Source organism: Amycolatopsis sp. M39 (genome assembly GCF_001651785.1).
GTDB classification, from domain to species: domain Bacteria; phylum Actinomycetota; class Actinomycetes; order Mycobacteriales; family Pseudonocardiaceae; genus Amycolatopsis; species Amycolatopsis rubida.
Genome location: NZ_LWSF01000029.1, coordinates 57,672 through 108,723, shown reverse-complemented (window position 1 = coordinate 108,723; position 51,052 = coordinate 57,672). Strand labels below are relative to the sequence as shown.

Below are 51,052 nucleotides of genomic sequence, written 5' to 3'. Positions count from 1 at the left end.
GACGAACCGGACACGGTTTGCCCCCTTCGGCGGTACCCGTTGCCTTCGCGGCAGTAATGTCCGGCGCGGCCTGGAGATTGCCTGCGCCCACTGTGGCATTGGGGTTTCTCAGCAGCTGTGGTGCGCGGGCTCCGCTGCGGCGATGCGCAGCATCCGGCCGGGTCGCGTGGTTCCCCTCACAGACGTTCACACCAACCCGGCCAGGGTCAGTGGCCAGGGGCGGCTCCGCGCACCACGCCCGCGCGGGCTCTCGCCCCGGCCACGGCGGGCCCGGGTCGCGGTGGCGAGGTCCGCGGTGGCGAAGTCCGCAGTAGCGAAGTCCGCAGTAGCGAAGTCCGCAGTAGCGAAGTCCGCAGTAGCGAGGTCCGCAGTGGGCTCCTTGAGGGAGTCTGGTTCCCTCAAGGAGCCCACCGCGGACCTCAGCAGGAGGAAAGCCGCCCGGTGCGTCTCGCCGGTCGGTGCGCCGCAGCGCCCCGACCGCGAACCCGCCCACCGCGCTACCGAGAAAACCTCATTGAGGGGCGCGGCCGGAGCGGCGGGCGGGGGCGGATAGATGGACATCGCGCTCGCGGTAGCCCCGGTCGTCCTCGTCACGCTGCTCATCGGCGTGCGCGGGGTCGCCGCCATGCGCACCACGTCCGACTTCCTGGTGGCTTCCCGGCGAATCTCACCCTTCGTCAACTCCGCCGCGGTCTCCGGCGAATACCTCTCCGCAGCGTCGTTCCTCGGCGTCGCCGGGCTGATGGTGAAGGACGGCGTCGGCGCGCTCTGGTACCCGGTCGGCTTCACCGCGGGATACGTGGCGATGCTGGTCCTTGTCGCCGCGCCCATGCGCAGATCCGGCGCACTCACCGTCCCCGACTTCGCCGAAGCACGCCTCGCCTCTCCCGCACTACGCCGTCTCGCCGCGGTTGTCGTGCTGGTGATCGGAACCATCTACGTAGTCCCGCAATTCCGTACCGCCGGGCTGGTGCTCACCGCGGTCGGCGGGACCCCGTACTGGGTCGGCGTGGTCATCGCGGGCACCGCGGTCAGCGTCACGCTCGCGCTCGGCGGGATGCGCGCGGCGACGTACGTCCAGGCGTTCCAGTTCTTCCTGAAACTCGTGCTGTTCCTCGTTCCCGCGTTGTGGCTGGTGCTCCAGATCGGGGCCGAAACCCGCGACGCGAGCCTCACCCCGGTCGAGTTCACCCGCTTCTCGCACGCCACCCCGGTGCAGTTCGACCACGACGTCACCCTGACCTTCCGCGTGCCCACCGCGATCGAGGGCCGCGGCACGGTGCCGCCCGGGCAACTGGTGGCGCACAAGGGAGAACAGCTCACCTTCGCCGCCGGTGCGCAGGTCCCCGGCGTCAGCGGAGAGATCGCGCTCGGCGGGCCGGACTGGCAGCGTCCGCTGCTGGAAATCGACAAGGGGTACCCGCTGCTCGGCACCTGGGCGGTCCTCATCGCGACCGTCCTCGGCACGATGGGCCTCCCCCACGTCCTGATGCGCTTCCACACCAGCCCGGACGGCCGCGCCGCACGCCGCACCGCCGCGATCACCGTGGCGCTGCTCGGAGTCTTCTACCTCTTCCCCGGCGTCTACGGCGTCCTCGGCCGAGTGCTTGTGCCGCAGCTGTACTTGTCCGGCAACACCGACACCGTGGTCGTCGCGCTCCCCTCGCAGGTCGACCACAGCTGGGCCGGGCAGTTGTTCACCGCGTTGCTGACCGCGGGCGCGTTCGCCGCGTTTCTCGCGACGTCGCTGGGGTTGCTGCTGGTGATGTCCGGCGCGCTCGCCTACGACCTGATGCCCGGGGGTCTGCGCCGGCTGCGGGTGACGGTCGTGTTCGCCGCGATCGCGATGGTGCTGCTCGCGCTGCCGTCCGCTCGGCTCGACGCCGGAGTGCTGGTGACGTGGGGGTTCACCGTCGCGGCGTCCACGTTCTGCCCGCTGCTCGTGCTCGGCATCTGGTGGCAGCGGCTCACCGCGGCGGGCGCGATCGCCGGAGTGCTGACGGGTCTGGCTGCCTCCTCCGGGTCGATCCTGTTCGCGCTGGCGGGACCTTCGATGCAGGGTTGGGTGGCGATCCTGGTCGCGCAACCGGCACCCTGGTCGGTACCGCTCGCGTTCGGCGTGATGATCACGGTGTCACTGCGCGGGCGCCCACCGTCCTGGGCCGGGGCCGCGATGCTGCGGCTGCACCTCGACGAACGCCCTTCGTCCGCGCCCGGTGACCGTTCGTCAACCGTTCGTCGTGCGGCGAGGCGTTTGAGCCGCTGACGGTTTCCCCGGCTCGGAGTCCTCCCTACTGTGTCGCGGACCACATCCGCAGCGTCGCACAAGGGAGATCCCATGAGCGCAGGCGACCCGTCCGGCGCCCCGCCGGACCCGGCCTGGGAGCAGGTGCACGACAGCGCCGAGTTCCGCCAACTCCGCGGCAGGCTCCGCCGGTTCGTGTTCCCGATGGCCGGACTGTTCCTCGCCTGGTACCTGCTCTACGTCCTGCTCGCCGACTACGCGCACGGCTTCATGAGCACGAAGATCACCGGCAACTTCACCGTCGGCCTCCTCTTCGGGCTGCTGCAGTTCGTGTCCACGTTCCTCATCACGTGGCTGTACGTCCGCTACGCCAACAAGAACCTCGACCCGCTCGCCGAACGGATCAAGGACGACATCGAGAACCCGGCGAAGGAGGGCGCATGAGCACGCTCGCCGCGAGCGTCGAGGGCAGCAACCCGACTCTCAACATCCTGATCTTCGCGCTGTTCGTGGTCATCACGCTGGTGATCGTGTTCCGCGCGAGCCGCAACACGAAGACCGCGTCCGATTACTACGCGGCCGGCCGCGCGTTCACCGGCCCGCAGAACGGCATCGCGATTTCTGGCGACTACCTGTCGGCGGCGTCGTTCCTCGGCATCGCCGGCGCCATCGCGGTGTACGGCTACGACGGGTTCCTGTACTCGATCGGCTTCCTNGCTTCCTGGTGGCGTGGCTGGTCGCGCTGCTGCTCGTGGCGGAACTGCTGCGCAACACCGGCAAGTTCACCATGGGCGACGTGCTGGCGTTCCGGATGAAACAGCGTCCGGTGCGCGCGGCGGCGGCGATTTCGACGCTCGTGGTGTCGTTCTTCTACCTGCTGGCGCAGATGGCGGGCGCGGGCGGGCTGGTCGCGCTGCTGCTGGGCATCGACGGCAAGGCCGCGCAGTCGCTGGTGATCGCGGTGGTCGGCGTGATCATGATCGCCTACGTCCTGATCGGCGGCATGAAAGGCACCACCTGGGTGCAGATCATCAAGGCTGCGCTGCTGATCATCGGCGCGCTGGCGATGACGCTGTGGGTGCTCGGCAAGTACGGCTTCAACTTCTCCTCGCTGCTGCAGGGCGCGGTCGACAAGGCGGGCCAAGGGGGCGAAGCGCTGCTCGGGCCGGGCAAGCAGTACGGCACCAATGGCACGACGAAGCTGGACTTCTTCTCCCTCGGCATCGCGCTGGTGCTGGGCACCGCGGGTCTCCCGCACGTGCTGATGCGCTTCTACACGGTGCCGACCGCGCGCGAGGCGCGTCGTTCGGTGGTGTGGGCGATCGTGCTGATCGGCGTGTTCTACCTGTTCACCCTGGTGCTCGGCTACGGCGCGGGCGCGCTGGTCGGACCGGACGCGATCAAGAAGGCGCCCGGCGGCGTGAACTCCGCGGCCCCGTTGCTGGCACTGAACCTCGGCGGCCCGATCCTGCTCGGGCTGATCTCCGCGATCGCGTTCGCCACCATCCTCGCCGTGGTCGCGGGATTGACGATCACCGCGTCCGCCTCGTTCGCGCACGACGTTTACGCGAACGTGCTGAAGAGGGGCAAAGCCAACACCGGTTCGGAGGTGCGCGTCGCGCGGATCACCGCCGTGGTGATCGGCATCGTCGCTATTCTCGGCGGCATTCTGGCGAACGGGCAGAACGTCGCGTTCCTGGTGGCGCTGGCCTTCGCGGTGGCGGCCTCGGCGAACCTGCCGACGATTCTGTACTCGCTGTTCTGGAAGCGGTTCAACACCCAGGGCGCGCTGTGGAGCATTTACGGCGGGCTGATCGTGACGATCGTGCTCATCGTGTTCTCGCCCGCTGTTTCCGGGAAGCCGGTCGACCCGAAGACAGGCAAGAGCGCGTCGATGCTGCAGGGCGTCGACTTCCACTGGTTCCCGCTCGACAACCCGGGTCTGGTGTCGATTCCGATCGCGTTCGTCCTCGGCTGGCTCGGCACGATCCTGTCGAAGGAACACGACAAGGCGAAGTTCGCCGAAATGGAAGTACGGGCGCTCACCGGCGCTGGCGCGGAAAAGGCCGTGCAGCACTGAGTTTCGCCCGCGGAAACCGCTGGGTGCCGCTTTCGCCGCGGCACCCAGCGGTTTTCAGTACGGCAGCTTCCCCCGCGCGATCCCGTCGAGCGTGTCCTCCAGCACGCGACGGAGATACCGCCACAATCCGGCCCCCAGCGAAACCCGGGCTACCCCCAGTTCGGCAAGCCCGGCCAGACCCGGACCGCCGGGAAGCGCCGAAGCATTGACCGGACCGCCCACCTGACGGACGAATTCGGCCAGCACTTCCGGCGAACGCACGAGAATCGGGTACACACAGTCGGCCCCCGCTTCGAGATACGCCCGCCCGCGAGCCACCGCGTCGTCGAGCACCGCCTGCTCGTCCGGTGCGCCGAGGAACGAATCCACGCGCGCGTTGACCACCAGCCCGTCGCCGGCCGCCCGCCGCAACTCGGCGAGCCGCTCCGCTTGCTCCGCCGCCGGCCGCAGCGCACCCTTGCCGTGGTCGGTGTCCTCGATGTTGCAGCCGATCGCACCGATTTCCTTCAGCCGGGCAGCGAGATCCGCCGGAGCCAAGCCATAACCGGCCTCGGCGTCCACCGTCACCGGCACCGACACCGCGTCCACGATCCGCTTGGCCGCCGCGAGCATCTCGTCCGCTGGCGCGCCTTCGTGGTCCGCCTGCCCGAGCGCCGCCGCGACCGCCGCGGAACTCGTCGCCACCACCGGGAATCCGGCGGCTTCCACCGCCTTCGCGGTATCCGCGTCCCAAGCGTTCGGCAGAATCAGCGGCTTCCCGGGCACCTGCAGCGCCCGCAGCGCCCCGGCGCTCATTCCGGCAACTCGGCGTGGCTCGCGACCATGAGCCGGTTCCAGGTGTTGATGGCGACGACGCACCACGCCAGCGCGCGGTACTGGTCCTCGGTGAACACGCGGACCGCCTCGGCGTAGACGTCCTCGGGAACGTCCTTGCGGTCCGAGATCAACGTCATCGCCTCGGTGTAGGCGAGCGCGGCGCGTTCCTGCTCGGTGAACAGCTCGGTCTCACGCCACCCCTCAAGCACATAGAGCCGCCGCGGCGATTCCCCGGCCGCGACGGCCTCCGCCGCGTGCATGTCGAGACAATAAGCGCATCCGTTGATCTGCGACGCGCGCATCTTGACCAGCTCGATGAGCTTCGCGTCGAGCCCCGCGTTCGCGCTGGCCTTCTTCACCTCGCCTTGCAGGTGGGACATCGCTTGATACAACCCGCCCGTCGCGAGCGCGATTCGCTTCGTCATGCCGTTTACGCTAATCGGGACTGGCCTAGCCGGGTGGTCCAGTTCGGGCTGGGCACCGTGGGCCAGTCAGTCCCGCGGCCGCGCGTTGCGGAGCCGGATCCCGCTGAACCCCGCCGTGCTGGCGGTCGCCACGTCCCAGAACGGCCAGGGATTCGCGAGCACCCGCAGCTGAATCCCCGCCCCCTCGTGCAGGCGCAGGAGATCACCGACCGGTTCGGCCGGACCCGAGCGGCTCGACCCTGGGCGTGCGGGACGGGCTCGCCGAACGGCCGGAAACCGGCAGCGGGGAGCCGGCCGGCGAACAATTTCGCCCCTCCGGAGCGCATCCAGCCAGCGGTACTCGACGGCGTGGACCCGGTCGTCGGCACCGAGGATCCGGTCCCGGTCGGCCACGGGCACTGCCGCGGGAACCAATACTCCGGACAGCGGGCGGAGCCGGCCGCCCAGACGTAGGGCTGCGGCTGTCGTGCGGTCGCCGCGGCATGGGGCACGAAACGCGTGATCCCGGGTCCTCGGAAAAGTGCAGTACCTGACCAGGCTCGGGTCGCATCCGCCCGTTCTGTTCCTCGTTCAGCGGCCGCAGAACAGGCACAACGGCAGAACCAGCGCCAGATCCGTCTTCCGCACCGGCTTCCCGTCCACCGGAGCCGTCCCCGGCGGGGTGTCCGCCGACGGCTGGATGCCGCCCGCCGCGACGCGGTCCAGGGTGCGCAAACCGGCCGAGCCGACCGTGCCGAAGACCGTGTAGTCCGGCAGCAGGCTGGAATCCCCGTACACCACGAAGAACTGCGACCCGTTCGTGTCCGGGCCGGCGTTCGCCATGGCCAGCAGGCCGCGCGCGTACGTGCGGCGCTTGCCGGTCGGGTCGGACGGGGCGGGCGGGAGCGTCGTCGGGAGTTCGTCGCGGAACTTGTAGCCCGGACCGCCCTCGCCGGTGCCGGACGGGTCGCCGCACTGCAGGACCTTCAGCGTCGGGTATGCGGTGAGCCGGTGGCAGGTCGTCTGGTTGTAGAAGCCGCGGGCGGCCAGGTGCAGGAAGCTCTGCACGGTGCACGGCGCCTGCGCGCGGTCGAGCCGCAGCGGGAGCAGGCCCTGGTTGGAGAACACGGCGACGTCGACGCTGCCGTGGTCCGGCGTGTGCTTCGGGTCGCGCGGCAGGGAAACCGGGCGCACGGCGGGATCGTCCGGAGTCGAGGTGTACTGGCACGGCCCTGAGGTGACCTTCGGCGGCGCCGCTTCCGCCGCCGAAGCCGGTGCGGCTACCGCGACCAGCGACAACGCGGTCAGCACGGACACGAGCAGTCTTTTCATTCCGGTTCCCTCCCAGTGCACGGAGGACCGCAGTATAGGGACGGGAAACCGCCCGCGCTTCCGGCGAAAGTCGCATCCTGACCGGTTCCTGACACCCACGTCCTACCGTGCGGTTTCATGATCACTCCCCTTCTCTCCGGACTGGTCGCCGGGCTGCTGGCCGTCCCCGCCGGTCCGGTGCAGCAGCCGCTGGCCTCCTCCGCCGCCGAACAGCAGGCGGTGCTCGCCTACTGGACCCCGCAGCGCCTGGCCGCGCTGACCCAGCCGTCGTCAGAGAATCCGCCGAAGAGCGGACCCGACGGAGCCCCCTGGCCGGACCCGCTTCCGAAGACGGTCGGCCGGCTCTTCTACACCGACCACGGCGAGGACGCGAGCTGCACCGCGACCGTCGTCCGCAGCGAGAACCGCGGCACGATCGTCACGGCCGGGCACTGCGTCAACGACACCGACCTCATCGGCGAGCACAACGCCTGGAACGCACACGTCATGTTCGTCCCCGGCTACCACGACGGCCAGGCACCGTACGGGAAGTTCGCCGCCCGGCTCGGCGTCGCCGACCGCACTTGGCTCGCCAACGATCAGCAGAACGCACGGGAATTCGACACCTACGACCAAGCGTTCGCGGTCCTCGGGCCGAACGAATCCGGACAGCTGGCGCAGGACGCGGTCGGCGCGCAAGAGATCGGTTTCGACCGGGCGGGCGCGGCGAAGGTGACGCAGTTCGGCTACCCGAGGGCGGCATCCGACCCGGCCCGTGAGGGGCTGCCGGAGTACACCGGGGCGAGGCTGGCGTATTGCACCGGCACCGCACGGCATTGGACCGGCACGCCGACTGATCCGGACTCCCCCGACCAGTGGGGCACGGCGTGCGTCATGGGCGGCGGTTCCAGCGGCGGTCCCCGGTTGCGCGACTTCAACCCGGAAACGGGACGGGGAACGGTCGTCGGCGACAATACGCACGCGGGATTCTTCGCCGCGGACGGGAAACCGTGCGCGCGTGATGCCGGCTGCACGCGGTATCTGGTGGGGCCGCAGTTCAGCAGCAAGGTGACGAAGCCGCNCGCAAGGCTCGTAGAGCGTCGATGCCGGTCTAACCGGCATCGCCGCTCACGAGCCCTTCAGCTCCGCGATCAACCGGTCCGCCGCCGTGAACGGGTCCAGCTCCCGGGCCGCCACTCGCGCCGCCAAGTCGCCCAGCCGATCGCCGTCCCGGAGATCCGCCAGCTCCGCGTGCAGCCTCCGCAACGCGATCGCGGCGACCTCCTCCCGGGCGCGAGCGGCGCGGCGGCGGTCCAGTTCCCCGTGCGCCACAAGCCATTCATAGTGCGTCCGCAATGCCGACACCACCTCGTCGACACCCTCGCCCTTAGCCGCCACCGTGCGCACGATCGGCTGCCGCCAGCTCGGTCCGCGCAATTCGCGGCGGGCCAGGGTGATCATCTGCTTGAGGTCGTGCACCGTCGCGTCGGCGCCGTCGCGGTCGGCTTTGTTGACCACGAACACGTCCGCGATCTCCAGCACCCCGGCTTTCGCCGCCTGGATGCCGTCGCCCATTCCCGGAGCCAGCAGCACCACGGTGGTGTCGGCCAGCTTCACCACGTCCACTTCGGACTGTCCAACTCCGACCGTCTCGATCAGCACCACGTCGAACCCCGCGGCGTCCAGCACTCGCACTGCCTGCGGGGTCGCCCACGAAAGGCCGCCGAGGTGGCCTCGGGTCGCCATCGAGCGGATGAACACACCGGGATCCGTGGCGTGCTCGGTCATCCGGATCCGGTCGCCGAGCAACGCGCCGCCGGAGAACGGCGACGACGGGTCGATCGCCAGCACCCCGACGCGCAAACCCTCGCCGCGCAAGGCGGTGAGCAGCGCGGACGTCGAGGTCGACTTGCCGACTCCGGGCGGGCCGGTGAGCCCGGCGACCCGGGCGCGCCCGGTGTAGGGCGTCAAAGCGCGGGCGATGTCCGCCACTCGCGGCGAAGAATCCTCCACCAGCGAAATGAGCCGGGCGACCGCGCGCGGTTGTCCTTCCCGCGCGCGGGCGACCAGCTCATCGAGGTCCGGGCCGGCCAACTTACGCCGACGGGACGCGGATCAGCAGCGCGTCGCCCTGTCCGCCGCCGCCGCACAGCGCGGCCGCGCCGAGACCGCCGCCGCGCCGGCGCAGCTCGTGCACCAGGTGCACGGCCAGCCGCGCGCCGGAAGCGCCGATCGGGTGGCCGAGCGCGATCGCGCCGCCGTTGACGTTCACCTTCGACTCGTCCAGCCCGAGCTTCTCGCTCGACACCAGGCCGACCGCGGCGAACGCCTCGTTGATCTCCACCAGGTCCAGATCGCCCACGTCCAGCTTCGCCTTCTTCAGCGCGGCGCGGATCGCGTTCGACGGCTGCTCGTGCAGGCTCGCGTCCGGACCGGCGACGACGCCGTGCGCGCCGATCTCGGCCAGCGGCGTGATGCCCAGCTCGGCCGCCTTCTCCGGGCTGGCCACGATCACCGCGGCCGCGCCGTCGGAAATCTGCGACGCCGAACCGGCGGTGATGGTGCCGTCCGAGGCGAACGCCGGACGCAGCTTCGCGAGGCTCTCGTCAGTGGTGTCGGCCCGCACGCCCTCGTCGGTGGAGAACACGACCGGGTCGCCCTTGCGCTGCGGGATCGGCACCGGCACGATCTCCTCGCGGAAGAACCCGGCCTCGATCGCCGCCGCGGCCCGCTGGTGCGAGCGTGCCGAGAACGCGTCCTGCCGCTCGCGGGTCACGCTGTAGCGGCCGTTGTGCTTCTCCGTCGAAACACCCATCGCGACCTGGTCGAACGCGCAGAACAGGCCGTCGTAGGCCATGTGGTCGACCAGCGTCGTGTCGCCGTACTTGAACCCGGAACGCGACTTCGGCAGCAGATGCGGCGCCTGCGTCATCGACTCCTGGCCGCCCGCGACGACGAGGTCGAACTCGCCCGCGCGGATCAGCTGGTCGGCGAGCGCGATCGCGTCGAGGCCGGACAGGCAGACCTTGTTGATGGTCAGCGCCGGGACGTCCATCGGAATGCCCGCGGCGACCGCCGCCTGGCGCGCCGGGATCTGGCCCGCGCCCGCGGTGAGCACCTGGCCCATGATCGTGTACTGGACCTGGTCCGGGGAGACGCCGGCGCGTTCGAGCGCGGCCTTGATCGCGATCCCGCCCAGCTGGGCTCCCGAGAAGTCCTTCAACGAGCCGAGCAGCCGCCCGATCGGGGTACGGGCAGCGCCCAGGATCACGGAACCGGACACGACGTCCTCCAAAGCATCGGTGCACTGGCAGTGTTCCCACGATACGGCCTGCGCGGGGTTCCCGGCGCGTCTTGATGGAGCCAGTGTGAGGGGGCGCACGCGGGGTTCCGCGACGCCCGCCGGGGCTTATCCTCCCCGGTATGGACACCGAGCCCAGCGCATCCGTGCTCAAGCCGTTCGTGACCGCGATCGACCACGTCGGCATCGCCGTGCCCGACCTCGACGCGGCCATCGCCTTCCACCGCGACCACTTCGGCCTGGAGGTCGCGCACGAGGAGGTGAACGACGAGCAGGGCGTGCGCGAGGCGATGCTGCGCGCCCCGGGTACCGCGGGCACCGAGACGATGATCCAGCTGCTCGCCCCGTCCCGGGACGATTCGACGATCGCGAAGTTCATCGGCCGCAACGGCCCCGGCCTGCAACAGCTCGCGCTGCGAGTGTCCGATGTGGACGCCGCGGCGGAGGCGCTTCGCGCGCAGGGGCTGCGGTTGCTGTACGACGCGGCCAAGCGCGGGACGTCGAACAGCCGCGTGAACTTCGTGCACCCGAAGGACGCGGGCGGGGTTTTGGTCGAGCTGGTGGAGCCCGCCTCCTCCGCGCACTGACCGCCGGGCGGAGGCGGGAGCGAGCCAGCGCCGAGCGTCGAGGCCGGAGGTGGGCTCGTGAGCGGCAATCCCGGTTCTCACCGGCACAAACACTCACGACCACCCTCACACCGCCGAAGCGGGCGGCTTCCCCTTGCCGACCCGGGCCGACAACGCGTTCGCCACGAACGTCAGCTCGCCGTCGAACTCGGCGGGCCGGTCGTCCCCGGTGTGCCGGGCCGTCGCGTGCCGATGTGTGACAGCACGCGCCAGCAGCCCGGACGCGTTGTCGATGTCCGCTCCGGCGAGCCGTCCGCCGGTCGCGGCCACGATCACCGACCGCATCAGCCGGACCAGCTGCTGGAATCGTTCGGACAGCGCGTCGCGGACCACGTGATGGGTGTCGGCCTCGCGCCAGAGCAGGTGCGACAGGCCCAGAGAACCGGTGAACCGGCGGTCGAGTTCGCCGACCAGCCCGCGCAGGGAACCCGCCAGGTCGCCGGGAACGACGACCGCGGCGGGTTCGATGCGTTCGTCCGGCAGCCGGTCGACCAAGGCGGCCAGCAGGTCGGACTTGCGGCGGAAGTAGTAGTGGACCAGGCCCTTCGGGACCCCGGCGCGCTCCGCGATGCGGGACGTCGGGGTCGCCTCGAAGCCGGACTCGGCGAACAGCTCCTCCGCCGCGCACAGGATCCGTTCTTTCGCCGAGTCGTCGGTCATCTCCGCCTTCCTCGCGGGGCTCCTTCGCCCCGTCAGTGCTGGCCCGCCATCCGGTGGGCGGCGTTGGCCTCCGGCATCGCGGCCGCACCGGCGATGATCACCAGCGCACCGCCGACCCAGGACGTCCACGACGCCCCGTTGAATTCCGTATACCCCATCACCCACGGCGCGATGAACAGCAACGCGCCGAGGACGATCTGCACGCCCTCGCCGTAAACCATGCTCGGCGCCGCGAGCGACACCAGGCCGTCGATCGCGATCAGCGCACCGAGGACCACCATCGTCCACACCATCGTGGTGTTCGTGCTCAGCCAAAGGGGTGAAAGAGCGGCGACAACACCAATCACGACCTCGGCCCAGTCGTAGGGCCGCGTCCAGGCGCGCGTCGAGACTTCACTCATTCGTGCTCACCTCCGCCGGAAAAGAGCCGTTCAGGGAGATTTCCCATCTCCGACTATGCTCCTTGACTGGCCAGCCGGTCAAGATTGGTGCGTCACACTTCGACTCGTGTGCGGGGTCTGCGTCTCGTACAGTGAGGCCCCCGGTTACCGACGAGTAATTTCGTCCTGTCGCGCCGCGACCGACCCCTGGAGGTTCCCGATGCCGCACCTCGACGAGATCCAGCAGGCGATCCTCGACGGCCGCCTCGACGCGATCGCCGAGCTGCCCGTGCCCGAGAGCTACCGGGGCGTCACCGTGCACGCCGACGAGGTCGACATGTTCGAGGGCCTCGAAAGCCAGGGCAAGGACCCGCGCCGCTCGCTGCACGTCGACGAGGTCCCGACGCCGGAGCTGGGCCCCGGCGAGGCGCTGGTCGCGGTGATGGCCAGCGCGATCAACTACAACACCGTCTGGACGTCGATCTTCGAGCCGATCCCGACGTTCACGTTCCTGCGCAAGTACGGGAAGCTCTCGCCGCTGGCCAAACGGCACGACCTGCCGTATCACGTGGTCGGCTCCGACCTGTCCGGCGTCGTGCTGCGCACCGGCGCGGGCGTGCACAACTGGAAGCCCGGCGACGAGGTCGTCGCGCACTGCCTGAACGTCGAGCTGGAAGGCCCGGACGGGCACAACGACACGATGCTCGACACCGAGCAGCGGATCTGGGGCTTCGAGACGAACTTCGGCGGGCTCGCCGAGGTCGCGCTGGTCAAGGCCAACCAGCTGATGCCGAAGCCAGCCCACCTGACCTGGGAGGAAGCCGCCTCCCCCGGCCTGGTGAACTCGACCGCGTACCGGCAGCTGGTGTCGCGCAACGGCGCGGACATGAAGCAGGGCGACGTCGTGCTGATCTGGGGCGCGTCGGGCGGCCTCGGCTCGTACGCGACGCAGTACGCGCTCAACGGCGGCGCGATCCCGGTGTGCGTCGTGTCCAGCCCGGAGAAGGCGGAGATCTGCCGGAAGCTCGGCGCGGAGCTGATCATCGACCGCACCGCCGAGGGCTACCAGTTCTGGAAGAACGAGAACGAGCAGGACCCCAAGGAATGGCAGCGGTTCGGCGCGAAGATCCGCGAGCTGACCGGCGGCGAGGACCCGGACATCGTGTTCGAGCACCCGGGCCGCGAGACCTTCGGCGCGTCCGTCTACGCCGCGCGCAAGGGCGGCACGATCGTCACCTGCGCGTCGACCTCGGGCTATCTGCACCAGTACGACAACCGGTACCTGTGGATGAACCTGAAGCGGATCATCGGCTCGCACTTCGCGAACTACCGCGAATCGTGGGAGGCGAACCGGCTGATCGCGAAGGGCCTCATCCACCCGACGCTGTCGAAGACGTACTCGCTGGAAGAAACCGGCCAGGCCGCCCTTGACGTGCACCGCAACGCGCACCAGGGCAAGGTCGGCGTGCTCGCGCTCGCTCCGGAAGAAGGACTCGGCGTGCGCGACGAGGAGTTGCGCGCGAAGCACCTGGACGGCATCAACGCCTTCCGCGGCGCGTGAGGGCAGACCACCTGCCTCTTCGGTCCGGCCGCTCGCCGCACGAGCGGCCGGACCCCGTGGGTGCTCACCCGTCCGTGACCGCGGAGCGACTACGGTGGTGTCATGAGTCTTGGCGATGAACGCGAACTCGTGCCGCTGGGAGCCGGCTTCGACGTAGCGAAGCGGGGGTACAGCCGGGCCCAGGTCGACGAGCACCTGGAACGGCTCGACGGCGACCTGAAGATGCTCACCGCCGACCGCGACGCCGCCATCGCCCAAGCCGGCGACCTGGCCCGGCAGCTGGAAGTCGCGCGCGGCGAGATCGCCGATCTGCGCGGTCAGGTCGACCGGCTCGCGCAGCCGCCGACGAGCGTCGAGGGCCTGTCCGAACGGCTCCAGCGGATGCTGCGGCTGGCGCAGGACGAGGCCGCCGACACGCGGGCCCGCGCCGAGGCCGAAGCCGGTCACATCCGGGCCAAGGCGGAGACCGACGCCAGCGCCATGCGCGCCCGGTACGAGCAGCTGCTCACCGAGCTCGATCTGCGCCGCAAGGAAATGGAAGCCGAGCACCGCAAGGTGCTTGAGGACGCGCGCGCCGAGGCCAAGCGGATCACCGACGAGGCCGAGGCCGAGCGCAAGAAGCTCGACGCGGAGTCCGAGGCCCGCCGCACGCAGGTCGAGGAAGACTTCGAGATCGCCATGGCCACCCGCCGCGCCGAGGCGATGCGCGTGCTTGCCGAGCAGGAGGCGGCCAGCAAGGCGGAGGCCGAGCGCCGGGTCCGCGAGGCCGCCGAAGACGCGGCCGCGATCCGGGCGAAGGTGCTGGAAGAGGAGACGGCCGCGAAGGCCGACATCGACCGGCGCCAGCGCGAATCGGTCGCCGACGCGAACAAGCGCCGCCAGGACTCGATCACCGAGGCCAACGCGCGGCTCGCGGAAGCGGCCGACGAGGCCCGCCGCCGCGTCCGCACCGCCACCGACGAGTCCAACCGCCGGATCACCCAGGCCAACGAGCGGGTCGAGGCCCTGCGCGGCGTCCGGGCGAGCCTGGCCGAGCAGGTCCGGTCGGCGCGCACGGTGCTGGCCGAGGCGCAGCACGTGCTCGGCGAGATGGACGGCGAGGTGCCCGCGGACATCAAGGCCGCGGCGGAGACCGCCAACGGGTCCGGCACGAACGGCTCGCCGGCTGGCGGCGCGAAGGCGAGCGGCACCCAGCCAGGCGGCAACGCGGGTGCGCACAACAGCAGGACCAGCGCTCCAGCCGGGCAGAAATCCGCTGGTCAGGGCGGCAAGAACGCCCCGGCGAACAGCGGAAAGCCCGCGGCGAGCGGCGACGTCGAGCAGACCGTCCGGCTGCGTACGTCCGACGTGCCCAAGCCGCAACCGAAACCGCGCCCGGCGGGAAAACCGACTGGCGAGTAACCTTCCCCCGCGAAGGGGCCGCGCCGCCCCGCTGACCGATTCGCCGGGAGGTTGTGGATGGCTGTCTATCGGACTGTGGTGGTGGGCACGGACGGGTCCGACTCGTCCTTCGCCGCGGTGGACAAGGCCGCCGGGGTGGCTGCCGACGCGGGGGCGACGCTCGTCGTCGTCTGCGCGTACCACCCGGCCAGCCGCCAAGACGTGGAACGCGCGCAGGACGAACTGGGCGACGAGGCCTACCAGGTAGTCGGGTCCGCGCCCGCCGAGGACTCGCTGCAGTCCGCGCGGGACCGTGCGACGAAGGCCGGGGCCAAGAACATCGAGACGGTCGCGCTGGAGGGTCAGCCGGTCGACACGCTGCGCAAGGTCGTGAAGGACCGCGAGGCCGATCTTCTGGTGGTCGGCAACCGCGGGCTCAACACCCTGACCGGGCGGATCCTGGGCTCGGTGCCGTCGGAGGTGGCCCGGAAGTCGGGCGTCGACGTGCTGATCGTGCACACCACCTGAGGCCGTGGCCGATTCTTCCCGGGACCTGCAGCAGCGGCTGGAACGCGCCCTGCTGGGCGGACCCCGCCGCTACACCCGGCTCGAAGTGGCGAAACGGGCCGGAGTACCCGAAGAACGCTCGCGCCGGCTGTGGCGGGCGCTGGGTTTCGCCACCGTCGAAGACGACGAGATGGTGTTCACCGACGCGGACGTCGAAGCCATGCGCATCGCCGACGGTCTGGTGAGTTCCGGGCTCGTCGCGCCCGGCATGGAAGTCGCGGTGACCCGTGCCCTCGGCCAGCATCTGTCCCGGCTGGCCGAGTGGCAGGTCCACATGCTGTGGCGGCTGATCACCGAAAACCCGGAACTGGCCCGCAGCGACCGCCAGGTCACCCGCCTGGTCGAGCGCCTGCTCCCCGAACTGGAGCGAGTACAGAACTACGTCTGGCGCCGCCACCTGGCCGCGTTCGCCGGCCGCGCCTTCGCCAGCCCCGACGAGGACCTGGAAACGCGCGCCCTGGTAGTCGGCTTCGTGGACATGGTCGGCTACACGCGCTTCACGAGAGAAGCCGACGAAGAAGAACTGACCCAAGTCCTGGACGGCTTCGAATCCCTGGCCACTGAAGTCATCGCGGAACACCACGGCCGAGTAGTAAAGATGATCGGCGACGAAGTCCTCTTCGTCACCGACACTCCCGCCGACGGCGCGGAAATCGCCCTGACGCTAGCCGAACGCACCGGCGAGGACGGCGGCCTCCCCGCAGTCCGAGCCGGAATGGCCACCGGCCGGGTCCTGTCCCGCTTCGGCGACGTCTACGGCTCCGTAGTGAACCTAGCCGCACGGCTCACGTCAGCCGCTCGCCCCGGGACCGTGCTGGTCGACCGAGAACTGGCCGGGGAACTGGAATCCTTGCCACAGTTCGATCTCCGCACCCGCCGCCCCATCGCAGTGCGCGGCTACAACCGCCTCCGCCCCTCCGCACTACGGAGGGCGAAGGACAAACCCACCGGCCGCTTCGCGTCGTCCCAGCAACTGGCCGCGGAAATGCTGGGCCTGGGCGACCCCGCCCCGCCCGAAACCCCCGTACCAGACGACTTCCCCGCCGGCCCACGCAAACGCCGCCGACGCCGCTGACCGTCCGTGAGGGGAACCCGCGCCGACTCTGATTCCCTCAGGGTTCCCCGCACGACCCTCCACCGGCCGGGAGGGGCCTCACGTACTTGGATTCCCTCAGGGAGCCCTTCACAACCCGCCCGCCGTCGAGGCACCCAGCCGCACCAGCGCACCGCGCAACCACCCCGCCTGCGAACCGCACCCCTCAAGCATCAAAATCCACAGTAACCCGCTCAGAAACCGGATGCGACTGGCACGTCAGCACAAACCCAGCATCCACTTCAGCCTTCTCCAGCGCGAAATTCCGCCGCATGTCCACGGCCCCCTCGGTCACCCGCGCCCGGCAGGTACCGCACACCCCGCCCTTGCAGGCAAACGGCAAATCCGGCCGAAACCGCTGCGCCCCGTCCAAGACCGAAGATTCCCGGGGCAGATTCATCGTCGTAGACCGACCGTCCAGCACCAACGTCACCTCGGACGAAGCCCCGGCGACAGCGGGGTCGGCATGCTTGACCGGCTCCGGCGGCACATCGTCCACATAGAACAGTTCCTGATGAATCCGCTCCCCGGGAACTCCCAGCGAACCAAGAAGATCCTGCGCCGAAGTCACCATCCCGAACGGCCCGCACAGCCAGAAATGGTCAACATCCTCGACCGGCACGATCGACGCGAACAGCGCACGCAGCTTGTCCGCATCCAGCCGTCCGGTGAACAACTCAGCCTCACGAGGCTCCCGGGACAGCACATGCACGAGTTCCAGCCGCGCCGGATACCGGTCTTTCAAATCAGCCAGCTCGTCAGCGAACATCACCGTGTCAGTACGCCGATTCCCATACAGCACCGTCACCGAAGCATCCGGCGTGGCAAGCAACGAGGCCGCGATCGACAACACCGGGGTAATCCCGGACCCGGCGGCGATCAGCACGTGGTGGCCGCCGGCGGCAAGGTCCGGAGTAAACGAACCCGTGGGCGCGGATACCTCAACTGTATCCCCCGCACGAACCTCATTGACCAGCCACGAGGAGAACACTCCGTCCGGCACCAACCGCACCCCGACCCGAGGCCGCTCCCCCGCCGGAGCGCAAATGGAGTACGACCGCCGCTCGTCCCGCCCCTCCACCATCCGCCGCAGGGTGAGCGATTGACCGGGCGCGAAGGCGTAGGTTTCGGACAACTCCTCAGGCACGTCGAAGGTGACGGCCACAGCGTCGTCGCAGAGCCGCTCGACCTCAGCCACCCGCAACGGATGGAACCCGGCACGGCGGGAAACGGTGGCAGTCACTCAAATCTCCTTGACGTGTTCGAACGGCTCCCAGCAAGCCCGGCACCGCCGCAACGCTTTGCACGCGGTCGCACTGAACCGGGACTGCTCCTCCGTATCCAAGGACCCGCAATGCGGGCAAGCCACCCGCCGCACAGAAGGTCCCAGCGTCAGCGGAATCGGCCCGGCAGCCCGCCGCGGCGCGGACCCCGGCGGCGCGATCCCGGCCTCCGCCAACTTCCGCCGCCCGTCCGCGCTGATCCAATCCGAGGTCCAAGCCGGTTCCAGCACAGTGCGGATGTCGATCTCGACATATCCCGCGCCGCGCAACGCGTGTTCGAGATCGTCGCGCATGGTGTCCATCGCCGGGCAACCGGAATAGGTCGGCGTAATAGAAACGGTAACTCGACCGTCCTCTTCGGACACTTCGCGCAGCACACCCAGATCCGCGAGCGTCAGCATCGGCAGCTCCGGATCCGTGACCGTGGAAGCCACCGCGGCCGCGGTGCTGGCCGCCGCCTCCGAGGGAAAGAACACGTCGGCGGTACTGGACGCCGCCTCCGGGGGAAAGAACACGTCGGCGCTCACCACGACGCTCCAGGCATCGCCCGAGCCACACTCTGCATCTCGGCCAGCAGGAACCCCATCTGCTCGGTATGCACGCCGTCGCGCCCCATCCGGCCGGAAACCCCGGCAATGGCCCCGATCTCCGGCCGGTCCATCGTTGCCGCCGCGAACGCCTGATCCAGGACAGCGTCGAACTCCGGCCGCACCGAAGCCGCATCCACCAGCTCGACCGGATGCGTCGAGAACAACTCCTCGACATACGGCCACACCGCGGCCAGCCCCTCGGCCATCCGCTCGTGCGACAGCGGCGTCCCGTCACCCAGCCGCACCAGCCACTGCGCGGCATAATCCCGGTGATAGGCCAGTTCCTTCACGCCCTTGGCCGCGATAGCCGCCAGCACCGGGTCCGCACTGGACTCCAGCCGCTGGAACAACGCGAGCCGCCACGTCGAGAACACGAACAGCTGCGCGATCAGGTGCCCGAAGTGCCCGCCGCCCAGCTCAGCCAGCCGAACGTTGCGGAACTCGTTCTCGGCGCGCAGAAACGCGAACGTGTCCTCAGAACGGTCCGTACCGTCAGCCTTGCCCGAACGAGCGAGCAGCAACCGCGCCTGGCCGAGCAGATCGAGGCCGATGTTCGCGATCGCGACCTCGTCCTCCAGCTCCGGCGCGCCCGCGACCCACTCCTGCAACCGGTGCGAGAAGATCAACGCGTCATCGCCCAGCATCAAGCAATACGCGGCGAGCCGCGCACCGTCCACTCCGGACGGGACCGAAGTGTCCACACCGGACAAAGGATCGGCGAACCCGGTGCCGAAGGCCCACCGCGCGTCGTTGTCCTCGGTGATGGCTTCGTAGACGTTGTCAAAGGACACAGCAAGACATCCCTTACATGTGGGGAACGTTGTCGGGAATGTCGTAGAACGTCGGGTGCCGGTACACCTTGTCCCCGCTTGGCGCGAAGAACGGGTCCTTCTCGTCCGGCGACGACGCGGTGATGTCCGAGGCGCGAACGACCCAGATCGACACCCCCTCGTTGCGGCGCGTGTAGAGATCGCGCGCGTGGTGCAGCGCCATCTCGTCGTCCGCTGCGTGCAGCGAACCCACGTGGACGTGGTTCAGTCCCCGTTTCCCTCGGACGAAGACCTCGTACAGCGGCCAGTCGTGCTTCATGCCGAAACCTCTTTCTTGGCCGCGTGCGCCGCCGCGGCTTCCCGGACCCAGGCGCCTTCGTCGTGCGCGCGACGCCGGTGTGCGATCCGCTCCGCGTTGCACGGGCCGTTGCCCTTGAGCACGTTCTTGAACTCGTCCCAGTCGACCGCACCGAAGTCGTAGTGCTCGCGCGAGGCGTTCCACTTCAGCTCCGGGTCCGGGAAGGTCACGCCGAGCGCCTCGGCCTGCGGGACGGACATGTCGACAAAACGCTGCCGCAGCTCGTCGTTGGTGTGCCGCTTGATCTTCCACGCCATCGACTGCGCGGTGTTCGGCGAATCCGCGTCCGGCGGGCCGAACATCATCAGCGACGGCCACCACCAGCGGTTCACCGCCTCCTGCACCATGTCCCGCTGCTGCTGGGTGCCCTTCATCATGGTCATCAGCAGCTCGTAGCCCTGCCGCTGGTGGAAGGACTCCTCCTTGCAGATCCGGATCATCGCCCGCGCGTAGGGCCCGTACGACGACCGGCACAGCGGCACCTGGTTGCAGATCGCCGCGCCGTCCACCAGCCAGCCGATCACGCCGACGTCGGCGAAGGTCAGCGTCGGGTAGTTGAAGATCGACGAGTACTTCTGCCTGCCGGTGATGAGCTTGTCGGTGAGGTCCGCGCGGTCCGCGCCGAGCGTCGCCGCCGCGGAGTACAGGTACAGCCCGTGCCCCGCCTCGTCCTGCACCTTCGCGAGCAGAATCGCCTTGCGCCGCAAGGAAGGCGCGCGCGTGATCCAGTTGCCCTCCGGCTGCATGCCGATGATCTCCGAATGCGCGTGCTGCGCGATCTGGCGGATCATCGTCTTGCGGTAGCCCTCGGGAATCCAGTCGCGCGGTTCGATGCGCTGGTCCCGTTCGATGGTGTGCTCGAACTGGGTCTCCAGATCGGCTACAGCGGTCACGGCCGCTCCTTCGAGACGAGGGTGAGCACGTCGTACTTCGCGACCGAGTCGCCGTCGGAGTTGGTGACGTCGGCGTCCCAGCGGACTTCGCCGTACTCCTGGTCGATCCGCGGCGTGATCTGCTTGGCGGTCAAGGTGACCGTCAGCGCGTCGCCGACCTTCACCGGCGTCAGGAACCGCAGGTTCTCCAGGCCGTAGTTGGCCAGCACCGGACCCGGCTCGGGCGAGACGAACAGGCCCGCCGCGAACGAGACGACCAGGTAGCCGTGCGCCACGATGCCGCCGAACAGCGGGTTCGCCGCGGCCGCCGCCTCGTCGGTGTGCGCGTAGAAAGTGTCGCCGGTGAACTCGGCGAAGTGGTCGATGTCGGCGCGAGTGACGGTGCGCGGGCCTGCCACCACGGTGTCGCCGATGCTCAGCTCTGCCAGCGACTTCCGGAACGGGTGCTCGCCTTCGACGCGCGGACCGCCCTCGACCCACCGGCCGGTGACAGCGCCGAGCACCTTCGGGCTGCCCTGCACGGCCGTGCGCTGCATGTGGTGCAGCACGCCGCGGATACCACCCATTTCCTCGCCGCCGCCCGCGCGGCCGGGGCCGCCGTGCACCAGCTGCGGCATCGGCGAACCGTGCCCGGTTGATTCCTTCGCGTCTTCGCTGTCGAGCACGAGCAGACGGCCGTGGTACGGCGCGACGCCCAGCACGATCTCGCGGGCGAACACCGGGTCACCGGTCACGACCGACCCGGCCAGGCTGCCGCCGCCCCGTGCCGCGAACTCGATGACCTGCTTGACCGACGTGTACGGCATCAGCGTGGACACCGGGCCGAACGCCTCGACCTCGTGCGGTTCGGCGCGCTCCGGGTCGGCCTTGAGCAGGATCGGCGAGATGAACGCGCCGGTCGCCTCGTCGCCGTCCACGACGTCGACGTGCTCCGGGTCGCCGAAGACGACGCTGCCCGCGTCGAGCAGGGCCTTCAGCGAACGACGCACCTCTTCACGCTGTTCCAGGCTGGCCAGCGCACCCATCCGGACGCCTTCAGCGTTCGGATTGCCCACCGTCACCTTGGCGAGCCGGGCGCTGACCGCCTCCGCGACGTCGTCCAGCATCTCCGCCGGGACGAACGCGCGGCGGATGGCGGTGCACTTCTGGCCCGCCTTCACCGTCATCTCGGTAGTCAGCTGCTTGACGAAAAGGTCGAACTCCGGCGTCGACGGCCGGGCGTCCGGAGCGAGAATCGAGCAGTTCAGCGAGTCGGCCTCGGCGTTGAACCGCACCGAATTCCGCACGATCGCCGGGTGCGCGCGCAGCTTCTGCGCGGTGGACGCGGAACCGGTGAACGACACCAGGTCCTGCGCGGTGACGTGGTCGAGCAGGTCGCCGACGCTGCCCGCGACGAACTGCACTGTGCCCTCGGGCAGGATGCCGGATTCGACGATCAGCTCCACGAGCCGCGCGGTCAGGTACGCGGTCTGGCTGGCCGGCTTGATCAGGCTCGGCACCCCGGCGAGGAACGCGGGCGCGAGCTTCTCCAGCGGACCCCACACCGGGAAGTTGAAGGCGTTGATCTGGATCGCGACGCCCTGCAGCGGGGTCGCGATGTGCTGTGCGACGAACGTGCCGCCGCGGCTCAGCGGCTCGACCGCGCCTTCGACGTACACGGTGTCGTTCGGCAGTTCGCGCTTGCCCTTCGAGCCGTAGCTGAACAGGACGCCGATGCCGCCGTCGATGTCGAACTTGGAGTCGCCCAGCGTCGCGCCCGTACGGGCCGACAGCTCGTACAGCTCTTCGCGGTGCTCGCGCAGGTGCGAGGCGAGCGATTTCAGCAGCGCGGCTCGCTGATGGAACGTCAGCTTCCGCAGCGCCGGGCCGCCGACGCTGCGCCCGTACTCGAGCGCGGCGGCGAAGTCGATCCCCTCCGACGAAATCCGGGCCACTTCCTCCCCGGTCGCCGCGTCGTGCAGCGGGGCGCCCTCGCCCGGCGCCGTGTGCCATCCCCCGGAGACGTAGCTGCGGAGCAGAACCATGCCGACCCTCTCGCCGAATTACCAACCGGACGTTCAGTAATTCGCAGGATAGCCGGTCTCCCGGCTGATCGGAACCCCCGCATTGCTTGACACCGAACGGGTCGCGGCCTTTACTGGGCTCCAGCCGGGATTACCGGCCAATCGGTCAGTAAGTCACCGTCCCGGAGGCCTAGCTCGTGACCCGCAACGCCGCGCACGCCATGTTCGACACCGACGCGGCGTCCCGCTCCCTCGGCATCGAACTCGTCGAAGCGGCCGACGGCAGGGCGGTGGCCACGATGAAGGTCACCGAGACGATGGTCAACGGACACGACATCGCCCACGGCGGTTACGTGTTCCTGCTCGCCGACACCGCTTTCGCCCTCGCCTGCAACACGCACGGGCCGGTCACCGTCGCCGCGGGCGCGGAGATCTCGTTCGTCGCCGCCGGGAAACTGGGCGATCACCTCGTCGCGACGGCCGCCGAGCGCACCCGCTACGGCCGCAACGGCATCTACGACGTCACGGTGCACCGGGAGACCCCCGAAGGGCCCGAGGTCGTCGCCGAATTCCGCGGCCGCAGCCGCGTCATCGAGAAGACCCGGGAAACACAGTGACTCCCCTGACCGCAGACCTCGCCGAAACCGTCAGCGCCGACGAGCTGGCCGCGCTCCAGCTGGAACGGCTGCAGTGGACCCTGCGGCACGCGTATGAGAACGTCCCGCTGTACCGCAAGAAGTTCGCCGAAGCGGGCGTGCATCCCGACGACTGCCGCGAGCTGGGCGACCTGGCGAAGTTCCCCTTCACCACCAAGGCCGACCTGCGCGAGAGCTACCCGTTCGGGATGTTCGCCGTGCCGCAGGACCAGATCCGCAGGCTGCACGCGTCCAGCGGCACCACCGGGAAGCCGACCGTCGTCGGCTACACCGAGGACGACATCGACACCTGGGCCACCGTGATGGCGCGCTCGATCCACGCCGCGGGCGGGCGGCCGGGGCACAAGGTACATGTCGCGTACGGATACGGCCTGTTCACTGGCGGGCTCGGCGCGCACTACGGTGCGGAAAAGCTCGGCTGCACGGTGATTCCGGCGTCCGGCGGGATGACCGCCCGGCAGGTCCAGCTGATCACGGACTTCAAGCCGGAAGTCATCATGATCACGCCCTCGTATCTGCTGACGCTGCTCGACGAATTCGAGCGCCAGGGCGTGGATCCGCGGGCCAGTTCGCTGAAGGTGGGCATTTTCGGCGCGGAGCCGTGGACCGAGCAGATGCGGTCCGAGATCGAGGAACGGTTCGCGCTGGACGCGGTCGACATCTACGGCCTGTCCGAGGTGATGGGCCCGGGCGTCGCGCAGGAATGCGTGGAGACCAAGGACGGCCTGCACATCTGGGAGGACCACTTCTTCCCCGAGGTGATCGACCCGTTCACCGAACAGGTGCTGCCCGAGGGCGAACGCGGCGAACTGCTGTTCACGTCGCTGACCAAGCAGGCGCTGCCGATCATCCGCTACCGCACCCGCGACCTGACCCGCCTGCTGCCCGGCACCGCGCGTCCCGCGTTCCGCCGGATGGAGAAGGTGACCGGCCGCAGCGACGACCTCATCATTCTGCGCGGGGTCAACGTCTTCCCCACGCAGATCGAGGAAGTCGTGCTGCGCACCGAGGGATTGAGCCCGCACTTCCAGCTGGTCCGCTCGACCCGCGGCCGCCTGGACCATCTGACGGTGCGCGTCGAAGCCCGCGCCGGCACGACCGCCGAAGCCAGGACCGCCGCCGCCGCTGTGGTGACTGCCGGAGTGAAGGACGGCGTCGGCGTAAGCGTTTCGGTGGAGGTCGTCGACCCGGACACGCTGGAGCGCTCGCTCGGTAAAATGCGCCGCGTGCTGGACGAACGCTCGTGACTGCCCCCGCCCGCCGCGGCCGGCCCGGCTACGACCTGGAGTCGCTGCTCCTGGTCGCGGTCAAGCTGTTCAACGACCGCGGCTACGACGGGACCAGCATGGAGGACCTGTCGCGCAAGCTCGGCATCACGAAATCCGCGATCTACCACCACGTGCCGAGCAAGGAGGAACTGCTGCGGCTGGCGGTGGACCGGGCGCTGGACGGGCTGTTCGAGGTCGCGGAGTCCACCGAGGCACTGGACGGGCGCGCCATTGACCGCTTGGAGCACCTGGTGCGCGGGAGTGTGCTGGTGCTCGCGGATCGGTTGCCGTTCGTGACGTTGCTGCTGCGGGTGCGGGGCAATACGAAGGCCGAGCGGGCGGCGTTGGCGCGGCGGCGCGAGTTCGATCATCTGGTGACGGATCTGGTCAAGCAGGCCGAAGCCGAAGGGGATGTCCGGCCGGATATCGACCCGGCGATCGCGGCGCGGCTGTTGTTCGGCACGGTGAACTCGCTGATCGAGTGGTACCGGCCGCGCCGGGGGGCGTCTCCGGGGGAACTGGCGGACGCGGTGTGCAAGATGGCGTTCGACGGGTTGCGCGCCTAGCGGCTCAGTGCCAGACAGCTTTGAAATCGGCGTCCGGTAGCGCCGTCAGAAAGCCGGCGGCGAACGCCTCGCCTGGTGCCAGCGCGCCCGAACCGCGGTACCGGCCGTCGAGAAGCCGGACCGTGGCCTCGACCAGGATCGGTGCGGTCGTGGCGTAGATGTCGCGCCCGGTCGCGGTGGCGCGGCGAGTCTGCGTGCCGGACCCGACGGTGACTTCGACGGCGAAGCGTCGTGCCGAGCGTCCGTGCTCGTCGTGGGCTTGCGGGGCCGGGGTGTCCGGGTCGTGGAGGTCGTCGAGCGGGGCGGTGTTCAGCCAGGAACGCAGGGTTCCCACCGCGAGATGCCGGTCGATGGTGACCACCTCGGAGAACGGCAGCTCCACAGTGGACTGTGCGCCGATCGGCTCCGGGAAGTCCCAGGTGCCGGTCGCTGCCGGATCAGCGATCGGGGCGAGGACGCCGTCGCGGATCACCAGCCGGGTCGCGGTGTTGCGGGCGCCGGTGACCCGGGTTCCCTCCGTGGGCCACCACCGGTCCAGTCCGATGGCGATCTCGACCTCGGCGGCGGACTTCTCGGGACCGAGCATGGCGGTGAGAAGCAAATCGGCCAGTCCGCCGTAGAACGCCATGGCGGGCACTACGGCTGTCCCCGCCGAGCGGGCGGGTGCGTCGAGTTCGCGATAGAGCTGCTGGACGGCTGGCTGCTCCGCGGTGACGTCCAGGTAGTGAGTGCCGGTCTCGACCGCCGCCGTCGCGAGCGGGAGCGCGGTGTCCAGGAACGGGCCAGCGCAGTTGAGCACCACCGCGACGTCGTTCAGCAGCGCCCGCAACCCTGCGTCGTCGTCGATGCTCGCCGGTCCAGATCCGCGAACTGCGCGAGCCGCGAGAGACTGCGCCCCGCGACGACCGGTTGAAGACCGCGTCGCAGCAACTCGCCGATCACGAACTTTCCGGTGTGACCGCTGGCTCCGTAGACCAGGACCCGCTGAGAATCTGTCCTGCCCTCGATTCTGGACACTCCCGCACCCCACTGGTGAGTGTCTGAAAGGACGAGTTGCGTACAGTATCGGACATGCCTCGATTGGTGCTCGTCCTCCACGAGCACGCGATGCTGTACGAGGTCGCGATCGCGGCGGAAGTCTTCGGCGTCGACCGTTCGGCCCTCTCCCCCACCGGCGCCTGGTACGACGTCGTCGTGGCCTGCCCCGAACGGTCGCCGCGGCACTGGCTGCCGCATCTGCCCGCGATCGGCGTCTCGGAGATCGGCGAGGCCGCCGCTGACCTGATCGTGGTCCCCTCCACGGATTCCCCCGGCGAGGAGGTCGATCCGGCGCTCGCGGCCGCTCTCCGGGACGCGCACGCGAGCGGGGTCCGGATCGCTCGTTCGTCCTCGCCGAGGCGGGCCTGCTGGATGACCGGATCGCGACCACCCGCTGGATGCACGCCGACGACCTGGCCCGCCGCTATCCGCGCGTGAAAGTACGCGCCGACGTGCTCTACGCCGACGAGGGCGACATCCTCACCTCGGCGGGCAAAACGGCCGCCCTCGACCTGTGCCTGCACCTGGTGCGCCGAGACCTGGGCGCGGCGGTCGCCAACGACCTAGGGCGCAGGCTGGTCGTCCCGCCGCATCGACACGGCGGCCAGGCGCAATTCGTGTCCCCGCCGCCTTCTCCGGACGGTTCTGGCCTAGCCCGTACCGCGGAGTGGGTGCGGGTCCGGCTGGAGCAACCGCTCACGGTCGCCGGCCTCGCGCGCCGCGCGGGCCTCAGCTCCCGGCAGCTCGCCCGCCGGATGCGCGCCGAATTCGGTTCCGCGCCGCTGAACTGGCTGCATCAGCAACGCCTCGCCCGCGCGCGGGAACTGCTCGAACGCACCGATTCCTCGATCGATCAGATCTCCGCCAGCTGCGGAATGGGCAGCGCCGCCACCCTCCGCCGCCACTTCCGCGACGCACTCGGCGTCTCCCCGTCCGAATACCGCGCGACGTTCCGGCTGACCTAGGACGTTTCCTCCCGGGCCGGAGCGGGCATCGTCACCACGAACCCCGTGCTGCGCCCCACATCGTCCAGCAGCCACCCCATCCGCTTGACCGTCCGCAGGATCAGCGCCGAATCCACCACCGACAGCGGCGCCAGGTCCTGTTCCAGATGTTCCTGCATCCGCATCGATTCCTCGATCGACCGCGTCCACGTGGTCACCAGAAGATTCGCCGGCCCCGGCAGACTCGCCATCTGCCGCACAGCCGGGTTGGCCCGCAACCGGTCCACGCACGTCGACACGTGCGCCACCGGCACCTGGCACCACCAGTTCACGACAACCGGCGACGGCGTCAGCCCCTGCGCGATCTCGCAGCGGAACGTCAACGCGTCGGCATTCAGCAGGCGCCCGAGCTGGCGGCGCACGGTCGACACCGGACGCCCGGTGATCCGCGCCAGGTCCGCGGCACTGTGGCGGCCGTCCTCGCCCAGCGCACTAGTCAGCGGGGCGTAAGGCTCTTCCCACGGCTGCAGTGTGGCCATCCGCCCGCCGCCGATGGCCGGTAGTTGCGACAGTGCCTGCACGCGCCGCCGATCCAAGGCGCCCACTCGCCACGAACTGCCTTCGACATGCAGCCGCGAAGCCAGGTGCGAGCGCGTGTTGAGCACGCCGGGCAGGCTGGGGATCGCGTCCAGCAGCAAGGCGGACAGGTCACGCAGGCCGAGGCCGAAAACGGTCAGTACCAGGCTGTATTCCCGCGAAGCCTCCTCGATGCTGGCCACCGAAGACCACGTCGACAGCTCTCGGATCAGCTCGCGCACCTGGCCGCTCGCGCAGCGGATTTCCACGTACGCGGCCTGCACCTGATACAGCCCGGGCACGTGCGGATAGGCCGTCACCCACGCCGCTCCCCCGTCGCGCAGCCGCTCCCAGCGCCGCGCCAGCGTCACCGGGGAGGAGTCGAGCGCCGCGGCCAGTTGCGTCCAGGTGGCGCGGGGACGCAGTTGCAGTGCGTGGATGAGCGAAAAGTCTTCCTCCTCCAGTGACTCGATCATTATTTCTTCTCCAGATAACGGATTCGCGAGCGATTCCGACAACTCTAACGCGATATCAGGCGCGAGTTCGCACACTCGACCACCAAGACGCCGTTCCCGACGAAGAGGAGCCGAACCGGTGGACCTCCACGAAGACGCCCGCAGCCAGCAGGACGACCTGGCGCAGCTGCGCCGCGAACTGCACCGCGAGCCTGAGATCGGCCTCGACCTGCCGCGCACCCAGGAACGGGTCCTGCGCGAACTCGACGGGCTCGGGCTGGAGATCTCCACCGGAACCGACACGACGTCCGTGACCGCGGTACTCCGCGGCGAAGGAGCCGCCCGCGATTCGGCTCAACCGCGCACGGTTCTGCTGCGCGCCGACATGGACGCGCTCCCGGTCCAGGAAGCGACTGGGCTCGATTTCGCCGCTGCCAACGGCGCGATGCACGCGTGTGGCCACGATTTGCACACCACGTCACTGGTCGGCGCGGCTCGGCTGCTGCACACGCACCGCGATCGGATCAACGGCGACGTCGTCCTGATGTTCCAGCCCGGCGAAGAAGGATGGGACGGCGCTGGCGTGATGCTGAAGGAAGGCGTGCTCGACGCCGCCGGCCAACGCGTTGACACCGCGTACGGGCTTCACGTTTTCTCGTCGATGCTGCCCAGCGGTCAGTTCGCGAGCCGCCCCGGGACGCTGATGTCGGCCTCGCACAAGCTGCTCGTGACCGTGCACGGCGAAGGCGGCCACGGGTCGATGCCGCACCGCGCGAAGGACCCGATCTCCGCTGCCGCGGCGATGATCACCGCGCTGCAGACGATGATCACGCGCCGCCTGGACATCTTCGACCCGGCGGTGCTCACCGTCGGTGTCATCCGCGGCGGCACGAAGCGCAATGTCATCCCCGCGACCGCCGAGTTCGAAGCCACCGTCCGCTGCTTCTCCGACGACACCGCCGCCCTGCTCGACACCACCATCCGCGAGACGATCGACGGCGCCGCGCGGGCGAACGGCGTCACCGCGGACGTCGTGTTCGAGAACGAATATCCAGTGACCGTAACGGATGCCGACGAGACGGCGTTTGGTGCCGAGGTCGTCCGAGAGACGATCGGCGAGCAGTACTACACCGACCTGCCCAACCCAGTCGCCGGTTCGGAGGACTTCTCGCGTGTCCTCGCCGCGGTGCCCGGCACATTCCTCGGCCTCGGCGCGCTGATGCCGGGCCTCGAACCGCACACCGCGCCCAACAATCACAGCCCGTACGCCGATTTCGACCCGTCCGTGCTGTCGCGCGCCGCCACCGTCTACGCCGAACTCGCCGTCCGCCGTCTCGACCGATTCGCCGAAGGAGCACTGCGATGACTTCTGTGGCCCCAGACCGTCGCCGTACCCTGTTCGGGCTCGGTGCCGGCAACGCGATGGAATGGTTCGACTGGAACGTCTACGCCACGTTCGCGTCGTTCTTCGCCGCGCAGTTCTTCAACGCCGACAGCGCGGTTTCGGCTCTGCTGAGCACGCTCGCGGTGTTCGCGGTCGGCTTCGCCGCGCGGCCGATCGGCGGCTGGCTGTTCGGCTGGATCGCCGACCGCAAGGGCCGTCAGCTCGCGATGGCGCTGACCGTCGCGATCGCCGCCGCGGGCAGCCTGGTCATCGGCCTTTCCCCGACGTACGGCCAAATCGGCGTGTGGGCGTCGGTGATCCTGGTGGTCGCGCGACTGGCCCAGGGCCTCGCGCACGGCGGCGAACTGCCGTCCGCGCAGACCTACATCGCCGAGGTCGCCCCGCCGGCCCGCCGCGGACTGTGGTCGAGCCTCATCTACTTCTCCGGCACCTGCGGCGTGCTCGTGGGCACCCTGCTCGGCGCGGTCCTCTCCGGCGTGCTGACCCACGAGCAGATGCTCTCCTTCGGCTGGCGGATCCCGTTCATCCTCGGCGGCGTCTTCGGGATCTACTCGCTCTACGTGCGGCTCCGCATGCGCGAGACCGAGGTGTTCCAGGCGGCGAAGAAGAACGCGGCGAAGGAAAAGGGCCAGATCTGGCACACGATCAAGCAGAACCCGAAACTGCTCGCACAGGTCGTCGGGCTGACTGTCGGCGCGACGGTCATCTACTACATGTGGGCCGTCGCCGCGCCGTCGTACGCGATCACCGTGCGCGGTGTCGACCCGACCGGCGCGCTGTGGGCGGGCGTGTTCGCGAACGTGGTCTTCCTGATCGCCCTGCCGTTGTGGGGAATCCTGTCCGACCGCATCGGCCGCAAGCCGGTGTTGTTCATCGCGATCGCCGGCCTGCTCCTGCTGAGCTTCCCGCTGAACGCGATGGTCGGGCGCGAGCCGTGGCAGCTGTTCGTGGCGATGTCGACCGCGCTGCTGTTCATGGCCGGGTTCTCCGCCATCGGCCCGGCGGTCTACGCGGAGATCTTCCCGACCCGCATCCGCGCGGTCGGCGTCGGAGTGCCGTACTCGATCGCGGTCGCGGCGTTCGGCGGCACGGCGCCGTACTTGCAGACCCTGTTCGCCGGGAACGGGCATCCGTCGCTGTTCGTCATCTACGGGATCGTGCTGATGGTGATCAGCGCGCTGGTCGTGTTCACGCTGCCGGAGACGCGGGGCGTGGACCTGCGGGAGAAGGCTGTTCGCAAACCATCCATAGTGGACTGAACCGCTGGCGCGGCTCAGCTGTCGGGCCGAGTCTCGCCGAGCTGCCACCACAGCGCCGCGCGCAGCCGTTCGATGAGCGTCTCGTCGTCCTCCTCGCTCGGGTCCGCTCCCAGCGGGACCCAGCGTTCCTCCACCAGTTCGCCGTCGTCGTAGCTGCTGATCAGTATCCCCGGATACGACACCGTCAGCTCGTCCTCCGGGCAGCCGGTCGCGCACGGCCGGTCGTCCATCCGCACATGCCGGTGGTGCAGCCGCACCCCGACCCATCGGCCGGACGGCCGCGGCTGCTGGTCCGTGCCGTCCATCGCCCGCTCCCGCTCGCCCCAGGTCCCCCGGCTGAAGGTCGCGGCCGGGGCGGCCGGAGTTACCGGCGGGTTGTTCCGGTTGGGTAACGGCATCCGGTGACGGCACCGCCGCGCGTTTGGCACCGTGTTGACAACGACCTCGCCCGGCGGCGAGGCTGGCCCGGTGAGCAGCGGACCCCGGCGGCGGCTGGACCCCGCGCAGCGCCGGGCCGAGATCCTCGCCGCTGCCCGGCGGTGCTTCGGCGCGGGCAGCTACTCCTCGGTGTCCACTTCGGACATCGCGGCCGCCGCCGGCGTCGCCCGGCCGCTGATCAACCACTATTTCGGCGGCAAACGCGAGCTGTATCTCGAAGTGGTGCGGCAGATGACGATCGTGCCCGCCCCGGTCGTCGACGCGCTGCCGGACGGCCCGCCCCGGCTGCGCCTGGAGGTCGGCATCGACCGGTGGATCGACGTCGTGGAACGCAACCGCGACGCCTGGCTCACCGTGATCGACGCGGCGCACGACCCGGAGGTCGAGCGGATCATGCGCGAGGCGGACGAGATCGCCGCCGACCGCGTGCTCGCCGCCGCCCAATTGCCCGGGAACGGGCATCCGCAGCTGCGGGCGATGATCCGCGCTTACGGCGGGATGGTGCGCGCCGCGTCCCGGGAATGGCTGGTCCGCGGCACGCTGGAGCGGGCCGAACTGCGCGCGTTCCTGGTGGAATCGCTGGTGCAGCTGCTGGAAACCACCTATCCGGCGGTGCTGGCGCAGCAGACCTCCACCGCCGGCTGAGCAGCGCGCCGGCCGAACGCGGGCAGGATGGTCACGACCGCGGCCACGGCCATCGCGGCGCCGAGAACGATGGGCGCGCGCAGGCCGTACGGCTCGATCAGGCAGGCCCCGGCGAACGAGCCGATCATGACCCCGAGCGTGATGAACGACGAGTGCACCGTGTTGACCAGCGGACTGGTGTTCCCGGCCCGCTGCACCCGCACGGCCATCGCGGGGTTCATCGTCACGCCGGCCAGCCCGATCGCGAGCATGAACGCCAGCGCGGCCGCGGGCAGGTCGGTGAACAACGCGAATCCGGTGAGGAACACCGCGTTCAGGAGCGTGCCGGCCACGAGTGCCGGCACGGTGTGCCGGTCAGCGAGCCGGCCGACGATGCTGTTGCCGACCACCGTGGCCGCGCCGTAACCGAGCAGCAGCACCGGGACCGTGTCCGGCGAGAACCCGCTGACCTCGGTCAGGATCGGGGTGAAGAAGCTGAACGCGGAAAAGGTCGCGCCGATGATCAGTGTGCTGGAGACGAGCGCGAGAAGCAGCTTCGGACGGCGGAAAACGCTGAAGTCCGCTTTCCGGCGCTCGGCCTGTCCGGGGTCGCGGACCTGGAACTGGGTCAGCAGCGCGGCGAGCACGGTCAGCAGGGTGATCGTCCAGAACGCCGCCCGCCAGCCGTAATGTCCGCCCGCGAAGGTCGCCAGCGGCAGCCCGAGCAGGGTGCCGAGCATCAAGCCGTTCATCGCGACGCCGATCGCCCGGCCGCGCACGCGTTCGTCGACCAGCTGCCCGCACAGGGAAATCGCGATGCCGAAGAACGCTTGCGACGCGACGCCGCTGATCACCCGGGCGACGACCAGCACCGAGTACGTCGTCGCGAGCGCGGCCAGCACGTTGCCGGCCAGGAACACCGCGAAGACGACCATCAGCGCGGCTTTCGGCCGGATGCGCAGCAACGCCAGCGTCAGCACCGGGCCGCCGACCGCCATCGCGACGGCGAACACCGTGATGAGGTAACCGATCCGCGCGACGTCGACGCCGAGTCCGGCGGCGAGCTGCGGCATCAGCCCGGCGACCGCGAACTCGCTGGTGACCATGGCGAAGATGCCAGCGGCCAGTACATAGACCGCGGACGGCACTCGGGGCGAGGACATGGGAGACCCTTTCGTGTAACGATCGTTTCAAAACTTAGCCGACGTTAAGCAGGGAGGAGCGGGGATGGTTACGGACGAAGCGCCCGGGTGGATGCCTGGACGATGTCGGCCAGCCGAGCCAGCGGCGCGCCGCCCTGTGCGGAGATCCGCAGCCCGGCGACGCTGGCGTTCACATACGCGGCCAGTCCCTCCGCGGGAACCTCGGCGGTGACTTCGCCAGCCGCTTGACCTGCCCGCAACAGGTCGGTCAGCAGGCGCAGCCGAGCATCGGTATCGCGGGCGACCTGCTCCAGGAACGCCGCGTTCTCGGTGTCGCCAGCCAGCTCGGCAACGGAATTGACGGCGAGACATCCGCTCGGCGCACCGGTGCTCGACCGCTCGGCTTCCTCAAGGACCACCTTCGTCAGGTAAGCCTCGATTCGCGCCACCGCGTCACCCTTCTTCGCCATCACCTCGGCCGCAGCCTGCGCTGTCGTGTCGAGATAGCGGGCGAGGCATTCCGCGAACAGCGCGCCTTTGCTGCCGAAGGTGTTGTACAGGCTGCTGCGGCCGAGACCGGTTGCCTGGCACAGTTCTTCGGCACTGGTCGCGTGGAAGCCCCGCCGCCAGAACAGCTCAGTGGCCGCGGTGAGCACTTGCTCGCGAGCAAAGGTACGCGGTCGAGCCATGCGGGCAGCTTACGGCATTGTGTAACGCATTGTCCATAACTGCTAGCGATTGCGCCGGGCGTACGCGGCGGGAGTCGTACCAGTCCAGCGTTTGAAGGCGTAGATGAAGCTCGACGCTTCGGCATAGCCCAGGCGCAGGGCGACGTCGTCGACGGACAGCACACCGGTGTCGAGCATTTCTTCCGCGAGCGTCTGGCGGACTTCGTCCAGCAGCTGCCGGTAGCCGGTGCCCGCCTCGGTCAACCGCCGTCGCAGGGTTCGCGTGCTGAGGGTGAGCTGGCGGGCGATCTCGGCCATCCCGGCGTCCGCGCCGCCGAGCCGCACCAGTCGTTCCCGCACCAGCTGCGGGACTCCCGAACGCCTGCGGCGGCGGGCGACGAGGGCGTCGCATTGCGCGGCGCACAAGGCGACGGTTTGCTCGTTGGCCTGCGGCAACGGAAGGTCCAGCAGCTCCGGATCGAGGGTGGCCCGGTGCTCGGCCGCGCCGAAAACCGGGGCGAGGCCGAAAGCCGTCCGGTAAGCGTCCGCAAAGGACGACGACGGGAAGCGGAACTCCAGGCTTTCCCAGGAGATCTCCGGCAGCAGGTCGCGCATCACGGTGCAGATCGCCGACAGGTCGCGCAGCGCGAGGAACCGGGCGACGTCGTCCGGCACCCGCGAATCGTCCAGCACCAGGCGGAGTCCGGCGGAGTCCAGCTCGACGTGCGGAACGCAGAAGGTGAAGGACAAATCCAGGTAGCGCAAGGCGAACACCATCGCGTCGCGCATCGTCGGACTGCTGATGCAGGCGAAACCGAAGATGCCGAACGTCGTCACGCGGTACCGGCAGCCGAGGCTGAGCGCGACGTCGTCACCGGAGCCGACCGTCGAGAGCAATGCCCGCACGACAGCCAGCTCCTGCCGCGCGTCGAGCTGCCGGTCCGGCGCGCGCAGTTCCTCGACCGGCACCCCGGGCAGCGAAACGCCGCGTTCCTCGGCGAATCGGTGCATCAGCAGCACACTCGCCGTGCCGCGCGGGTAGTCCCAGTCGCGGATGGCGGGTACGGCTAGCTCGGCCATGGCCGGAATTATGGATCAACCGGCCGCCCGCGTGCCGTTCGAGGGCCAAAACTGTCCGGGTTGCTCGTTAAGCTCCCGCCGTGCGCCTTTCCCGCCGCGTCCTCAACCGCGCGACCCTCGACCGGCAACTGCTCCTCAAGCCCGCCAAGATGCCGGTTCTCGACGCCGTCACCCATCTCGCCGGGCTGCAAGCGCAAGCGCCGTTCCCGCCGTACTACGCGCTGTGGTGCCGGCTGCGGGGTTTCCGGCCGGACGATCTCGCGAGCCTGCTGCTCGACCGCAGCGTGGTGCGGATGGTGCTGATGCGCGGCACGGTGCACCTCGTCCCCGCCGCCGACGCGCTCGCGTGGCGTCCGCTGGTGCAGATCGTCATGGACCGCGCCCTCACGGCGGCCAACCAGCATCGGGAGCCGCTGGCCAAACTCGACCACGACGCCGTGGCGAGGACGACCGGCGAACTGCTGCGCGAACGGCCGTATTCGAGCGATCAGCTCGGCAAAGCGCTGGTCGAGCACTATCCGGAGACGCCGGCCGGGTCGCTGATGTTCCTGGTCCGCGCCATCCTGCCGCTCGTCCAGATCCCGCCGCGCGGCGTGTGGGGCAAGGCCGGGCAGCCGATTTATCAGGTCGCGGACCACTGGCTCGACGGCGTCCCCGCGCCGAAGCCGTCGGCGGCCGAACTGGTCCGCCGCTATCTCGCCGCGTTCGGCCCGGCGACGGTGGCCGACGTGCAGGCCTGGGCGGGCGTCACGAAGCTCGGCGAGGTGATCGAGGGAATGGACCTGCGCACGTACCTCGACCCCGAAGGCCGCACGCTCTACGACCTGCCGGACGCCACGCTGCCCGGCGAGGACACGCCCGCGCCGACGAAGCTGCTCGGTCCGTTCGACCAGACGCTGCTGGCCTACGCCGAACGCACGCGGATGATCAGCGACGAGCACCGCAAACGCGTGATCACCATCAACGGCCTGGTCAAAGGCACCCTGCTGGTCGACGGCCGGGTCCGCGGAATCTGGGAGACCACGACCACCCGCGAGTCGGCGACGCTGGTCCTCACGCCGTTCGAACGGCTCGCGAAACGCGACACCGCCGCGCTGGAGAGCGCCGGGCGGAAGCTGCTCGCGTGGGCCGAGCCCGGCAAGACACACGAGGTCGTGAGTGGCGATCCCGGTTAGAACCGCGATCGCCGCTCGCGAGCCCCCCTGGCCGAACTTCTCGATCGGCTGGCCGCGCTTCCCCTTCCGGCCCCGCACCCGCCTGCGTAGCTTCGGCCTATGGACGACACCCCGTCGGTGCTGATAGCGGGCACCGGGTTCGGCGGAATCGGCACCGCGATCGAGCTGAAGCGCGCCGGTTTCCCGAACGTCACGATCCTTGAGCGGGCGGCCGAGCCGGGCGNCCGGGCGGCGTGTGGCGCGAGAACACCTATCCCGGCGCGGCCTGCGACGTCCCGTCGCCGCTGTACTCGTTCTCCTTCGAGCCCAATCCGGACTGGCCGAAGCGATACGCGATGCAGCCGGACATCCACGCCTATCTCAAGCGCGTGATCACGAAGCACGGCATCGAACCGCACATCCGGTACGGCCGCGAGGTCACGTCCGCGACCTACGGCAACGGCCGCTGGCGCGTCGAAACCGCACAGGGCGAAACCTTCGAGGCAGACGTCTTCGTGCCCGCTGTCGGCCAGCTCTCCCGGCCCGCTCGGCCGTCGATCCCCGGCCGCGAAACCTTCGCCGGCGCGGCTTTCCACTCCGCTGAGTGGAACCACGAAATCCCGTTGGCGAGCAAGCGCGTCGCGGTGATCGGCACCGGCGCGAGCGCGATCCAGTTCGTGCCGGAGATCCGCAAGGAAGCCGCGCACGTCACCGTCTTCCAGCGCACGCCGCCGTACATCATGGCCAAGAACGACGGCCGCTACAAACCGTGGCAGAAGAGGCTTTTCCGCCGCCTGCCGAAGACTCAGCTGTTCGGCCGCGCGCGGATCTTCCTGCTCGCCGAGTACGCGACCTACGGCATGACGCGATACCCGTTGCTGACCAAGATCTTCGAACTGCGGACCGCTCAACTGCGCCGCCGTCACCTCAAGGACCGCACGCTGCGCCGCAAGGTCAAGCCGGACTACCCGCTGGGCTGCAAGCGGATCTTGTTCACCAACGACTACCTGCCCGCGCTCGCCCAGCCGAACGTCTCCGTCGAAACGTCCTCGATCAAGGAAATCACCCCGCGCGGCGTGCGCACCGAGGACGGCGCGGAGCACGAGGCGGACGTGCTGATCTACGGCACCGGGTTCAAAGCGACGGAATTCCTCGGCCCGCTGAAGGTGTTCGGCCGCGACGGCCGGTCGCTGGCCGAGGCGTGGAGCGGCGGCGCGCGGGCGTACCTCGGCATGACGGTGCCGGGATTCCCGAACCTGTTCTGCGTCTACGGCCCCAACACCAACCTCGGCGCGGGCTCGATCATCTACATGATCGAACGGCAAGCGCGCTACCTCCGCCAGGCCGTCGAACACCTCGCCCGGCCGGACGTGACGTCGCTGGAGGTGCGCGCCGAAGTCGAAGAACGCTACGACCGCGAGGTGCAAGCGCGGCTCTCGCACAGCGTCTGGAGCGGTTGCACAAGCTGGTACCGGCAGGAAAACGGCCGGGTGAGCACCAACTGGCCCGGGCTGGTCACCGAATACGACCGCCGGACCAGGACACTCGACCCGGCCGACTACCTGGTGCGCTCGTGAGTGCTGATCACGGTTCTCACCGTGATCAGCACTCACGAGCGGCTGCTCAGGGCAGGTTCTTCAGCCCCGCGCTGACCGTGTTGGCAAACCCGTAACCGTTCGACGCGTCCCAGTTGATGGACCAGGTCATCGCGCCGCGGAACTCCGGATACGTGGCCGGCGGCTTGAACGACGCGCAACCGGTGCCCTTGGCCATGCAGTTCATCGCCGACACGACGTTCGACGGCGACTGGTACCCGCCGCCGGCCGCCGAGCCCGAGGACGGCAGCCCGAACGCGACCTGGTCGGCCCGCAGGCCGCCCTGCAGCTGGATGCACGAGAGCGCGGTGAGGAAGTCGACGGTGCCCTGGGAGTAGACGTTCCCGTTGCAGCCGTTCATCGCGCCCGAGTTGTAGTACTGCATGTTGACGACGGTGAGGATGTCCTTGACGTTCAACGCCAGCTGGAAGTAGCCGCCCTGGGTGGACTGCATGTCGATCGTCTGCGGTGCCATGGTGATCACCGAGCCGCCGCCGTCGTGGATGCTGCGCAGCGCCTGCCCCATGTAGGTGGCGTTGATGCCGTTCTCCAGGTCGATGTCGACGCCGTCGAAGCCGTAGGTGGAGATCAGCTGCTTCACCGAGTTGGCGAAGTTGCTCGCCGACTGGCTGTCGCCGACGCTGATCGTGCCCTTCTCGCCGCCGACCGAGATGATCACCTTCTGGCCGCGCGCCTGCACGGTCTTGATGTCCGCGCGGAACTGCGCGTCGGTGTAGCCGCCGAGCTTGGACGACAACGCCGGGTCGAGCGTGAAGCTCACCGCGCCGGGCGTCGTGGTGGCGTCGGCGAAGGCGACCGCGATGACGTTGTACGTCGTGGGCACGTCAGCGAGCTTCAGTGTCTTCGCGCCGTTGTCGAAGTTCTGCCAGTAGCCGGTGAGGATGTGCTTCGGCAGGTCGCCGTTGTGCGGCGGCGTGCTGGTCGTGGTGGTCGTCGGCGGGGTTGTCGGCGTGGTCGACGTCGTGGGGCTCGTGGAGGTCGTGGGCGGGGTGCCCGGACCGTCGAGGCTGACGTCGTCGGCGAGGTAGGTGGGCTGGCCGTACCAGCCGTGCAGGTACACCGTGAGGCTGGTGGACGAGCCGGTGGTGAAGCTCAGGCTGAGCTGCTGCCAGCCGGTCGCACCGGGCGTCCAGGTGTTCTGCACGGCCGAGCCGGAGACGCCGAGGTAGACGTAGCTGCCCTGCACCCACGCGGACAGCTTGTACGCGGTATTGGGCTGCACGGTGACCTGCTGGGAGCACTGCCCGGTGTCGGAGCCCGACGGCGCCGCGCTCAGCGAGTGGCTGCCGTCGTGCGCCTGGGTCGAGACGACCGACGCGGTCGCGTTGCAGGTCCAGCCGGAGAGCGAGCCGCTCTCGAAGCCGGGATTGGCGAGGATGTTCGCGGCCGACGCGCTGCTGGTGCCGAGGGCCAGCGTGACTCCGAGCGCGAGCGCGACCGAGGCCAGCAGGGACACCAGGGCGGGCAGCCGCCGGGGGGACGGGTGTGGGGACACGGGCAGACCTCCGCAGGGGCAGTGAGCCAGATCACCTCAAAATGGACTAGACCAATGCGGATGTCAAGGAACTTCCGGAGGTGCTTCGGCGGGCCATCCGCAGCGGGCGGGGCGGGCAGCGGCACAATGCAGGCTCGGAGCAACCCGAGACGAAGCAGGAGCCTGGTTTTGAGCGTGCAGTCGGTCGAGCAGCGGATCGCCGAAGAGCTGGGGGTGCTGCAAGGGCAGGTCAAGGCCGCCGTCACCCTCCTCGACGAGGGGTCCACGGTGCCGTTCATCGCCCGGTACCGCAAGGAAGTCACCGGAGAGCTGGACGACGCCCAGCTGCGCACGCTTGAGGAGCGGCTGCGCTACCTGCGCGAGCTCGACGAGCGCCGCGCCGCGGTCCTGGAGTCCATCCGGAGCCAGGGCAAGCTGGACGAGGCGCTGGAAGCGCAGATCCTCGCCGCGGACACGAAGTCGCGGCTGGAGGACATCTATCTGCCCTACAAGCCGAAGCGGCGGACCAAGGCGCAGATCGCCCGCGAGGCCGGTCTGGAGCCGCTGGCCGACGGCCTGCTGAGCGACCCGTCGACCGACCCGCAGGCGGCCGCCGCGGTGTTCGTCGACGCGGACAAGGGCGTCGCGGACACGCAGGCCGCCCTCGACGGGGCGCGCGCCATCCTGGTCGAGCGCTTCGCCGAGGACGCCGACCTGATCGGCGAGCTGCGCGAGAAGATGTGGACCGAGGGCCACCTGACCTCGAAGGTCCGCGCGGGCAAGGAGACCGACGGGGCCAAGTTCTCCGACTACTTCGCCTTCTCCGAGCCCTACACCAAGCTCCCCTCGCACCGGATCCTCGCGATGCTCCGCGGCGAGAAGGAAGAGATCCTCGACCTCACGATGGAGCCGTCCGAGCCGGTCGCCGAAGACGCTCCGCCGCGCGTCGGCCCGACCGAGTACGAGCAGCGCATCGCCGCCCGCTTCGGCGTCCGGCAGGAAGACCGTCCGGCGGACAAGTGGCTCGGCGACACCGTGCGCTGGGCCTGGCGCACGAAGATCCTGCTGCACCTGGGCATCGACCTGCGGATGCGGCTGCGCCAGTCGGCCGAGGACGACGCCGTGCGCGTGTTCGCGGCGAACCTGCGCGACCTGCTGCTGGCCGCCCCGGCGGGCACCCGCGCGACGATGGGTCTCGACCCGGGCTTCCGCACCGGCGTGAAGGTGGCCGTGGTCGACGCGACCGGCAAGGTCGTCGACACCCATGTCATCTACCCGCACCAGCCCGCGAACAAGTGGGACCAGTCGATCGCCGAACTGGCCGTGCTGGCCGGGAAGCACAACGTCGACCTGATCTCGATCGGCAACGGCACCGCCTCGCGCGAGACCGACAAGCTGGCGATCGAGCTGATCAAGAAGCACCCGGAGCTGAAGCTCACCAAGGCCGTGGTCTCCGAGGCGGGCGCGTCGGTGTACTCGGCTTCGGCGTTCGCTTCGCAGGAACTGCCGGGCATGGACGTCTCGCTGCGCGGCGCGGTCTCGATCGCGCGCCGGCTGCAGGACCCGCTCGCCGAACTGGTGAAGATCGACCCGAAGTCGATCGGCGTCGGCCAGTACCAGCACGACCTGTCCGAGGTGTCGCTGTCGCGTTCGCTGGACGCGGTGGTCGAGGACTGCGTGAACGCGGTCGGCGTGGACGTGAACACCGCGTCCGCCCCGCTGCTGACCCGGGTTTCGGGCATCACGACCTCGCTCGCGGAGAACATCGTGGCGCACCGCGACTCCAACGGCCCGTTCCGCTCGCGGACCTCGCTCAAGGACGTCGCGCGGCTCGGCCCGAAAGCGTTCGAGCAGTGCGCGGGCTTCCTGCGCATCCCGGACGGCGACGACCCGCTCGACGCGTCCTCGGTGCACCCGGAGGCGTACCCGGTGGTGCGGCGGATCCTCGACCGCACCGGCAGCGGCATCCGCGAGCTGATCGGCAACGCCCGGACTCTGCAGGCGCTGAAGCCCACCGAGTTCGTCGACGACACCTTCGGGCTCCCGACCGTCACCGACATCCTGTCCGAGCTGGAGAAGCCGGGCCGCGACCCGCGGCCGGCGTTCAAGACCGCGACCTTCGCCGAGGGCGTCGAGAAGATCGGCGACCTCAAGCCGGGCATGCGCCTGGAGGGCGTGGTGACCAACGTGGCCGCGTTCGGCGCGTTCATCGACGTCGGCGTGCACCAGGACGGCCTCGCGCACGTTTCGGCGCTGTCGAAGAACTTCGTGAAGGACCCGCGCGACGTCGTGAAACCGGGCGACATCGTCAAGGTGAAGGTGCTGGAGGTCGACGTGCCGCGCAAGCGGATCTCGCTGACGCTGCGCCTGGACGACGAGCCCGGTGCGGGCACCAACCGCGGCGGTGGCGGCGGCCGGGACCGCGGCCAGGGCGGCGGTCAGCGGCGGAACCAGCAGCAGCGCGGTGGCGGCGGTGGCCGGGAACGTCGTGATTCCGGCGGCAACGGCTCGATGGCGGACGCTCTCCGGCGCGCCGGATTCGGCAAGTAGCCCCACGAGAACGGCCTCCGCGCTTTCGAGCGCGGAGGCCGTTCTCGTGGTCTTGGCTCAGGGATTCATCTCATACGCGCCGGAAAGCTCGCGCACGATCGCCCACACGCGATCGAACCGGTCGCCGTCCACCACCGGCTTCCGCAGCCCGGCCAGTGCCAGTTCCTGCTGCTCCTCGGTGGAACTCGGCTTGCCGTGCAAATCGACCGCGGCGACGCTGAAGTCCTGCACCAGCACCGCGAACAGCTGGTCCAGCACATCGTCTGACACGCCGGTCAGCTCAGCCTGCTCCAGAATCAGCTGCCCGTACACGACGAGCGTGAACAACTCGGTCAGCGCGAGACCGAAGTCCAGGTCCTTCTGCTGCGCCTCGTCCGGGGTCGCCTCGGAAAGCAGCCGCACCAGCACGTCGGCCTGTTCGGTGAACCGGGCGACGTTCGGCAGGTGCTTCGCGTTCTCGTACGCCGGCTTCCAGTCGTGGAAGCGGATCTTCGACAGTCCGCGCGCCGGGCCCTGCCGGAACAGGAAATCGTCGTCGGAGGCGTCGTCCCGAGTCGGCACCGCCGGGTACTCCTGCGGCGCGAACAGGTACGCGGGCATGAACTTCGCGATCAGCGCGAGGTTCACCGCGACCGTGCCCTCCAGCTTGGGCAGGCCGTCGATGTCGTTCTTCGCCATCGCGAGGTAGGTGCCTGCCTCGAAACCCTTGGCCGCCACAACGTCCGCGACCAGCCCGATCACCTTCTGCGCCTCGGTGGTCACCTTCATCTTGGTGATCGGGTTGTACAGCAGGTAGCGGCGGTCCTGCTGGTTCGCCGAGCGGAAGTAGTCGATCGCGCGGTCGGAGAACAGTTTCATCCCGGTCAGCCGCGCGTAGGCCTCGACGAATTCGCGGCGCACGTGCGGGAAATCGGTGACCGGGTTGCCGTACAGGATCCGGTTCTGCGCGTGCGTGATCGCCTCGTACAGCGAATGCGTCGCCATCCCGATGCCGCCGAAGCACAGGTTGAACTTGCCGATGTTGACCGTGTTCAGCGCGGCGCTGAAGGCTTCGGCTCCGGTGTGGAGGATGTCCTCGGCGCGCACCGGGTAGTCCTCAAGCCGGAACTCCGCGACATACATCTGCGACGGCACGATGTTCTTCACGACGTGGTAGTTCGGATGCTCGGAGTCGGCGTAGAAGAACACGTACTGCTCGGGCCCTTCGACGCCGTCGATCCGGCCGAACACCGAAACCGTGCGGGCGCAGTTCCCGTTGCCGATGTAGTACTTCGACCCGTTCGCGCGGTAGCCGCCCTCGCCGTCCGGAGTGAGCACGAGGTCGGAGGAGTAGATGTCCGCGCCGTGCTCCTTTTCGGACAGTCCGAACGCGCCGACGCCGCCCTCGGCCAGCGCTTCCGCGGCACGCTTGCGGGCGGCCGCGTTCCCGCTCTGCCACACCGGTCCGAGGCCGAGGACGGTGACCTGGAACGGGTACCAGTAGTTGAGGCCGTAGAAGCCGAGGATCTCCGCCAGCGCGGCGATCCGGCTGGTGTCCCAGCGCTTGCCCGGGTTGCCGGCCGAATCCGCGGCCGGGGTGAGGAAGGTGGCGAACAGGCCTTCCTTGCCGGCGAACTCCAGGAAGTCGGCGTAGAACTCCCGGTCGTGATACGCCTGCGCGAGACGGCGTTTGCCGCGCGCTTCGAACCAGCCGATCGTCGCTCGCAGCAGCCGCTGGGTCTCCGGGTCGAACCTCCGGGCGTCGTAGTCGCGCGGGTTCAGCAGCGCTGTCGCCGTTTCGCTCATCGCATCTCCAGGTCAGCTGATATTACTGCCCGGTAACTTTAGCGCGGTGCGGCCGCCGGACTCCACCGCGTCCACCCGGCCGTGGTCGTCGCGCCGGAAACGCGCGCTCGGCCTGCGGGTGTCCGACGCGCGCGCGACCACGTCCTCGGCGACGAAGGCGACCTCGAACGGCGGGGCCGAGAGGACGTCCGGCTGATCGGTGTCGAGGAGCATCTGCGCCCAGAGCGAGCCGTCGCGTTCGGTGAAGTCAAAGATCAGCGAGCCCGTCCGGTACCGTCCAGGGCAGTCGCCCGGGTCGACTGCCCTGGACGGACGACTGCCCAGTTTCGGCAGGTCAGCCACGTTCTCCAGGCACCAGTCGACGATCCGCGGGCCGAGCGCGCCGCCGCCCGCGCTGTTCGTGAGGACGGTGACCGCGAAGTTCTCGCTCGGCACCATGACGAACTCCGACAGCTGCAGGTTGCTCACGTTCCCGCCGTGCCGCACCAGCTGTGCGTCGCCGTGGCTCAGCCGCAGCCAGGACAGCCCGGCCTCCTCGAACGGCAGCGCGCCCTCGCGCTGTGCGGCGTGCATGAGGCGGCGAGTCCCGTCACTCAGCACGTCCGCGCCGGTCAGCTGGAATCGAGCCCATTTCAGCTGGTCACGGGCGGTCGACCAGAGACCGCCTGCCGGAGCGTCCGCCCGGGCGAGGCCGACGGTGTGCGCGACCGCCGGGCCGTCCTCGCGCAGTGCGTGCCCGACCGCGTGCCGCCGGGTCAGCACCTCCCAGGGCTGGAAGTACGAGTCCGTCATGCCGAGCGGTTCGAGCAGCCGGGTGCGGACCAAGTCCTCGTAGACGGTGCCGGACACCGCCTCGGCGACGCGGCCGGCCAGCAGGAATCCGGCGTTGCAGTAGGAGAACACCTCGCCGACCGGGAACACCTGCGGCAGCTCGTCGAACCGCTGCACCGCGCGGGCGAGCGCGTCGTCGCCCCAGCCGGTGTCGACCTCGATGTCGCCGAGGAAGCCGGACGAATGCGTGAGGAGGTGGCGCAGCGTCACGGTCTTGCGGGCGAGCGGGTCGGCGAGCCTCAAATCCGGGAGGTACTCGGCCACCGGCCGGTCCAGTTCGAGCACGCCGTCCTCGACGAGCACGAGCACCGCGGTGGCGGCGAACGTCTTGCTGGTGGAGCCGATCATGAACAGGGTGCCGTCGTCGACCGGCGTTCCGGTGTCCACACTGGACACTCCCGCGGTCAGCAAGGTTTCCTTGCCCTCGTGGAAAATCCCGGCCGAGACACCGGGCACTCCCGCCTCTCGCGCCCATTCGGCCAGCAGTCCCCGGAGTTCGTCTGCGCTCATGCGGCCAGCCTCGCACCCGCGTGCGCGGCGGCGATGGCGGAAACGAACGAACATCGCGCGCCCGCTTCGCCGGGCCGCGTGTGGCGGGCTGCGGGCGATATCACGTAGCCCGCCGGATCTTGGGACGGTATAGTGGCCGGTGCGGTCCGCTCAGTTCTGCCTCGGACCGCGTTTCACTGTTGTCGACGACCACGCGCCGCAGCCACCCGAGGCCGCGCCGGGCAGGACAACCGCGCTACCTACGGAGATACGGGACGCTTTCGCGTCCGCACCAACCATGACGACTTTCACTGAACTCGGCCTGCCCAAGCCCCTTGTCGACGCGCTCGCCGCGCAGGGGGTCACCGAGCCCTTCCCGATCCAGGCCGCCACGCTCCCGCACACCCTCGCCGGCCGCGACGTGCTCGGCCGCGGCCGCACCGGCTCCGGCAAGACCTACGGCTTCGTGCTGCCCGTGCTGGCCCGCCTCGCCGCGGGCCCGACGCGCCGCCGCCCCGGCCGCCCGCGGGCGCTGATTCTCGCCCCGACGCGCGAACTGGCCACCCAGATCGAGGCCGCGATCGTGCCGCTGGCGCGCCCGCTCGGCCTCAAGGCGACCACGATTTTCGGCGGCGTGAGCGCGAACCCGCAGATCACCCGCCTTCGCGACGGCGTCGACATCGTCGTCGCCTGCCCCGGCAGGCTCGCCGACCACATGCGCTCCGGCGAAGCGAAGCTGGACAAGATCGAGATCACCGTCCTCGACGAGGCCGACCACATGGCCGACCTCGGCTTCCTGCCCGAGGTCCGCCGCATCATGGCGGCGACCCCCGAGCGCGGCCAGCGCCTGCTGTTCTCCGCGACGCTCGACGGCGGCATCGACGTGCTCGCGAAGCGCTTCATGAACGACCCGATGCTGCACAGCGTCGACTCGGCGCAGTCCCCGGTCTCGACGATGACGCACCACGTGCTGCACCTTGAGGAAACCCACCGGCTGCCCGTCCTGGTCGACCTGACCGCGGCTCCCGGCCGCACCCTGGTCTTCACCCGCACGAAGCACCGGGCGAAGGCCCTCACGCGCAAACTCGTCGCGAGCGGTGTCCCCGCGGTGGAACTGCACGGCAACCTCGGCCAGAACGCGCGCACGCGCAACCTGGAAGCCTTCTCGTCGGGCACCGCGAAAACCCTCGTGGCCACCGACATCGCCGCCCGCGGCATCCACGTGGACGACGTCACGCTGGTGATCCACGCCGACCCGCCGGTCGAGCACAAGGCATACCTGCACCGTTCCGGCCGCACCGCGCGGGCCGGCGCGTCGGGCACCGTGGTGACCCTGATGACCGACGAGCAGGTCGCGGACGTCCGCGCGCTGACCCGGAAGGCAGGGATCTCGCCGACCACCACGCGAATCTCGCCCACGCACCCGCTGCTGGCCGAACTGGCCCCTGGCGACCGTTCGTTCACCGCTTCGCCGCGCCGCCCGGTGGTGGACAACCGCCCGAAAACGGTGACCGCCTCCGGTGCCGCCCCCGGCACTGGCCGACGCCGCGGCGCGCCCTCGGAGAACCGAGGCGGGCTTGGCGCCCGGACCGGCACGCAGTCCCGACGCTCCGGCGGCCGCGGCGGTCCTCGGCAGGGCAGTGAGACTCGCTCTTCGGAGCGGCAGCCAGGTCAGGCCCGCAGGGAAGACCAGCGCCGCGGCACGGGCGCCGGTCGCCGAGGCGCGGAGGGCGCTGGCCGTCGCGCAGCTGGCGCCGACCGTCGCGGATCGGGCCAACCGCCGCGGAACCGCCGGAACGGCACGAGCGGACGGCGGCAGACGGAGTCCTGAGGTGCGCGCCAGGCGGGTCGGGGATCGGTTTGTCCGGTCCCCGGCCCGCTTTGCTGTGCGGGGGAAGTCAGCCCGCTTCCTCGTCGGCGAACCAGTCACCGATGTCCTTCCCCTGGAAAGCTTCTCTCCAGGAGTCGTCGGCACCCCGGTTCGGTATTTCAGCTGGTACCCGCCGTTGTCGCGATCGCCCGGACGCCGTTGGACGCCCGCAACGTCGCCTTCACCGCGCAGGCCCGGGGTCCGCCGAAGCGTCGGCGAAGCTCCCCCGCCGACAACTCTGGCGGCTTCTTCCGCGGAGCCCGCGCCAATTTCCGCGGCTTCCCCTCGTGCACGCACACCGCGTCGACGGCCCCTTCAGCAACACCCAATGAGCGATGCACGCGCGGCCGAAGCAGTTCGGCGTCGGTGCACGAAACGACCCATTCCGCCGCGGCGTCCTCGCCGCGCTCGACAAGATCTCGTCGCACAGAGCCTCTCGCTGCCGAGATCATGCGCGCCGCTTCGCAGTCAGGATACTGGCGCAGCAACGGCGCTCCCGCTCACCGGCACCGCCCGGTAATACCGCACTCCGCGCTCGATAACGTTGCCGTGACTACTCCCCCACGCTTCAGGCTGGCCGTCGCTGCCGAAGGGCACGGCTGCAGCGGCGTTCTCCTAGGACCGCAGTGGATCGTCACCACCAGCGGTTGCGTGCCGGCTGGTCCGGGTCGCCGGCCAGTCCGGTCACCGTCACACCGCGAAGGTCGTCGCGCTGGTCCCGCGGCCGGATCGGGATCTGGTGCTGGCCGAGCTCGCCGCCCCGATCGGCAACGTCACCCCGATCGCCCTAGGACGGACCGCTCCAGCGGCGGGCGAAACGCTCACCGTCGCCGGGTTCGGCCGTACCTCCGACACCTGGGTTCCGGACAAGGCCACGACCTCGCTCTTCACCACCGCGTCGGTCGCCGCCACCACCTTCGGCCTCACCAACGCCGACGGGCACGACGCTTGCCTCGGCGACGCGATCCGCACCACCGCGAACAACACTCCCCAGCTCGCCGGGATCAACTCACGGTCGTGGCAGCACGGCTGCCGCACCGTCACCGAGACCCGCCAGGGCAGCGTCGAAACCCGCACCGACGACCTCGTCGACTGGATCCGCGCGCAGGCACCCGAGCTGGCAATCCAGTGCCAGGCAACGGTTCCGCTCTTCGCCGTCACCAGCGACCCGCAGCTCTACCAGCATCCGAACCGGCACCCCAGCAGTCCACGATCGGTGCCGGCGGCTGGAACGGCTACGTCCGTCTCCTCGCTGGACCCGACGGACTGGTCTACGGCATCCGCGCGAACGACAACGGCTACCGCTACCAATGGAACGGCACCGGCTGGACGGCCGACTCGCGCACCGTCCTCGCCACCGGCTGGACCGGGTTCGACAACGCGGCCAACCACAACCGCATCACCATCGACAGCCGCGGCGACATCTACATGGTCAACGCGGACGGCTCGCTCTCCCGCCGCCGCTACGACCTGGTTGACCGAACCCCTCGGCACCGGCTGGAATTCCTACAACCTCATCACCGGCGGCGACGGCGTGCTCTACACCCGAAGCTCGTCGGCAACGGCAGCCGGAACGCGTTCACCCGCATCACCTCCGCGGGCGCGGACGTCCTCTACACCGTCACCGACAAGGGCGAACTGCGCTGGTACCGCTACCTGCCCTACCGCGGCACCTGGTCCCCCGGCCCGACCGTGATCGGCGACGGCGGATGGCAGAAGTTCTCCGACGTGGAGGCGCAGCGCAACTCCTGCACCGTGGTTCGCTAGGAAAAGATCGCCGTGCCGCGATTCCCTGTGCGGCACGGCGGTCCTTCCCTAAGCTGGCCATCGTGGAACATCTCGGGAAGGTTGTGCGCTGGGAAGTCGAAGAGGGCTGGGGCGTCCTTGAATCAGCGGCCGTCGACGGTCCGGTCTGGACGCATTTCTCGATGATCGAGGCCGAGGGATTCCGGTTCCTGACCGTAGGCGACGACGTGCGGTTCACCGCCGAACGCGCCGAGCAGGACAGCTGCCGCTGGCGCGCGATCCGGGTTCGCGCCGTCTGATCAGCTGAGCAGGTACAGCAAAAACGGCCCCGCTCCCAACAACAGCAACGCCGCCGCGTTCGTCTTCCGGTACTCCAGCAGCAACGCCACGAACTCCCGCAAGAACGCACTGGGCACAAAGTACGACGCCGTCCTCGCCCCGATCACGTTGAGCCGCAACCCCAGCTGCCGCGCCAGCACCGCCGTGCGGAAGACGTGGTAGTTGTTCGTCACCGCGAGAATCGGCCCGGAAAACCCCCGCCGCGCAAGCAAAGCGACGCTGAACCGCAGGTTCTCGCCGGTGGTCGTCGCCCGGTCCTCCAGCACGATCTGTTCCGGCGGAACCCCGGCCTCGATCAGATACCGCGCCATCGCGTCCGCCTCGGACGTCTGTTCGTCCGCGCCCTGCCCGCCGGACACCACCAGCAACGCGCCCGGAGACCGCTGCTGCACCTGCACCCCGCGGTCGAGCCTGCTGGCCAGCAACGGCGGGACCCGGTCGCCCCGCAACCCGGAGCCGAGGACGACCACCGCTCCGGCGCGGGCGCGCCGGGTGACCCGGCTGTAGAGAATCGAGTACAGCAGCAGCGCCGTGAACAGGAACGCGAGGTAACCCGTCACGAACAGCACCGCCATCGCGGCCACCCGCAGCAACGGCTGGTCGTCGAAGACCAGCGAACTCAGCGCGAGGCCGTACACCGCGAGCAGGCCCAGTCCGGCCAGCAGCGACAACAGGTTCGCCAGCCGCCGTCCCTCNCCCTCGCGCCGCAGCATCACGACGCCGTTCGCGAGCAGCGCCCACGGCAGGGCCAAAGCGCCGAGCCCGCCGACGATCGCCACCACCGCGATAATCGCGAACTGAGCCCATTCGACGTGGTTGAAAAACGTCAGCAGCCACAGGCCGGTGAACCCGAGCGCGACCAGGAACCACACCGCGTTGCCGACCCGCCGCGGTTCGCGCGCGAACCGGACGACGAAGACGAGCACGGATGCGATCGCGAACAGCCCGGATGTCATGGTCGGCATTCTGTCTGCCGCGTCCGGGCTGCGCGCGGGCAGGTACTCAGAGTGACGCCGTCAGGCCCCGCGACCGCAGCACCGACCGCTCCAGCGGACGGAACACGATCAACTCGATCGCCACGCCGACGAACAGAATCAGGAAAATCGCCGCGATCACCTTGGGCATCGAGTTGTACGACGAACCGTCGTTCAGATACGTCCCCAGCCCGACGCCGAGGCTCGGCGAACGCGCGATCAGTTCCGCGGCCATCAGCGAGCGCCACGAGAACGCCCAGCCCTGCTTGAGCCCGGCCAGGAACCCGGGCAGCGCGGCGGGCAGCAGGATGTGCCGGGCCGCGGCGAAGCGGCCGGCGCCCATCACCTTGCCGACGCGCGGCAGGATCGGCGGAATCTGGTCGATGCCGGACACGAGGCCGTTCGCGATCGACGGGACCGAGCCGAGCAGCACGACGAAGTAGATCGCCGCGTCGTTGATGCCGAACCAGATCACCGCGGCGGGCACCCAGGCCACCGACGGCAGGCTCTGCAATCCGCTCAGCAGCGGGCCGATCGCGGCGCGCACCACGCGGACCTTCGCCACCAGGATGCCCAGCGGCGTGCCGATCACGACCCCGGCGGCGAAGCCCAAAGCGGCGCGGTGCACCGAAGTCCAGATGAAGCCGAACACCGAACCGTCGGTGACCGTGCTCCAGAACTCGGCCCAGACGTCCAGCGGAGCGGGCAGCGTGGTCTCCGGCCAGAACGCGGCGGCCCACAGGATCTGCCAGATGATCACCAGCAGCACGAGCGCGCCGACCGGCGGCAGGAAGCCGCGCACGAAGCGACGGCGCAGCGACGTGGGCCGCGCGCCGGTGGGGGTGTCGAGCCGGTCCAGACCGGCGCCGACGGCTTCGTCTAGGTCGGGGGCCGCCTGGTCAGGCTGCGGCATGGGTGCTGATCACCTTTCGCAGATCGGCCGTGATCTCCTCGGCAAGCAGTTCAGCGTCGGCGGACGGCACGTCGTGCCACTCGCGGACCACGCGGCCCGGACGCGAGGACAGCAGCACCACTCGCTGTCCGAGCCGGACCGCCTCGCGCACGTCGTGGGTCACGAACAGCACCGACGTACCGGTGCTGCGCCACACCCGCAGCAGCTCGCTCTGCAGCACGTCGCGGGTGATCGCGTCGAGCGCCGCGAACGGTTCGTCCATGAGCAGCAGCGCGTTGCCGTCGTCGCCGCCGACGCGGTGGGTCGCGGCCAGCGCGCGGGCCAGCGCGACCCGCTGCCGCATCCCGCCGGACAGCTCGTGCGGACGCTTGCCTGCCGCGTCGCTCAACCGCACCAGATCCAGCAGCTCAGCGGCCTTCTCACGACGCTCGGAGCGGCCGAAGCCAGCGAGACGCAGCGGCAGTTCCACGTTCCGGGAGGCGGTCAGCCACGGCATCAGCGCGGCCTCCTGGAACATCACCGCGGGCCGCGAAGTGGTGAGAGTGATCTCACCGGCGGACGGCTGGTCGAGACCGGCGACGAGGTTCAACAGCGTGCTCTTGCCGCAGCCGGACGCGCCGAGCAGGCAGACGAACTCGCCCGGTTCGACGGTGAGGTCGACCCCGTCGAGCGCGGTCACGGCACTGCCGGCGGAGCCGAACACCTTGCCCACGCGGTCGAGATGCACGGCGGCGGTCACTGGTCGCGCCAGGGTGGTGGTCATCGCGGATCGCCTTCCGGTCGGGACGTCACTTCGCCAGTTCGGGCGCGTTGACGGCGGGCAGCTGCTGTGCCTTGAGGACCTCGTTGAGCGGGCCGAAGTCGGCGAACC

Annotated in this window: 48 protein-coding genes and 4 pseudogenes (1 of these 52 running past the window's edge); 23 read left to right on the top strand and 29 right to left on the bottom strand. The window is 69.6% G+C overall.

Translation table 11 applies throughout. The features are described from left to right. The first annotated feature begins 553 nt into the window (after positions 1–553). From A4R44_RS38655 to A4R44_RS38645, 3 genes and pseudogenes are all read left to right on the top strand, one after another. Complete coding sequence (locus A4R44_RS38655; RefSeq protein WP_067592374.1) at positions 554–2,266, top strand: cation acetate symporter; 1,713 nt, start codon at positions 554–556, stop codon at positions 2,264–2,266. Between the two features lie 72 nt (positions 2,267–2,338). Next, the gene (locus tag A4R44_RS38650; RefSeq protein ID WP_067592372.1) at positions 2,339–2,689 is read left to right on the top strand and encodes a DUF485 domain-containing protein; all 351 of its coding nucleotides are present in this window, start codon (positions 2,339–2,341) and stop codon (positions 2,687–2,689) included. Beyond that, positions 2,686–4,325 (top strand): annotated as a pseudogene (locus A4R44_RS38645) (cation acetate symporter). Before A4R44_RS38650 ends, A4R44_RS38645 begins: the two are co-directional and overlap by 4 nt. A 54-nt stretch (positions 4,326–4,379) precedes the next feature. Here the strand turns inward: A4R44_RS38645 and A4R44_RS38640 are convergent. From A4R44_RS38640 to A4R44_RS38615, 7 genes and pseudogenes are all read right to left on the bottom strand, one after another. Continuing rightward, a complete protein-coding gene (locus A4R44_RS38640; protein WP_067592370.1) occupies positions 4,380–5,120 on the bottom strand; it encodes an isocitrate lyase/phosphoenolpyruvate mutase family protein in 741 nt (246 codons plus the stop codon). Next, complete coding sequence (locus tag A4R44_RS38635; protein ID WP_067592361.1) at positions 5,117–5,566, bottom strand: carboxymuconolactone decarboxylase family protein; 450 nt, start codon at positions 5,564–5,566, stop codon at positions 5,117–5,119. Before A4R44_RS38635 ends, A4R44_RS38640 begins: the two co-directional genes overlap by 4 nt. 66 nt (positions 5,567–5,632) lie before the next feature. Next, a pseudogene (locus tag A4R44_RS52845) lies at positions 5,633–6,057 on the bottom strand (DUF6886 family protein). A 79-nt stretch (positions 6,058–6,136) separates the two neighbouring features. Further along, on the bottom strand, positions 6,137–6,877 hold the full coding sequence (locus A4R44_RS38625) for a peptidylprolyl isomerase (protein ID WP_067592357.1): 741 nt from the start codon (positions 6,875–6,877) through the stop codon (positions 6,137–6,139). Between the two features lie 347 nt (positions 6,878–7,224). Then, positions 7,225–7,365 (bottom strand): hypothetical protein, encoded by a 141-nt coding sequence (locus A4R44_RS48580; protein ID WP_157905108.1) that lies wholly within the window; start codon positions 7,363–7,365, stop codon positions 7,225–7,227. A gap of 619 nt (positions 7,366–7,984) precedes the next feature. After that, on the bottom strand, positions 7,985–8,950 hold the full coding sequence (meaB, locus tag A4R44_RS38620; protein WP_067592356.1) for a methylmalonyl Co-A mutase-associated GTPase MeaB: 966 nt from the start codon (positions 8,948–8,950) through the stop codon (positions 7,985–7,987). A gap of 1 nt (position 8,951) precedes the next feature. Further along, a complete protein-coding gene (locus A4R44_RS38615) occupies positions 8,952–10,139 on the bottom strand; it encodes an acetyl-CoA C-acetyltransferase (protein WP_067592409.1) in 1,188 nt (395 codons plus the stop codon). 140 nt (positions 10,140–10,279) lie between these two features. Between A4R44_RS38615 and mce the strand changes: the two genes are divergently transcribed. Next, positions 10,280–10,744, top strand: coding sequence for a methylmalonyl-CoA epimerase (mce, locus tag A4R44_RS38610; RefSeq protein ID WP_067592355.1), 465 nt, complete (start codon positions 10,280–10,282; stop codon positions 10,742–10,744). A gap of 105 nt (positions 10,745–10,849) precedes the next feature. Here the strand turns inward: mce and A4R44_RS38605 are convergent, their stop codons facing one another. Both A4R44_RS38605 and A4R44_RS38600 read right to left on the bottom strand, forming a co-directional pair. After that, entirely contained in the window at positions 10,850–11,443 is a 594-nt protein-coding gene (locus A4R44_RS38605) for a TetR/AcrR family transcriptional regulator (protein ID WP_067592354.1), read from the bottom strand. Positions 11,444–11,475: 32 nt separating this feature from the next. Next, positions 11,476–11,844, bottom strand: a complete 369-nt coding sequence (locus A4R44_RS38600) for an SPW repeat protein (protein ID WP_067592353.1) — start codon at positions 11,842–11,844, stop codon at positions 11,476–11,478. Positions 11,845–12,043: 199 nt separating this feature from the next. On the opposite strand from A4R44_RS38600, the gene ccrA reads away from it, so the two are divergent. The 4 genes from ccrA to A4R44_RS38580 all read left to right on the top strand — a co-directional run bounded on the left by ccrA (position 12,044) and on the right by A4R44_RS38580 (position 16,406). Further along, positions 12,044–13,384, top strand: a complete 1,341-nt coding sequence (gene ccrA, locus A4R44_RS38595) for a crotonyl-CoA carboxylase/reductase (RefSeq protein ID WP_067592352.1) — start codon at positions 12,044–12,046, stop codon at positions 13,382–13,384. Between the two features lie 129 nt (positions 13,385–13,513). Beyond that, positions 13,514–14,785, top strand: a complete 1,272-nt coding sequence (locus A4R44_RS38590) for a chromosome segregation protein (protein ID WP_067592406.1) — start codon at positions 13,514–13,516, stop codon at positions 14,783–14,785. A gap of 57 nt (positions 14,786–14,842) precedes the next feature. Continuing rightward, positions 14,843–15,292 (top strand): universal stress protein, encoded by a 450-nt coding sequence (locus A4R44_RS38585; RefSeq protein WP_067592351.1) that lies wholly within the window; start codon positions 14,843–14,845, stop codon positions 15,290–15,292. Between the two features lie 4 nt (positions 15,293–15,296). Next, on the top strand, positions 15,297–16,406 hold the full coding sequence (locus tag A4R44_RS38580) for an adenylate/guanylate cyclase domain-containing protein (RefSeq protein ID WP_067592350.1): 1,110 nt from the start codon (positions 15,297–15,299) through the stop codon (positions 16,404–16,406). A gap of 184 nt (positions 16,407–16,590) precedes the next feature. On the opposite strand, the gene paaE is transcribed toward A4R44_RS38580, so the two are convergent. From paaE to paaZ, 6 genes are read right to left on the bottom strand one after another with little or no spacing between them, the layout of a single operon-like run. Beyond that, positions 16,591–17,667 carry a 1,2-phenylacetyl-CoA epoxidase subunit PaaE gene (gene paaE / locus A4R44_RS38575; RefSeq protein WP_067592348.1) on the bottom strand — a complete coding sequence of 359 codons (1,077 nt, stop codon included), beginning with the start codon at positions 17,665–17,667 and terminating at the stop codon, positions 16,591–16,593. Continuing rightward, positions 17,668–18,183: a 1,2-phenylacetyl-CoA epoxidase subunit PaaD gene (gene paaD, locus A4R44_RS38570; RefSeq protein ID WP_067592403.1), complete on the bottom strand. Its 516-nt coding sequence runs from the start codon at positions 18,181–18,183 to the stop codon at positions 17,668–17,670. 47 nt (positions 18,184–18,230) lie between these two features. Continuing rightward, positions 18,231–19,088, bottom strand: a complete 858-nt coding sequence (gene paaC, locus A4R44_RS38565; protein WP_067592346.1) for a 1,2-phenylacetyl-CoA epoxidase subunit PaaC — start codon at positions 19,086–19,088, stop codon at positions 18,231–18,233. 13 nt (positions 19,089–19,101) lie between these two features. Continuing rightward, a complete protein-coding gene (gene paaB, locus A4R44_RS38560; RefSeq protein ID WP_009073848.1) occupies positions 19,102–19,386 on the bottom strand; it encodes a 1,2-phenylacetyl-CoA epoxidase subunit PaaB in 285 nt (94 codons plus the stop codon). Continuing rightward, positions 19,383–20,318, bottom strand: a complete 936-nt coding sequence (gene paaA, locus A4R44_RS38555; RefSeq protein ID WP_067592340.1) for a 1,2-phenylacetyl-CoA epoxidase subunit PaaA — start codon at positions 20,316–20,318, stop codon at positions 19,383–19,385. Before paaA ends, paaB begins: the two co-directional genes overlap by 4 nt. After that, positions 20,315–22,342, bottom strand: coding sequence for a phenylacetic acid degradation bifunctional protein PaaZ (paaZ, locus tag A4R44_RS38550; protein WP_067592333.1), 2,028 nt, complete (start codon positions 22,340–22,342; stop codon positions 20,315–20,317). The genes paaA and paaZ overlap by 4 nt, the downstream gene beginning before the upstream one ends. A 200-nt stretch (positions 22,343–22,542) precedes the next feature. Here paaZ and paaI point away from each other — a divergent pair, with 200 nt between their 5' ends. From paaI to A4R44_RS38535, 3 genes are read left to right on the top strand one after another with little or no spacing between them, the layout of a single operon-like run. Beyond that, the gene (gene paaI, locus A4R44_RS38545; protein ID WP_067592400.1) at positions 22,543–22,938 is read left to right on the top strand and encodes a hydroxyphenylacetyl-CoA thioesterase PaaI; all 396 of its coding nucleotides are present in this window, start codon (positions 22,543–22,545) and stop codon (positions 22,936–22,938) included. Next, positions 22,935–24,224, top strand: a complete 1,290-nt coding sequence (gene paaK / locus A4R44_RS38540; protein WP_198545618.1) for a phenylacetate--CoA ligase PaaK — start codon at positions 22,935–22,937, stop codon at positions 24,222–24,224. The genes paaI and paaK overlap by 4 nt, the downstream gene beginning before the upstream one ends. Further along, positions 24,221–24,811, top strand: coding sequence for a TetR/AcrR family transcriptional regulator (locus A4R44_RS38535; RefSeq protein ID WP_067592331.1), 591 nt, complete (start codon positions 24,221–24,223; stop codon positions 24,809–24,811). The genes paaK and A4R44_RS38535 overlap by 4 nt, the downstream gene beginning before the upstream one ends. Positions 24,812–24,815: 4 nt before the next feature. On the opposite strand, the gene A4R44_RS38530 is transcribed toward A4R44_RS38535, so the two are convergent. Then, positions 24,816–25,640 carry a saccharopine dehydrogenase NADP-binding domain-containing protein gene (locus A4R44_RS38530; RefSeq protein WP_198545617.1) on the bottom strand — a complete coding sequence of 275 codons (825 nt, stop codon included), beginning with the start codon at positions 25,638–25,640 and terminating at the stop codon, positions 24,816–24,818. Between the two features lie 242 nt (positions 25,641–25,882). Between A4R44_RS38530 and A4R44_RS52840 the strand changes: the two genes are divergently transcribed. Beyond that, entirely contained in the window at positions 25,883–26,287 is a 405-nt protein-coding gene (locus tag A4R44_RS52840) for a hypothetical protein (RefSeq protein WP_338080387.1), read from the top strand. After that, the gene (locus A4R44_RS52835) at positions 26,248–26,814 is read left to right on the top strand and encodes a helix-turn-helix domain-containing protein (RefSeq protein WP_338080388.1); all 567 of its coding nucleotides are present in this window, start codon (positions 26,248–26,250) and stop codon (positions 26,812–26,814) included. The genes A4R44_RS52840 and A4R44_RS52835 overlap by 40 nt, the downstream gene beginning before the upstream one ends. Here A4R44_RS52835 and A4R44_RS38520 read toward each other — a convergent pair. After that, positions 26,811–27,845, bottom strand: coding sequence for an Lrp/AsnC family transcriptional regulator (locus tag A4R44_RS38520; RefSeq protein ID WP_067592329.1), 1,035 nt, complete (start codon positions 27,843–27,845; stop codon positions 26,811–26,813). The two genes, A4R44_RS52835 and A4R44_RS38520, sit on opposite strands and share 4 nt — an antisense overlap. A 118-nt stretch (positions 27,846–27,963) precedes the next feature. Between A4R44_RS38520 and A4R44_RS38515 the strand changes: the two genes are divergently transcribed. Both A4R44_RS38515 and A4R44_RS38510 read left to right on the top strand, forming a co-directional pair. Further along, the gene (locus tag A4R44_RS38515; protein WP_067592327.1) at positions 27,964–29,190 is read left to right on the top strand and encodes a M20 family metallopeptidase; all 1,227 of its coding nucleotides are present in this window, start codon (positions 27,964–27,966) and stop codon (positions 29,188–29,190) included. After that, a complete protein-coding gene (locus A4R44_RS38510; RefSeq protein ID WP_067592325.1) occupies positions 29,187–30,488 on the top strand; it encodes an MFS transporter in 1,302 nt (433 codons plus the stop codon). Before A4R44_RS38515 ends, A4R44_RS38510 begins: the two co-directional genes overlap by 4 nt. 14 nt (positions 30,489–30,502) lie before the next feature. Here the strand turns inward: A4R44_RS38510 and A4R44_RS38505 are convergent, their stop codons facing one another. Continuing rightward, complete coding sequence (locus A4R44_RS38505; protein WP_067592323.1) at positions 30,503–30,793, bottom strand: hypothetical protein; 291 nt, start codon at positions 30,791–30,793, stop codon at positions 30,503–30,505. A gap of 163 nt (positions 30,794–30,956) precedes the next feature. Between A4R44_RS38505 and A4R44_RS38500 the strand changes: the two genes are divergently transcribed. After that, positions 30,957–31,571, top strand: a complete 615-nt coding sequence (locus A4R44_RS38500) for a TetR/AcrR family transcriptional regulator (protein WP_067592312.1) — start codon at positions 30,957–30,959, stop codon at positions 31,569–31,571. Here A4R44_RS38500 and A4R44_RS38495 read toward each other — a convergent pair. The 3 genes from A4R44_RS38495 to A4R44_RS38485 form a co-directional block, all read right to left on the bottom strand. Beyond that, complete coding sequence (locus A4R44_RS38495) at positions 31,529–32,713, bottom strand: MFS transporter (RefSeq protein WP_202506571.1); 1,185 nt, start codon at positions 32,711–32,713, stop codon at positions 31,529–31,531. The genes A4R44_RS38500 and A4R44_RS38495 overlap by 43 nt on opposite strands. 68 nt (positions 32,714–32,781) lie before the next feature. Further along, on the bottom strand, positions 32,782–33,381 hold the full coding sequence (locus A4R44_RS38490) for a TetR/AcrR family transcriptional regulator (protein ID WP_067592306.1): 600 nt from the start codon (positions 33,379–33,381) through the stop codon (positions 32,782–32,784). Positions 33,382–33,423: 42 nt separating this feature from the next. Next, a complete protein-coding gene (locus A4R44_RS38485; protein WP_067592304.1) occupies positions 33,424–34,440 on the bottom strand; it encodes an AraC family transcriptional regulator in 1,017 nt (338 codons plus the stop codon). An 80-nt stretch (positions 34,441–34,520) separates the two neighbouring features. Between A4R44_RS38485 and A4R44_RS38480 the strand changes: the two genes are divergently transcribed. Together A4R44_RS38480 and A4R44_RS38475 are read left to right on the top strand one after the other, a co-directional pair. Further along, positions 34,521–35,615, top strand: a complete 1,095-nt coding sequence (locus A4R44_RS38480; RefSeq protein ID WP_067592302.1) for a winged helix DNA-binding domain-containing protein — start codon at positions 34,521–34,523, stop codon at positions 35,613–35,615. A gap of 99 nt (positions 35,616–35,714) precedes the next feature. Beyond that, a pseudogene (locus A4R44_RS38475) lies at positions 35,715–37,171 on the top strand (flavin-containing monooxygenase). Between the two features lie 46 nt (positions 37,172–37,217). On the opposite strand, the gene A4R44_RS38470 reads toward A4R44_RS38475, so the two are convergent. Next, on the bottom strand, positions 37,218–38,705 hold the full coding sequence (locus tag A4R44_RS38470; protein ID WP_067592293.1) for a chitinase: 1,488 nt from the start codon (positions 38,703–38,705) through the stop codon (positions 37,218–37,220). Positions 38,706–38,831: 126 nt separating this feature from the next. On the opposite strand from A4R44_RS38470, the gene A4R44_RS38465 reads away from it, so the two are divergent. Further along, positions 38,832–41,234, top strand: coding sequence for a Tex family protein (locus A4R44_RS38465; RefSeq protein ID WP_198545616.1), 2,403 nt, complete (start codon positions 38,832–38,834; stop codon positions 41,232–41,234). Positions 41,235–41,291: 57 nt separating this feature from the next. On the opposite strand, the gene A4R44_RS38460 is transcribed toward A4R44_RS38465, so the two are convergent. Next, complete coding sequence (locus tag A4R44_RS38460) at positions 41,292–43,019, bottom strand: acyl-CoA dehydrogenase (RefSeq protein WP_067592287.1); 1,728 nt, start codon at positions 43,017–43,019, stop codon at positions 41,292–41,294. Between the two features lie 12 nt (positions 43,020–43,031). Next, on the bottom strand, positions 43,032–44,360 hold the full coding sequence (locus tag A4R44_RS38455; protein ID WP_198545615.1) for a serine hydrolase: 1,329 nt from the start codon (positions 44,358–44,360) through the stop codon (positions 43,032–43,034). A 277-nt stretch (positions 44,361–44,637) separates the two neighbouring features. On the opposite strand from A4R44_RS38455, the gene A4R44_RS38450 reads away from it, so the two are divergent. Continuing rightward, the gene (locus A4R44_RS38450; protein WP_067592281.1) at positions 44,638–46,170 is read left to right on the top strand and encodes a DEAD/DEAH box helicase; all 1,533 of its coding nucleotides are present in this window, start codon (positions 44,638–44,640) and stop codon (positions 46,168–46,170) included. A 158-nt stretch (positions 46,171–46,328) separates the two neighbouring features. Here the strand turns inward: A4R44_RS38450 and A4R44_RS48575 are convergent, their stop codons facing one another. Further along, complete coding sequence (locus A4R44_RS48575; protein WP_157905107.1) at positions 46,329–46,637, bottom strand: hypothetical protein; 309 nt, start codon at positions 46,635–46,637, stop codon at positions 46,329–46,331. A gap of 311 nt (positions 46,638–46,948) precedes the next feature. Between A4R44_RS48575 and A4R44_RS52830 the strand changes: the two are divergent. The 3 genes and pseudogenes from A4R44_RS52830 to A4R44_RS51345 all read left to right on the top strand — a co-directional run. Continuing rightward, positions 46,949–47,248, top strand: a pseudogene (locus A4R44_RS52830) (trypsin-like serine protease); the annotation flags it as partial. An 89-nt stretch (positions 47,249–47,337) separates the two neighbouring features. Beyond that, a complete protein-coding gene (locus A4R44_RS48565; protein WP_067592279.1) occupies positions 47,338–47,976 on the top strand; it encodes a tachylectin-related carbohydrate-binding protein in 639 nt (212 codons plus the stop codon). 62 nt (positions 47,977–48,038) lie between these two features. After that, on the top strand, positions 48,039–48,254 hold the full coding sequence (locus A4R44_RS51345) for a cold-shock protein (protein ID WP_067592277.1): 216 nt from the start codon (positions 48,039–48,041) through the stop codon (positions 48,252–48,254). On the opposite strand, the gene A4R44_RS38430 is transcribed toward A4R44_RS51345, so the two are convergent. The 4 genes in view from A4R44_RS38430 to A4R44_RS38415 are tightly spaced (at most 46 nt apart) and all read right to left on the bottom strand, a layout consistent with a single transcriptional unit that may run on beyond the window. Beyond that, positions 48,255–49,250 (bottom strand): YdcF family protein, encoded by a 996-nt coding sequence (locus A4R44_RS38430; protein WP_095213875.1) that lies wholly within the window; start codon positions 49,248–49,250, stop codon positions 48,255–48,257. It abuts the gene before it with no gap. A 46-nt stretch (positions 49,251–49,296) separates the two neighbouring features. Beyond that, on the bottom strand, positions 49,297–50,181 hold the full coding sequence (locus A4R44_RS38425; RefSeq protein WP_067592271.1) for an ABC transporter permease: 885 nt from the start codon (positions 50,179–50,181) through the stop codon (positions 49,297–49,299). After that, complete coding sequence (locus tag A4R44_RS38420; protein WP_067592269.1) at positions 50,168–50,944, bottom strand: ABC transporter ATP-binding protein; 777 nt, start codon at positions 50,942–50,944, stop codon at positions 50,168–50,170. Before A4R44_RS38420 ends, A4R44_RS38425 begins: the two co-directional genes overlap by 14 nt. Before the next feature lie 25 nt (positions 50,945–50,969). Continuing rightward, positions 50,970–51,052, bottom strand: the end of a protein-coding gene (locus A4R44_RS38415) for an ABC transporter substrate-binding protein (RefSeq protein ID WP_067592267.1). Its footprint extends 973 nt past the window's final position; the window shows 83 of its 1,056 coding nt (coding positions 974–1,056); its start codon lies off the right edge, out of view — the gene reads right to left on this strand; the stop codon is at positions 50,970–50,972.

Bases quoted from the DNA above. Each gene is read 5' to 3' on its own strand.
- A4R44_RS38585 (WP_067592351.1), top strand. From the start codon at position 14,843: ATGGCTGTCTATCGGACTGTGGTGGTGGGCACGGACGGGTCCGACTCG.
- A4R44_RS38420 (WP_067592269.1), bottom strand. From the start codon at position 50,944: ATGACCACCACCCTGGCGCGACCAGTGACCGCCGCCGTGCATCTCGAC.
- paaB (WP_009073848.1), bottom strand. From the start codon at position 19,386: ATGAAGCACGACTGGCCGCTGTACGAGGTCTTCGTCCGAGGGAAACGG.
- mce (WP_067592355.1), top strand. From the start codon at position 10,280: ATGGACACCGAGCCCAGCGCATCCGTGCTCAAGCCGTTCGTGACCGCG.
- A4R44_RS38635 (WP_067592361.1), bottom strand. From the start codon at position 5,566: ATGACGAAGCGAATCGCGCTCGCGACGGGCGGGTTGTATCAAGCGATG.
- A4R44_RS38505 (WP_067592323.1), bottom strand. From the start codon at position 30,793: ATGGACGGCACGGACCAGCAGCCGCGGCCGTCCGGCCGATGGGTCGGG.
- A4R44_RS38485 (WP_067592304.1), bottom strand. From the start codon at position 34,440: ATGGCCGAGCTAGCCGTACCCGCCATCCGCGACTGGGACTACCCGCGC.
- A4R44_RS38425 (WP_067592271.1), bottom strand. From the start codon at position 50,181: ATGCCGCAGCCTGACCAGGCGGCCCCCGACCTAGACGAAGCCGTCGGC.
- A4R44_RS38520 (WP_067592329.1), bottom strand. From the start codon at position 27,845: ATGATCGAGTCACTGGAGGAGGAAGACTTTTCGCTCATCCACGCACTG.
- ccrA (WP_067592352.1), top strand. From the start codon at position 12,044: ATGCCGCACCTCGACGAGATCCAGCAGGCGATCCTCGACGGCCGCCTC.
- A4R44_RS52840 (WP_338080387.1), top strand. From the start codon at position 25,883: ATGCCTCGATTGGTGCTCGTCCTCCACGAGCACGCGATGCTGTACGAG.
- A4R44_RS38650 (WP_067592372.1), top strand. From the start codon at position 2,339: ATGAGCGCAGGCGACCCGTCCGGCGCCCCGCCGGACCCGGCCTGGGAG.
- paaI (WP_067592400.1), top strand. From the start codon at position 22,543: ATGTTCGACACCGACGCGGCGTCCCGCTCCCTCGGCATCGAACTCGTC.
- A4R44_RS38640 (WP_067592370.1), bottom strand. From the start codon at position 5,120: ATGAGCGCCGGGGCGCTGCGGGCGCTGCAGGTGCCCGGGAAGCCGCTG.
- A4R44_RS38490 (WP_067592306.1), bottom strand. From the start codon at position 33,381: ATGGCTCGACCGCGTACCTTTGCTCGCGAGCAAGTGCTCACCGCGGCC.
- A4R44_RS38510 (WP_067592325.1), top strand. From the start codon at position 29,187: ATGACTTCTGTGGCCCCAGACCGTCGCCGTACCCTGTTCGGGCTCGGT.
- A4R44_RS38450 (WP_067592281.1), top strand. From the start codon at position 44,638: ATGACGACTTTCACTGAACTCGGCCTGCCCAAGCCCCTTGTCGACGCG.
- paaZ (WP_067592333.1), bottom strand. From the start codon at position 22,342: ATGGTTCTGCTCCGCAGCTACGTCTCCGGGGGATGGCACACGGCGCCG.
- A4R44_RS38655 (WP_067592374.1), top strand. From the start codon at position 554: ATGGACATCGCGCTCGCGGTAGCCCCGGTCGTCCTCGTCACGCTGCTC.
- A4R44_RS48580 (WP_157905108.1), bottom strand. From the start codon at position 7,365: ATGACGTGTGCGTTCCAGGCGTTGTGCTCGCCGATGAGGTCGGTGTCG.
- A4R44_RS38600 (WP_067592353.1), bottom strand. From the start codon at position 11,844: ATGAGTGAAGTCTCGACGCGCGCCTGGACGCGGCCCTACGACTGGGCC.
- A4R44_RS38460 (WP_067592287.1), bottom strand. From the start codon at position 43,019: ATGAGCGAAACGGCGACAGCGCTGCTGAACCCGCGCGACTACGACGCC.
- A4R44_RS38495 (WP_202506571.1), bottom strand. From the start codon at position 32,713: ATGTCCTCGCCCCGAGTGCCGTCCGCGGTCTATGTACTGGCCGCTGGC.
- A4R44_RS52835 (WP_338080388.1), top strand. From the start codon at position 26,248: ATGCACGCCGACGACCTGGCCCGCCGCTATCCGCGCGTGAAAGTACGC.
- A4R44_RS38605 (WP_067592354.1), bottom strand. From the start codon at position 11,443: ATGACCGACGACTCGGCGAAAGAACGGATCCTGTGCGCGGCGGAGGAG.
- A4R44_RS38455 (WP_198545615.1), bottom strand. From the start codon at position 44,360: ATGAGCGCAGACGAACTCCGGGGACTGCTGGCCGAATGGGCGCGAGAG.
- A4R44_RS38465 (WP_198545616.1), top strand. From the start codon at position 38,832: ATGCAGGCTCGGAGCAACCCGAGACGAAGCAGGAGCCTGGTTTTGAGC.
- A4R44_RS38625 (WP_067592357.1), bottom strand. From the start codon at position 6,877: ATGAAAAGACTGCTCGTGTCCGTGCTGACCGCGTTGTCGCTGGTCGCG.